The sequence below is a fragment of the Bacillus sp. Leaf49 genome, from assembly GCF_001426125.1.
GTDB classification, from domain to species: domain Bacteria; phylum Bacillota; class Bacilli; order Bacillales; family Bacillaceae; genus Bacillus; species Bacillus altitudinis.
This window is the reverse complement of record NZ_LMRK01000023.1, coordinates 171,061-228,367: the sequence shown is the minus strand read 5'-3', so window position 1 is coordinate 228,367 and position 57,307 is coordinate 171,061. Positions and strand designations below refer to the sequence as shown.

At 40.5% G+C, this 57,307-nt stretch carries 65 protein-coding genes and 1 pseudogene (2 of these 66 running past the window's edge); 52 read left to right on the top strand and 14 right to left on the bottom strand.

Annotated features, from left to right (window positions below; translation table 11 throughout):
* The 5 genes from ASG46_RS17270 to ASG46_RS17250 all read right to left on the bottom strand — a co-directional run.
* Nucleotides 1-613, bottom strand: partial view of an ABC transporter ATP-binding protein gene (locus ASG46_RS17270; protein ID WP_041506855.1) — the 5' portion only. It extends 56 nt beyond the left edge of the window; 613 of the gene's 669 nt are visible here — the first part of the coding sequence; it begins with the start codon at nt 611-613; the stop codon falls past the left edge of the window.
* Nucleotides 606-1,151 (bottom strand): hypothetical protein, encoded by a 546-nt coding sequence (locus ASG46_RS17265; RefSeq protein WP_056705307.1) that lies wholly within the window; start codon nt 1,149-1,151, stop codon nt 606-608. The genes ASG46_RS17270 and ASG46_RS17265 overlap by 8 nt, the downstream gene beginning before the upstream one ends.
* A gap of 21 nt (nt 1,152-1,172) precedes the next feature.
* Nucleotides 1,173-1,673, bottom strand: coding sequence for a stage II sporulation protein M (locus tag ASG46_RS17260; protein ID WP_056705306.1), 501 nt, complete (start codon nt 1,671-1,673; stop codon nt 1,173-1,175).
* Between the two features lies 1 nt (nt 1,674).
* On the bottom strand, nt 1,675-3,213 hold the full coding sequence (locus tag ASG46_RS17255; protein WP_234896232.1) for a hypothetical protein: 1,539 nt from the start codon (nt 3,211-3,213) through the stop codon (nt 1,675-1,677).
* Nucleotides 3,214-3,512: 299 nt separating this feature from the next.
* Entirely contained in the window at nt 3,513-3,839 is a 327-nt protein-coding gene (locus ASG46_RS17250; RefSeq protein WP_017358050.1) for an uberolysin/carnocyclin family circular bacteriocin, read from the bottom strand.
* Between the two features lie 288 nt (nt 3,840-4,127).
* On the opposite strand from ASG46_RS17250, the gene ASG46_RS17245 reads away from it, so the two are divergent.
* The 11 genes from ASG46_RS17245 (at nt 4,128) to ASG46_RS21010 (ending at nt 13,108) form a co-directional block, all read left to right on the top strand.
* On the top strand, nt 4,128-4,730 hold the full coding sequence (locus tag ASG46_RS17245) for a GNAT family N-acetyltransferase (RefSeq protein WP_205407411.1): 603 nt from the start codon (nt 4,128-4,130) through the stop codon (nt 4,728-4,730).
* Nucleotides 4,684-5,238: a hypothetical protein gene (locus ASG46_RS17240; RefSeq protein ID WP_045034085.1), complete on the top strand. Its 555-nt coding sequence runs from the start codon at nt 4,684-4,686 to the stop codon at nt 5,236-5,238. Before ASG46_RS17245 ends, ASG46_RS17240 begins: the two co-directional genes overlap by 47 nt.
* Before the next feature lie 154 nt (nt 5,239-5,392).
* Nucleotides 5,393-6,805 carry a polysaccharide deacetylase family protein gene (locus ASG46_RS17235; protein ID WP_056705303.1) on the top strand — a complete coding sequence of 471 codons (1,413 nt, stop codon included), beginning with the start codon at nt 5,393-5,395 and terminating at the stop codon, nt 6,803-6,805.
* 554 nt (nt 6,806-7,359) lie between these two features.
* The gene (locus ASG46_RS17225; protein WP_234805320.1) at nt 7,360-7,761 is read left to right on the top strand and encodes an NUDIX hydrolase; all 402 of its coding nucleotides are present in this window, start codon (nt 7,360-7,362) and stop codon (nt 7,759-7,761) included.
* Between the two features lie 20 nt (nt 7,762-7,781).
* A complete protein-coding gene (locus ASG46_RS17220; RefSeq protein WP_056705301.1) occupies nt 7,782-8,192 on the top strand; it encodes an Imm1 family immunity protein in 411 nt (136 codons plus the stop codon).
* 30 nt (nt 8,193-8,222) lie between these two features.
* A complete protein-coding gene (locus ASG46_RS17215) occupies nt 8,223-8,495 on the top strand; it encodes a DUF3986 family protein (protein WP_056705295.1) in 273 nt (90 codons plus the stop codon).
* Nucleotides 8,496-8,753: 258 nt separating this feature from the next.
* Complete coding sequence (locus ASG46_RS17210; protein ID WP_017358041.1) at nt 8,754-9,590, top strand: transketolase; 837 nt, start codon at nt 8,754-8,756, stop codon at nt 9,588-9,590.
* A complete protein-coding gene (locus ASG46_RS17205) occupies nt 9,587-10,546 on the top strand; it encodes a transketolase family protein (protein WP_017358040.1) in 960 nt (319 codons plus the stop codon). The genes ASG46_RS17210 and ASG46_RS17205 overlap by 4 nt, the downstream gene beginning before the upstream one ends.
* Nucleotides 10,547-10,562: 16 nt before the next feature.
* On the top strand, nt 10,563-11,321 hold the full coding sequence (locus ASG46_RS17200; protein WP_045034074.1) for an SDR family NAD(P)-dependent oxidoreductase: 759 nt from the start codon (nt 10,563-10,565) through the stop codon (nt 11,319-11,321).
* A 177-nt stretch (nt 11,322-11,498) separates the two neighbouring features.
* Nucleotides 11,499-12,839, top strand: a complete 1,341-nt coding sequence (locus ASG46_RS17195) for an MFS transporter (protein ID WP_056705293.1) — start codon at nt 11,499-11,501, stop codon at nt 12,837-12,839.
* Between the two features lie 128 nt (nt 12,840-12,967).
* Nucleotides 12,968-13,108, top strand: coding sequence for a GapA-binding peptide SR1P (locus ASG46_RS21010; protein WP_017358037.1), 141 nt, complete (start codon nt 12,968-12,970; stop codon nt 13,106-13,108).
* Nucleotides 13,109-13,218: 110 nt separating this feature from the next.
* On the opposite strand, the gene ASG46_RS17190 is transcribed toward ASG46_RS21010, so the two are convergent.
* The 4 genes and pseudogenes from ASG46_RS17190 to sigK all read right to left on the bottom strand — a co-directional run bounded on the left by ASG46_RS17190 (nt 13,219) and on the right by sigK (nt 16,209).
* On the bottom strand, nt 13,219-13,920 hold the full coding sequence (locus ASG46_RS17190) for a FadR/GntR family transcriptional regulator (protein WP_008342522.1): 702 nt from the start codon (nt 13,918-13,920) through the stop codon (nt 13,219-13,221).
* 230 nt (nt 13,921-14,150) lie between these two features.
* Nucleotides 14,151-14,302, bottom strand: a pseudogene (locus tag ASG46_RS21005) (RNA polymerase subunit sigma-70); the annotation flags it as partial.
* A 28-nt stretch (nt 14,303-14,330) separates the two neighbouring features.
* The gene (locus ASG46_RS17185) at nt 14,331-14,990 is read right to left on the bottom strand and encodes a hypothetical protein (RefSeq protein ID WP_008342520.1); all 660 of its coding nucleotides are present in this window, start codon (nt 14,988-14,990) and stop codon (nt 14,331-14,333) included.
* A gap of 490 nt (nt 14,991-15,480) precedes the next feature.
* Nucleotides 15,481-16,209 carry an RNA polymerase sporulation sigma factor SigK gene (sigK, locus tag ASG46_RS17180; RefSeq protein WP_058014952.1) on the bottom strand — a complete coding sequence of 243 codons (729 nt, stop codon included), beginning with the start codon at nt 16,207-16,209 and terminating at the stop codon, nt 15,481-15,483.
* A 231-nt stretch (nt 16,210-16,440) separates the two neighbouring features.
* On the opposite strand from sigK, the gene ASG46_RS17175 reads away from it, so the two are divergent.
* The 4 genes from ASG46_RS17175 (at nt 16,441) to ASG46_RS21180 (ending at nt 19,497) form a co-directional block, all read left to right on the top strand.
* A complete protein-coding gene (locus ASG46_RS17175) occupies nt 16,441-17,562 on the top strand; it encodes a response regulator aspartate phosphatase (protein ID WP_007501361.1) in 1,122 nt (373 codons plus the stop codon).
* Nucleotides 17,563-17,728: 166 nt separating this feature from the next.
* Complete coding sequence (locus tag ASG46_RS17170) at nt 17,729-18,469, top strand: polysaccharide deacetylase family protein (RefSeq protein WP_056705291.1); 741 nt, start codon at nt 17,729-17,731, stop codon at nt 18,467-18,469.
* Nucleotides 18,470-18,540: 71 nt separating this feature from the next.
* Nucleotides 18,541-19,269, top strand: a complete 729-nt coding sequence (locus tag ASG46_RS17165; RefSeq protein ID WP_235562251.1) for an SGNH/GDSL hydrolase family protein — start codon at nt 18,541-18,543, stop codon at nt 19,267-19,269.
* Between the two features lie 78 nt (nt 19,270-19,347).
* Nucleotides 19,348-19,497 carry a hypothetical protein gene (locus ASG46_RS21180; protein ID WP_003217499.1) on the top strand — a complete coding sequence of 50 codons (150 nt, stop codon included), beginning with the start codon at nt 19,348-19,350 and terminating at the stop codon, nt 19,495-19,497.
* Between the two features lie 136 nt (nt 19,498-19,633).
* Here ASG46_RS21180 and ASG46_RS17160 read toward each other — a convergent pair whose 3' ends face one another.
* Nucleotides 19,634-19,774 (bottom strand): sporulation histidine kinase inhibitor Sda, encoded by a 141-nt coding sequence (locus ASG46_RS17160; protein ID WP_003217327.1) that lies wholly within the window; start codon nt 19,772-19,774, stop codon nt 19,634-19,636.
* A gap of 362 nt (nt 19,775-20,136) precedes the next feature.
* Between ASG46_RS17160 and ASG46_RS17155 the strand changes: the two genes are divergently transcribed.
* From ASG46_RS17155 to ASG46_RS17120, 8 genes are read left to right on the top strand one after another with little or no spacing between them, the layout of a single operon-like run.
* Nucleotides 20,137-20,658, top strand: coding sequence for a YqeG family HAD IIIA-type phosphatase (locus ASG46_RS17155; protein WP_008356191.1), 522 nt, complete (start codon nt 20,137-20,139; stop codon nt 20,656-20,658).
* Nucleotides 20,659-20,660: 2 nt separating this feature from the next.
* Entirely contained in the window at nt 20,661-21,761 is a 1,101-nt protein-coding gene (gene yqeH, locus ASG46_RS17150; protein ID WP_041506921.1) for a ribosome biogenesis GTPase YqeH, read from the top strand.
* 21 nt (nt 21,762-21,782) lie between these two features.
* The gene (gene aroE, locus ASG46_RS17145) at nt 21,783-22,625 is read left to right on the top strand and encodes a shikimate dehydrogenase (protein WP_019743209.1); all 843 of its coding nucleotides are present in this window, start codon (nt 21,783-21,785) and stop codon (nt 22,623-22,625) included.
* Nucleotides 22,619-22,909 (top strand): ribosome assembly RNA-binding protein YhbY, encoded by a 291-nt coding sequence (gene yhbY, locus ASG46_RS17140; RefSeq protein WP_008342507.1) that lies wholly within the window; start codon nt 22,619-22,621, stop codon nt 22,907-22,909. Before aroE ends, yhbY begins: the two co-directional genes overlap by 7 nt.
* Before the next feature lie 13 nt (nt 22,910-22,922).
* Entirely contained in the window at nt 22,923-23,492 is a 570-nt protein-coding gene (locus ASG46_RS17135) for a nicotinate-nucleotide adenylyltransferase (protein WP_008342505.1), read from the top strand.
* On the top strand, nt 23,482-24,045 hold the full coding sequence (gene yqeK / locus ASG46_RS17130) for a bis(5'-nucleosyl)-tetraphosphatase (symmetrical) YqeK (RefSeq protein WP_017358029.1): 564 nt from the start codon (nt 23,482-23,484) through the stop codon (nt 24,043-24,045). The genes ASG46_RS17135 and yqeK overlap by 11 nt, the downstream gene beginning before the upstream one ends.
* 12 nt (nt 24,046-24,057) lie before the next feature.
* Complete coding sequence (rsfS, locus tag ASG46_RS17125; protein ID WP_008342502.1) at nt 24,058-24,414, top strand: ribosome silencing factor; 357 nt, start codon at nt 24,058-24,060, stop codon at nt 24,412-24,414.
* Nucleotides 24,411-25,154, top strand: a complete 744-nt coding sequence (locus tag ASG46_RS17120) for a class I SAM-dependent DNA methyltransferase (RefSeq protein WP_019743210.1) — start codon at nt 24,411-24,413, stop codon at nt 25,152-25,154. The genes rsfS and ASG46_RS17120 overlap by 4 nt, the downstream gene beginning before the upstream one ends.
* 48 nt (nt 25,155-25,202) lie before the next feature.
* Here the strand turns inward: ASG46_RS17120 and comER are convergent, their stop codons facing one another.
* Nucleotides 25,203-26,051: a late competence protein ComER gene (gene comER / locus ASG46_RS17115; RefSeq protein ID WP_056705288.1), complete on the bottom strand. Its 849-nt coding sequence runs from the start codon at nt 26,049-26,051 to the stop codon at nt 25,203-25,205.
* Between the two features lie 90 nt (nt 26,052-26,141).
* Between comER and ASG46_RS17110 the strand changes: the two genes are divergently transcribed.
* From ASG46_RS17110 to ASG46_RS17100, 3 genes are all read left to right on the top strand, one after another.
* Nucleotides 26,142-26,771, top strand: a complete 630-nt coding sequence (locus ASG46_RS17110) for a helix-hairpin-helix domain-containing protein (RefSeq protein ID WP_017358027.1) — start codon at nt 26,142-26,144, stop codon at nt 26,769-26,771.
* Nucleotides 26,772-26,836: 65 nt separating this feature from the next.
* A complete protein-coding gene (locus tag ASG46_RS17105) occupies nt 26,837-27,406 on the top strand; it encodes a ComE operon protein 2 (protein WP_008342495.1) in 570 nt (189 codons plus the stop codon).
* Complete coding sequence (locus tag ASG46_RS17100) at nt 27,399-29,726, top strand: DNA internalization-related competence protein ComEC/Rec2 (protein WP_035702731.1); 2,328 nt, start codon at nt 27,399-27,401, stop codon at nt 29,724-29,726. Before ASG46_RS17105 ends, ASG46_RS17100 begins: the two co-directional genes overlap by 8 nt.
* 39 nt (nt 29,727-29,765) lie before the next feature.
* Here the strand turns inward: ASG46_RS17100 and ASG46_RS20775 are convergent, their stop codons facing one another.
* A complete protein-coding gene (locus ASG46_RS20775) occupies nt 29,766-29,900 on the bottom strand; it encodes a YqzM family protein (RefSeq protein WP_008342491.1) in 135 nt (44 codons plus the stop codon).
* A 238-nt stretch (nt 29,901-30,138) separates the two neighbouring features.
* Here ASG46_RS20775 and holA point away from each other — a divergent pair, with 238 nt between their 5' ends.
* Nucleotides 30,139-31,158 carry a DNA polymerase III subunit delta gene (holA, locus tag ASG46_RS17095; protein WP_048001522.1) on the top strand — a complete coding sequence of 340 codons (1,020 nt, stop codon included), beginning with the start codon at nt 30,139-30,141 and terminating at the stop codon, nt 31,156-31,158.
* 134 nt (nt 31,159-31,292) lie between these two features.
* Here the strand turns inward: holA and rpsT are convergent, their stop codons facing one another.
* Entirely contained in the window at nt 31,293-31,559 is a 267-nt protein-coding gene (gene rpsT / locus ASG46_RS17090) for a 30S ribosomal protein S20 (protein WP_008342485.1), read from the bottom strand.
* Nucleotides 31,560-31,757: 198 nt separating this feature from the next.
* Here rpsT and gpr point away from each other — a divergent pair, with 198 nt between their 5' ends.
* The 12 genes from gpr (at nt 31,758) to mtaB (ending at nt 45,760) form a co-directional block, all read left to right on the top strand.
* Complete coding sequence (gene gpr, locus ASG46_RS17085; RefSeq protein WP_008342483.1) at nt 31,758-32,873, top strand: GPR endopeptidase; 1,116 nt, start codon at nt 31,758-31,760, stop codon at nt 32,871-32,873.
* A gap of 66 nt (nt 32,874-32,939) precedes the next feature.
* A complete protein-coding gene (locus tag ASG46_RS17080; RefSeq protein ID WP_007501337.1) occupies nt 32,940-34,148 on the top strand; it encodes a stage II sporulation protein P in 1,209 nt (402 codons plus the stop codon).
* Nucleotides 34,149-34,161: 13 nt separating this feature from the next.
* Nucleotides 34,162-34,494 (top strand): YqxA family protein, encoded by a 333-nt coding sequence (locus ASG46_RS17075; RefSeq protein ID WP_017358024.1) that lies wholly within the window; start codon nt 34,162-34,164, stop codon nt 34,492-34,494.
* A gap of 166 nt (nt 34,495-34,660) precedes the next feature.
* Nucleotides 34,661-36,499, top strand: coding sequence for a translation elongation factor 4 (gene lepA / locus ASG46_RS17070; RefSeq protein ID WP_008342476.1), 1,839 nt, complete (start codon nt 34,661-34,663; stop codon nt 36,497-36,499).
* Between the two features lie 114 nt (nt 36,500-36,613).
* Complete coding sequence (hemW, locus tag ASG46_RS17065) at nt 36,614-37,753, top strand: radical SAM family heme chaperone HemW (RefSeq protein ID WP_035390855.1); 1,140 nt, start codon at nt 36,614-36,616, stop codon at nt 37,751-37,753.
* An 81-nt stretch (nt 37,754-37,834) separates the two neighbouring features.
* Nucleotides 37,835-38,866 carry a heat-inducible transcriptional repressor HrcA gene (gene hrcA, locus ASG46_RS17060; RefSeq protein WP_008342473.1) on the top strand — a complete coding sequence of 344 codons (1,032 nt, stop codon included), beginning with the start codon at nt 37,835-37,837 and terminating at the stop codon, nt 38,864-38,866.
* A gap of 64 nt (nt 38,867-38,930) precedes the next feature.
* Complete coding sequence (gene grpE, locus ASG46_RS17055) at nt 38,931-39,488, top strand: nucleotide exchange factor GrpE (RefSeq protein ID WP_008342471.1); 558 nt, start codon at nt 38,931-38,933, stop codon at nt 39,486-39,488.
* A 24-nt stretch (nt 39,489-39,512) separates the two neighbouring features.
* Nucleotides 39,513-41,351 (top strand): molecular chaperone DnaK, encoded by a 1,839-nt coding sequence (gene dnaK / locus ASG46_RS17050; protein ID WP_056705287.1) that lies wholly within the window; start codon nt 39,513-39,515, stop codon nt 41,349-41,351.
* Nucleotides 41,352-41,516: 165 nt separating this feature from the next.
* Nucleotides 41,517-42,650 (top strand): molecular chaperone DnaJ, encoded by a 1,134-nt coding sequence (gene dnaJ, locus ASG46_RS17045; RefSeq protein WP_008342467.1) that lies wholly within the window; start codon nt 41,517-41,519, stop codon nt 42,648-42,650.
* A 22-nt stretch (nt 42,651-42,672) separates the two neighbouring features.
* A complete protein-coding gene (gene prmA, locus ASG46_RS17040; RefSeq protein WP_017358022.1) occupies nt 42,673-43,608 on the top strand; it encodes a 50S ribosomal protein L11 methyltransferase in 936 nt (311 codons plus the stop codon).
* Between the two features lie 23 nt (nt 43,609-43,631).
* On the top strand, nt 43,632-44,402 hold the full coding sequence (locus ASG46_RS17035) for a 16S rRNA (uracil(1498)-N(3))-methyltransferase (protein WP_035390848.1): 771 nt from the start codon (nt 43,632-43,634) through the stop codon (nt 44,400-44,402).
* On the top strand, nt 44,402-45,760 hold the full coding sequence (gene mtaB / locus ASG46_RS17030) for a tRNA (N(6)-L-threonylcarbamoyladenosine(37)-C(2))-methylthiotransferase MtaB (protein WP_017358020.1): 1,359 nt from the start codon (nt 44,402-44,404) through the stop codon (nt 45,758-45,760). Before ASG46_RS17035 ends, mtaB begins: the two co-directional genes overlap by 1 nt.
* A gap of 42 nt (nt 45,761-45,802) precedes the next feature.
* Here mtaB and ASG46_RS17025 read toward each other — a convergent pair whose 3' ends face one another.
* A complete protein-coding gene (locus ASG46_RS17025) occupies nt 45,803-46,732 on the bottom strand; it encodes a Na/Pi symporter (RefSeq protein WP_056705280.1) in 930 nt (309 codons plus the stop codon).
* Between the two features lie 182 nt (nt 46,733-46,914).
* Between ASG46_RS17025 and rpsU the strand changes: the two genes are divergently transcribed.
* The 13 genes from rpsU to era form a co-directional block, all read left to right on the top strand.
* Entirely contained in the window at nt 46,915-47,088 is a 174-nt protein-coding gene (gene rpsU / locus ASG46_RS17020) for a 30S ribosomal protein S21 (protein WP_003152957.1), read from the top strand.
* 14 nt (nt 47,089-47,102) lie between these two features.
* Nucleotides 47,103-47,552 carry a GatB/YqeY domain-containing protein gene (locus ASG46_RS17015; protein WP_007501319.1) on the top strand — a complete coding sequence of 150 codons (450 nt, stop codon included), beginning with the start codon at nt 47,103-47,105 and terminating at the stop codon, nt 47,550-47,552.
* A 141-nt stretch (nt 47,553-47,693) separates the two neighbouring features.
* Nucleotides 47,694-49,007, top strand: a complete 1,314-nt coding sequence (locus ASG46_RS17010; RefSeq protein ID WP_056705277.1) for an NfeD family protein — start codon at nt 47,694-47,696, stop codon at nt 49,005-49,007.
* A gap of 27 nt (nt 49,008-49,034) precedes the next feature.
* Nucleotides 49,035-50,027 carry a flotillin-like protein FloA gene (gene floA, locus ASG46_RS17005; protein WP_007501317.1) on the top strand — a complete coding sequence of 331 codons (993 nt, stop codon included), beginning with the start codon at nt 49,035-49,037 and terminating at the stop codon, nt 50,025-50,027.
* A 31-nt stretch (nt 50,028-50,058) separates the two neighbouring features.
* A complete protein-coding gene (locus ASG46_RS17000) occupies nt 50,059-50,556 on the top strand; it encodes a hypothetical protein (protein WP_024718815.1) in 498 nt (165 codons plus the stop codon).
* A 206-nt stretch (nt 50,557-50,762) separates the two neighbouring features.
* Nucleotides 50,763-51,044 (top strand): sporulation protein YqfC, encoded by a 282-nt coding sequence (gene yqfC / locus ASG46_RS16995; RefSeq protein ID WP_012010618.1) that lies wholly within the window; start codon nt 50,763-50,765, stop codon nt 51,042-51,044.
* An 18-nt stretch (nt 51,045-51,062) separates the two neighbouring features.
* Nucleotides 51,063-52,253: a sporulation protein YqfD gene (gene yqfD / locus ASG46_RS16990; protein ID WP_041506935.1), complete on the top strand. Its 1,191-nt coding sequence runs from the start codon at nt 51,063-51,065 to the stop codon at nt 52,251-52,253.
* Nucleotides 52,254-52,256: 3 nt separating this feature from the next.
* Nucleotides 52,257-53,216: a PhoH family protein gene (locus ASG46_RS16985; RefSeq protein ID WP_008342419.1), complete on the top strand. Its 960-nt coding sequence runs from the start codon at nt 52,257-52,259 to the stop codon at nt 53,214-53,216.
* 114 nt (nt 53,217-53,330) lie between these two features.
* Nucleotides 53,331-55,445, top strand: coding sequence for an HD family phosphohydrolase (locus ASG46_RS16980; RefSeq protein ID WP_375805738.1), 2,115 nt, complete (start codon nt 53,331-53,333; stop codon nt 55,443-55,445).
* The gene (ybeY, locus tag ASG46_RS16975; protein WP_007501310.1) at nt 55,446-55,925 is read left to right on the top strand and encodes an rRNA maturation RNase YbeY; all 480 of its coding nucleotides are present in this window, start codon (nt 55,446-55,448) and stop codon (nt 55,923-55,925) included.
* Nucleotides 55,903-56,289, top strand: a complete 387-nt coding sequence (locus ASG46_RS16970) for a diacylglycerol kinase family protein (protein ID WP_024718818.1) — start codon at nt 55,903-55,905, stop codon at nt 56,287-56,289. Before ybeY ends, ASG46_RS16970 begins: the two co-directional genes overlap by 23 nt.
* Before the next feature lie 112 nt (nt 56,290-56,401).
* A complete protein-coding gene (locus ASG46_RS16965; protein WP_056705274.1) occupies nt 56,402-56,800 on the top strand; it encodes a cytidine deaminase in 399 nt (132 codons plus the stop codon).
* Nucleotides 56,793-57,307, top strand: the 5' portion of a protein-coding gene (gene era, locus ASG46_RS16960; RefSeq protein ID WP_007501305.1) for a GTPase Era. 391 nt of this gene lie beyond the right edge of the window; 515 of the gene's 906 nt are visible here — the first part of the coding sequence; it begins with the start codon at nt 56,793-56,795; the stop codon falls past the right edge of the window. The genes ASG46_RS16965 and era overlap by 8 nt, the downstream gene beginning before the upstream one ends.

Here is a 57,307-nt window from a genome sequence, read left to right as displayed (position 1 = left end):
ATTCTGAATAAAGGTAGCGCTGATGGCTTGTAAATAAAACACATTGATCAGAGAATTCTTCTTTTAATAAAGAAATAGACTGCATTTGAGATGCCTCATCAAGAGATGTAAAAGGTTCATCAAGAATGATTAGCTCTGGTGATCTGGCCGCCATACAATTAAAGAAAAGCTTATATCTCATACCTAGTGAATATTGTTTGACAGGCATCTTGAGTGCATGAGTTAAATCAAATGCATCACAAAGCGAGAGAAAGGTCTTTTTGTATATCTCTTTTTCTGACTGATTCATTTTCCATAGCGACTGTATAAGAGTCATATGCTCGATACCAGTCAGCGCATCATAAACCAAAGGCTTATCTGGGATGTACGCGACCAACCCTTTATAAAGAGCTGACCCAGGATGATGCTGTTCATTGAGTAAAACCGTTTCGGATACTGAAGGAAGCAGACCTGCGATGATCTTTAAAAGTGTCGATTTACCGCTGCCGTTTTTTCCGATAATACAAGCACGATCACCTTCTTTCAGATGAAAGGATACTTGATCAAGGAGGGGAGAGCTTTCTTCAGTTGTTTCATAACGAAAAGATAGCTGAGACACTTGCAAACTAGCCATTGATAAATCCTCCAATAACAAAAACAGTGGTCACCAGCATATACAAGATGACGGTCGCAAGGGCGGCTTTTTTTGATCCTTTAGCATAATAAATGATCCCATCATAAAGGATGCGTAAAAGGTACAAGTTGATCAAAAACGAAACCGCTTGGATGAAGATAAAATAATGATCTAAATCGAGTACCATCACACAATAGATTGCTGCGCTATTCACTAATAGAAGAAACGCATTATAAAGCAAGATGACAAAATACATTTTGCGCAAAATAAACGTTTTATGAAAAAAGTACATATAAATTGAAGTCACGACAGTACCGAGAAAATTCAATATGAAATAAAGTGGGATTGTCAGTAAAAAGATAAACACAATGCTGGCTAATTGTTTTCCCGCAGATAATGGTTCCTCTACTAACAAATCAATAATGAAAAATGTTAAAAAAACAGTTGAAACAAATAAAGATAGTAAGACTAAGCCTATAACAGTTTTGGTCGATTGATGTTGGTTGAAAAATTGCTTAGGGCGTAGAAGTAGATCCATAGAACCACATTCTCCTTTCTTCTAAGATAGATGTACATGGCTGACATATTCCTCTAAAAGAGAGGCAATCAACAAGAGCACTACAGCGGCAAAGATTAACTGAATCACAGTCCGAGTCAGCTTTCTTACATCAATGGCCTTACCTTTCATAAACCGGTAAAGATAAATAAATGGAAAAGCACTGACGATTGAAAAGAGGATCAAACCAAGAACCTCAACAAAAGCATGTGGCATGAGGCCAGTGAATAACTGCTGCACTTCATGCTGAGCTATCAAAAACTGAATGAGTTTTCCAATGATATAGCCATTATAAAAAAGAATGCCAGCAGACATAATGCCGCCAGTAAAAGCCCCGATACCTAGAATGGCAAGCCCAACCTGTAAATTGTTTGAAAAAATAGAGAGAAAAAACATGTCTTCATTCTTTTTTAAATAAGGAATCTGATCATAAGGAAGGAGACTTCCAATGAGCAAAGCTACAATAAATACACCGGCGTAAAGATAGCCGAGGCGTAGAATCAATCTATTCTCCGATAGAAAATATCTTATTTTTTTCAACATACTCAATTCCTTTATAAATGGTCTTGCGGCATAATATCCAGCAAATCACTGAAACCATCACAAAATATATAGCGAACAGCACGTTTACGAGCCCTGAGGATTGCTGCAATATAGGGAGAAAAGAGGTCAAAATCAAATAGTACATGAAAGGCAGAACAAGAAAGTTTCTTGCAAATGCCTGACCTTTATCGATGATCTCTAGTTCCTCATTTGTTGTCCCTATTTCATGCTCATGAATAAAATTGAATTTCGTTGTGAATGGAAACAAGTAAAGCTGAATCAAAGGAAAAATGAAAAAGCCAACCCCTAATACCACCAGTTGAATGAGCATCTGAACATGAAACAGTTGATACACAGTCATAATAGATAGATTAATGAATAGTAAAAAGAGCGCTGGTATGGAAAATAAACAATAAAATAACTGGATTTTTGATAAGAAAAATTGCAAAAGAGATATTTGAGAAAGCTCGTAAAGCCAAATGTTCTTTTTTTCAGCACTTAAAGCAAAAATAGAAGGTGTCAGCATTCTCATCTCATAAGATTGATTCGCTAGTATCATAATATTGAGTGTGAATAGCAGCTGAATTTGCAAGGCTTGATGATCGATGATCGAGATCAATCCGGTAAAAACACCAATATAAAAGAAGGCTTCATATGACATGAACATATAATTAAAAAATTCTTTAGATAAGAGCCACCTTTTTTCTTTCAGCAGCTTGATGTCTTTTTGAATCAACACATTTTGTCTAAACAGCGAACCCTGAATTTTATGCAGTACTTGAAAGTACCAATAAAATAAATCCCGAAAATGCTTTGAGCTTTGGTCTTGATCTTTTTCCGTTGGAATCCATCGAACAGGACTTCTCATGACAAGCGCACTACCTAATAGCACAACAATCAATGTAATAGGTGAATGGAACAGAGCTTGAAATTGTAGAAAAACAGAGCCATCTGAAAATAAAGTATGATGCATTTGCTGAAGATCATGTTGATATAAAGAGATCAGTTTGTTTGAAAGAGTGATCCAAAACGAATCCTCTGCAAGCGATGAGATCGATTGAAAAAGTTTTTGGAAGGTGTGATAAAAAGGGAAAATGATGTTTAATATGAGAACCCTTCCGAATAAGAAAAAAAGCAAAGCGATGCTTGCAAAAAAGAGGACACGAATAGCCCCGATTTTTTTCACGACGATGTTATAGATATAAGCACCGAATATCTTATTGCTGATGATAAATAGGAAGATACTTGTCAGCATCACATTGACATGTTTTAACCAGAATGCCAGATCGTGTGTTTGAACAATATCATATTGGAATAAAAAATAGATCAAATAAGTGCTCAAACTCGTAAACACAAGCCAAATCAATTCTGAAAACAGAAGCGTTTGAAAAAGTTGTCTAGAGGAAACAGGTGCTAGCTGTATCAATTCTTTAAAAGGAAGAAGATGAGTTCTTCTATAAGATTCAATTCCTTTGACGATAGAAAATAGAAATAAAAACATCACAAAAGCACTTTCCCATTCTATTTGATAGACGGGAGAGTAAAGAAATGAAGATATAACGAATACAATCATGCATCCGAATATGATATCAAGAATACAAGAAAAAAATATGTACTGTTTTGAAGAAAACGACTTGAGAAATGGAATTTTTCGTATAACGAACTGAGCGATATTAGAATACTGTTGCTCCAGTCTAATGGATAGAAGTAGTGATAATAATGGATATAACATCTTCTCACCTGCACAAAAATTTAAATAGAAGGAGAACAGAGTCTCCTTCTATTGAGTCGTTAAATAAATTACCAAGCGATAACGGCTTTACGGCCTTTTTTCTTAATTTCGTTTTTAAGGTATTGACGAATTGTCTCTTTACCAGCCGCAGCAATAAGAGAAAGGCCGCCTGAACCTACAGCAGTTAAAATGGAGACAATTGTAGTGACAGCTCCACCTGCTTCAACCACATTAAGAACTACAGCGGCAACACTGCCTGGAATACCAAATTCTTTTGCTAGATCAGCAACTGGTAGTACTTGTAGCGAGAAGGAAAAAAGAGCTAGCATAAGGAATCCTACTGCTAAAGCACCAAAAAGAACATGTAGTTTGATTTCATTTCTTGTTTCTGTCATATCAAATTCCTCCCTTTTTTGTCTTTTTATTACTATTCTATCTTATGATATGTTTTTGTTCATATCAATCCTTTTTTTTTCTTTTTTTTATGAATTAGTTATAGGTTAATATAAAAAAAGTGAAAAGATAAGTGAGAAAAGAATCGTTTTGGATAGGAAATATCGAGTGAACATGATCAAAATGACCTTGTTTTCACAAAAACGAAAGAGAGCCTAAAAGTCTATAAGAAATGTGCTATATGTAAATGAACCAATATTCTTTGATCAAAAGCGCCTTTCAAGATAAAATTGGAAGTATCAATTCATTCTGATGGAGGCGATTTTCTGAATATTCGGTTGTTAACACCAGAAGATGCTCAAGAATATGCGAACTTGAGATTAGAAGCACTCCGATTAAACCCAGAGAGTTTTGCTATGAGTTACGAGGAAGAGAAGCTAGATACGAAGAATAAATATAAGGCTCGTTTTGCCTCTACACAATCTATGTGGACATTCGGAGCCTTCCATCAAGGTCAGCTGGTCGGCTCGGTTACACTCATACAAGAAACCTTGCAGAAATTAAAGCACCGTGCCAATGTGGCAGCGATGTATGTAACGGCTAATGGACGCGGAAAAGGAATGGGGAAGGCACTCCTGACAAAAGTTCTTTCTTTTGCACGCGAAAAAAAAGACATCGAACAAATATATTTAACAGTGGTCACAACAAATGACCCAGCCAAACATCTTTACAAGTCTGTTGGATTTAAGTCGTATGCGGTAGAAGAAAAAGCACTAAAAATAAATGGTGCTTATGTAGATGAGGAAAAAATGGTGCTATGTTTATCATCGTTTGGAGGGGATATAAATGAGCCAGCCAGTCATGCGCATCACATTGGCAGCCGGACCAAATAGTGAACTGGAATCCTTTGCACTTCGTGCCGCACTTGAAAACTTTGGTGCAAAAGTCGATATGCATTGGATAGGCCGACCGAATGACCTGATTGATGTTTTATCAGGGAAAAATAGAGGCGAAACGGATTTCATTCTTTTATCCTTTCACGGAGAAGAAGGAGCGTTTCTCATGCCGGAGTTAGGAGAAGATGTATACGAAGAGGGTGAGCCGAGAGGTGCTGCTTTTGGTGCGGATGACATAAAGCGGTATGCTTCGTTAAATGGAGTCCACATTATATGTACAGGCTGTACACTAGGTGAAAAAAAGGTGGCAGAAGCTTTTTTAGAAACAGGGGCGATCTCCTATACAGCGCCCGATGACTACATTGATGGAAATGCGTCATTTATTTTTGTTCTCACCATGCTGTATGAGCTGGTGAACAACTCAAAAACAGTCAGAGCAGCTTTTGACCAGGCACGCTCTATTGATGAAGAAACAAAGTTATTCCAACTGTATATGCAAAAATAAGGGCTGAGCGATCAAGCCCTTTTTATATGTCTCTTGTAAAATATGTCGAAAATGTGACAAGTGTGTTTTTCGCAAACTAAAAAGGGGCTGCGAAAAGTCTATCCTACAAACACACGCCATTTAGACATGACGGCATCACGAGAGGAGAATCATTGTGTCAATGAAAGGGAAGGTCAGTCTCGTCCTATGTGTACTTGCGATCGTCATCGGTATCGCTGCGTTTTATCATAACCAGCAAGCAAGCGGGACAGAGAGGAAAAAAGTAGAACAAGATGCGAGCTACAAACAAGTTGAAATTGTCACACTTGTGAATGACGGGAAATTCATGAGATATGCTGTCAACTATCCGCTGTTTCATCAAGAAAAACTAGATCAGGAGATCAAAAGATTTGCAGAGACAGCGTTAGAAAAGTTTAAAACATCATTTAGTCAAGCGAGTGATGTCAATGAAGAAAAACGATACGAATTAAACATCGATTATGAGATCATTCATTATGCCAAGCAAACCGTCGCAATCAAATTCAATACATATGAAGTGAAGGGCGGAAAGCAAGGCGTCAATCAAACGAAGGTGATGAACTTTGATTTCAAGAAACAGACATTTTTATCAATCAACGATATCTTTCTATCAAAGAAGGACAATCTTCAAAAATTATCTCATATGACTTTTGAGGAATTAAAAAAAGATCGAACGCTAGCTGAAAATCAGCCGCTGCTCAAACAGGGAACGTCTCCTGTGGCGAAGAATTATCAGTATTTTGCCATCAAGGATCGCTATATCGAATTCTACTTTCCAAGAGGACAAATCGCTCCAAATCATCAAGGCCCTCAAGTGTTAGCGATTAAGAAAACACTACTGACAGGAATATTAAAACCTGAATATATTAAGAAAGAATTGAACAAAAACGAGAAAAAAGAACCGATTCCAACAAGAAAGATTGTGAAATTGCCAAAACCATCCACATTTCATCCAAATCAAAAAGCCATTGCACTCACATTTGATGATGGGCCCAATCCATCAACGACCTCAAAAATTTTAACAGCATTAAAAGAGAACAAAGGACATGCTACATTTTTTGTATTAGGCAGCAGGGTTCAGTATTATCCCGATATGTTAAGTGAAATCAGAAAGGGTGGAAATGAAATTGGAAACCACTCCTATAACCACCCTTTGCTCACAAGACTTCCTTTAAAACAAGCGGTCAAACAAGTAGAAGACACGCAACAAATCATTGAAAAAGCGAGCGGGTTCACACCGACTCATTTTAGACCGCCATATGGAGGGACAAACGGGCAAATCAACGAAGCTCTTCACATGAAAGTGACCCTTTGGGATGTGGATCCTGAAGACTGGAAATATCGAAACAGCCAATACGTCGCGGACTACATTCTAGCCCATGCATCTAGCGGTGAAACGGTCTTAATGCACGACATCTATGACACCTCAGCCAACGCAGCCGTCACGATTATCAAAGAACTCACCAAACAAGGATATCAATTATTGACGGTGTCTGAGCTTGAGCAGTGGAAGGAAGCGCGTGAGAAGAGAAGTGAGTCGAATAGGTAATACCCCTTTTGGTGTGAATCTTAGTGGATTCGCATCTTTTTTAGGCAGGTCATGAAAATAAAGGGAAAATCTGTTATGGTGAATATGAAGGGGGACTTCAAGTGGTATTGATAAGATTTATAAGTCTCGTTATGCTGACAGTGGTTGGTTTGGCTTTTGTCATAAACAATGTACCTGGTTTGATGTTGCCCATCTATATACTTTCAATGATCGGGCTTATGTTCTGTCTCGGTCACATTGCGCTCCATTATCTACAGCGTATCAGATATTTGTTATACGATGAGAAACAATTGAAAGAGAATCAAATAAACAAACCTCCCGCTAAATGAAGGAGGTTTTTTACTTGTCGTTTTTCAATGATTTTCTCGTTTGACTCCTTGAATTGTCTCAAAAGAGAGACGATGTTCCTCGTAAATCTGATTTGGACAATCAGCAAGAGCATAATGATCCACGAGCTAAGCCCTCCAATCTTTCGTAACAAGGATACAGTATAATGAGAAAAGATTGATATGAACAGCTCGTTTTATATTTTCGACAATGGGTGAGTAGACGTGGTGTCAGCTTTGATTTATGACATGGATGAACATATTCTCATGGTGAAAAATGTGAAAGGTTATTGGGAGTTTCCCGGTGGTGCAGTGGAAAAAGGAGAACATCTGCAGCAAGCTGTGATCCGTGAGGTGAGAGAAGAAACAGGATATGTGATCAAAGTAAATGAACTTCATTCTGTTAGAGAAATACTTTTTCAAGATAACATGCATCATGCACTTATTTTTACGGAAATCATCGGGGGAGAGATGAATATTCTAGATCCTGATCATGATATTGAAGAAGTAAAATGGGTAAGCACCCAAGATGCTGAAAAATTAAATCCACAGTTATTCAGCATGCTAAAATTAAATAAACAGACGCATGCATTTTACACATTTGAAGGAAAGAGAACAAGGGATCAATAAATGAACAAGGAGAGAATGGAATGTTTTTGTATTATGGACCAACCGGTGCTCCAGTGGAAAATCCAGGAGAAGAATGGATGAAAGAAATCTTCTTCCATAAGGGTGAAGACTATTGGAAACAAGGGAATGGAGAATCTTCTATTGAAGTGGATGAAGATTGGGAAACGGAAAGTCTTGTTTTCTTTTATCATGAACCTTATGGCTTTTTTCTCATGAGATATCCAGATTTTTTGGTTCCTTTTAAAAAAGTAGAGAAGATAGAAACGATCAAGCATGTCGTTGCAGGCGCACCATTGTATGTACCTTCATGCAGCTACGTCGATCGACATCAAGCTTATGAAATCGTTCAATATTTTCTAAAAACAAAATCGATACCTGATAGTGTTGAATGGGTGGAGTTGAGGACGATTGAATTTCAGCAAGGTCTATAAATTCTTACGAGGAACGAGAAGGAGAATAAAATGTGTCGTTTAGATGATACCATGCATGTACATGTTGGCTATTACGAACAGGGTCTTGATGTTGAAGGAGTGTTTTTTAAGAGTTTAGAAACAGGAAAGTGGCAATTATTCTTTGATCATACATGGTATGGGATAACGCTTTTAAAGCATTATGAAAAATATGAAGATTTAGGGCTGTTGATTGGCGAGTATTCTATTGAAGATGACAAAATTGAAGAGGAAGGAAATCAGCTGTTTGAGCGTTTTTTAAAAGAAAACGGGGTAGTGAGATAAATACAGAATGTGAAACATCACTCAATGAAAATGACGAGTGATGTTTTTTTATGTTGGATACTGTTTTTCTAAAATTTTGCTCTATGTAATCTAAAGAGCATCTAATACAAATCTGCATTGATTGTTTAAAAATTCAAAAAATAGATAGACAAATGCTTGCAAGAATTGTATAGTGTTCTCATAAATTACTTGTCATACAAGTGAACAAGTAACTAAGAATATAAGATTGGATTTCAAATAATAAAATGAGGTGATCCAGTGAAAGATGTAAGTTTGGCGAATTTAAAAGCAAAAGCGATTGAACTTAGACAAACGGCGATTACGATGATTTATGAAGCGCAATCGGGGCATCCTGGCGGCTCTTTATCAGCTGCTGATATCATCACGGCCCTTTATTTCAAAGAGATGAATATCGATCCTCAAAATCCTAACTGGGAAGATCGAGATCGTTTTGTTTTATCGAAAGGCCATGTTGCACCTATTCAATATGCTGCCTTAGCGCTAAAAGGTTATGTCCCTTTTGAAAACGTATACAAATTGAGACAGTACGGTTCACCGTTCCAAGGTCATCCTGATATGAAGAAATGCCCTGGAATTGATATTTCAACAGGTTCATTAGGCCAAGGACTTTCTTGTGGGGTTGGTATGGCGCTTGCGGGTAAACGGGATGAAAAAGATTATCGGGTATTTGCGATGGTAGGCGATGGCGAATGTCAAGAAGGACAAATTTGGGAAGCGGTTCAAACCGCAGTCAAATATCGTCTTGATAATTTAATTGTTTTTGTTGACAATAACCGTCTGCAAATTGATGGTTTCTGCGAGGAAATCATGCCGCTGCAAGACATAGAAATGAAGTTTGAAGTATTCGGGTTTGAAACAAAGCGAATTGACGGACATTCGATGGAAGAGATAGTCGAAACATTGAATCAAGTGAAAAACATGAAAAATGGAAAGCCGAAATGTATTGTAGCAGACACGATTAAAGGCAAAGGCGTTTCCTACATGGAAAATATCTGCTCATGGCATGGTGTTGCGCCAAATGAGAAAGAGTATGAACAGGCATTAGAAGAATTAGCAGGAGGTTTGAGATCATGAGCCAAACTGAAAAAGCGGTCATTAAGAAAAAAGCGACACGTGAAGCCTTCGGTGATGAAATTGTTAAGTTAGGAAAAGAGAATCAACATATTTACGTGATTGATATTGATATCGGAAAATCATGCAAAACAGGAGAATTCATAAAACAGCTTCCCAATCAGCATGTGAACGTTGGAATTGCCGAACAAAATGGTGCCGGGCTGGCAGCTGGTCTTGCGACAACTGGAAAAATTCCATTTGTAAGCACTTACGCAGTTTTTGGCTCGCTGCGCATGGCAGAGCAAATCCGTCAAGAAATATGCTATCCGAATTTGAATGTAAAGATTGCCTGCTCGCACGGAGGATTGACACCGGGAAATGACGGTGGAAGTCATCAAGCGATAGAAGATATGGGCGTTTTAAGAACATTTCCCAACATGACGGTCATCATGGGCTCTGATTACTATTCGACGAGAAAATTGATCAAAGAGGCAGCGAATACGTATGGCCCCATGTATTTGCGCTTTACCCGAGATGCTGTGCCGATGATTTATGATGAACATGAGGAGTTTGTGATTGGAAAAGCCAAAAAATTAAGGTCTGGCAAAGATATTGCGATCATTGCAAATGGTGATACAGTATATCTTGCTTTGGAAGCGGTTAAAAAACTAGAAGAACAAGGGATTGAAGCATCACTTTTAGATATGCATACGATCAAACCTCTAGATCGAGAGGCGGTTGTGGAGTGTCTTGATATTGGACGTATGATCACTGTAGAGGATCATAACATTTTGAACGGATTAGGCAGTGCTGTATGTGAAGTAGCAGCAGAAGAAGGTCGAGGAAAAGTCAAACGGATTGGAGTGCAAGACCGTTTTGGAGAATCTGCACCTTACGAAAAACTTTTGGAAATAAATGGAATAACAATCGAAAACATCATAAATACAGCAAAAGACATGCTGAACAATCACATTTGAAAGTAGGTTATTTACAATGTTTACATTAAACAATCAAGTAGCTATTGTAACAGGGAGCGGTTCTGAAAAAGGAATTGGCCGAACAATCGCTCTAACACTTGCTAAACAGGGTGCTGCTGTCGTGGTAGCAGATATCAATGAAGAAGGGATTCGCTTCACAGTAGAAGCCATTCAAAAAGCCGGAGGAAAAGCGTTAGGCGTAGTAGTAAATGTAACAAATAAGGAATCAATTGATCAAATGGTGGCTGTAACGCTTGAGGCGTTTGGCCGCATTGACATATTGGTGAATAATGCAGGTATTTCTCAAAAAATAACCGTTCAGAACATGACACTTGAAGATATGACAAGAGTATTTAATGTAAATATGTTTGGTTTGTTCTTGTGTACACAAGCCGTGCTAGAACCAATGATCAAGCAGCAATATGGGCGTATTATCAACCTGTCTTCTGTATCGGCTAAAAGGGGAGGAGGCGTATTTGGAGGAGCACATTACTCAGCTTCCAAAGCAGCAGTATTAGGTTTTTCTAAAAACCTTGCCCGTGAAGTAGGGAAAGATGGTATCACAGTGAATTGTGTGGCACCAGGCCTTGTGAATACGGATATTTGGAAGTCACTTCCTATCGATGAAGCCGAAAAAGTAATTGATAATATACCACTTGGCCGACCAGGTGAAACGAAAGAAATCGCAGCCGCTATTACATTTTTGGCTACTAAAGAAGCATCCTACATTACAGGAGAAGAAATCGATATCAATGGTGGTTCACATATGGACTAGTAGAAAGAAATGGAGCAGGCACATGAACATGCCTGACTCTATTTTAAATAAAAAGGAAGTAGAGTCACAGTCAAAATGATTGATGAAATGATATTTTGTAAGCGCTTAATAAAGATGTGCCATGCCATTTAGACATCTTCACGCAGTTGGATAAAGCAACTTGAAGGGGGAATCATGTTGAATCAACAAGCATTAGAAAAGTCGACGACTCGTAAAGTTACACTTCGCCTTATCCCATTTTTATCCTTATGTTTTGTTATCGCTATTTTAGATCGTGTGAATATTGGATTTGCTGCTCTTCAAATGAATGAAGATTTGGGATTTTCAAATGCTGTATTTGGACTTGGGGCTGGAATATTCTTTTTAGGGTATTTTTTATTAGAAGTTCCGGGAAGTGCCATTATGGCAAAGATCGGTGCGAGTAAATGGATCAGCCGAATTATGGTGACATGGGCAATTATTGCGATTTTCATGGCTTTTGTTCAAGAACCATGGCAGTTTTATACAGCACGTTTCTTATTGGGTGCGGCAGAAGCTAGCTTTTATCCATGTATGGTGTTTTATTTGAGCGGTTTTTATCAAACCAAACATCATGCCAAAGCCATTGCTGGATTTATGCTGGCGATTCCGGGAGCGAATGCCCTAGGTGCACCACTTTCTACATTTCTATTAGGTGTTGATTGGCTGGATATGTCTGGATGGCAGTGGCTGTTTATTTTAGAAGCGATTCCAGCACTCATTCTTGGAGTAATTGCATTCTTTTATTTGGATGACAAACTTGAAGATGTAAAATGGCTGAATCAAGATGAAAAAGAGTGGCTGATTCATGTCACAACAAAAGAAAAGCTTGAAAAGGAACAGGTCAAGCGATATACATTCACTCAAGCTTTAAAAGATCGAGATGTACTCATTTTATCGGCAGGCTATTTCTGCTGGATGGTTGGGTTTTACGGCATCAATATGTTTTTGCCGACAATCTCTAAAGGATTATCTGACACCATTTCCTTAAGTACGCAGGGAATGGGCTGGCTGTTAGGTTTCATGTATACCGTCGCTATCATTGTAATGGTGCTGGTCGGGAATCATTCTGACAAGAAAAACGAGAGGCGATGGCATGTATCTGCCTGCTTAACTGTCAGTGCGATGGCCATGATCATTAGCAGTTATATAGCAAATTCCAGTGTGATCTTATCCTTTGTGTTTTTAACCATTGCCTTGTGCGGAGCCTTTGGTGCTTATTCTCCATTTTGGGCCATTCCCCCTTCTTTTCTAACAGGAGCAGCCGCCGGTGGAGCGATCGCACTAATCAACAGTATTGGCAATCTTGGCGGTTTCTTTGGGCCATATATAGTCGGGTACATTAAGGATGTCACAGGTTCTTTTCACATCAGTATGATTTTTTTAGGTATTAGTATGATACTGGCTTCTTTTATTATTGTGTTTTTAGTTAAACAGTCAGGAAAAGCACTAGTTGTAAAAGCAAGTACAGAAAAATCCAGTATAGAAAAGTCTATTTAAACGAGGGTCATAAAAAAACTATGATGGAAGTAGTAAGGGGAAATATTGTGGTGATTTAGCTGTCAGGAGAAGTTCTGAAAAAAAACGAGACAATACATGAGAATAAAACGATTGGAGCTGAAAATTTCATGGAAAAAGAGACAAATGTACCACAAAATACGATCGTTTGCCGGGAATGTGGAGAAATCATTGACATCGCTTATGGCTCTGAAGGGGTTAAAGTCTTATACGGAATATGCGAAGGGTGCCGAGCATCGGAAAATAAATGAACTTAAAAAGACAAAGACGCATAACAGCAAGGCTTCTACTTGTTGTATGCGTCTTATTTTTCGATTAAACAAAAAGAAGCTTCTCATATCGTATTTGGAAGTGGAAGATCCTAGCTTTTCCAATATCGATCATATAGGTTTTGCATGTGGGCAGTCATACGTTTCACAGCTTCTGCTGCGTTCCGTTCTTCGAGTGCTTCTATAATCAGTTTATGCTCCTGAAAGTTGACCTCACGATAGTCAGAACGGGTAACGGTTCGATCACGTATAAACCTCCACATTTCCTGCTGCTTCATAGCGTTCGTAATGGAAGACATAAAGGTAATGAATAAATCATTATGTGATGCTTTTGCAATTCCCATATGTAGCTGCTCGTCAGTTGCCGGGACGTATACACCTGAATGTGTTTCTTCTTCCATCTTTTTGATGGTTTGTTTCAGTTCTAAAATATCTTCGTCAGTCGCTCTCAAAGCCGCAAAATGAATAATTAAAGGCTCGATATGCATTCTAGCTTCCACGATATCCTCAGGTGATGCCGATTTCATAGAGATGGACCCTTCATTGTGTATGGTCGTACTCTTAACGAAAACACCTTCTCCTTGACGTGAATAAATAATACCATTCATTTCTAGTGCACTGAGGGCTTGTCTAACAGGTGCGCGGCTGACACCAAATTGTTCGCATAATTCCCTTTCTGAAGGAAGTTTATCTCCTATTTGAAAAGAGCCTAACTGTATTTCAGAAAGGATCTGATTATAAATTTGTATGTATAATTTTTTATTGGAAACAGGATTGAATGTAATAGAAATCACCCCTCTTTATTTGTCATACAAGTATATTAATTATATACTTTTCAGATTTGAAGGGCAAAAAAATATACAAAAACCATATTTAAAATTAAAAGATAATCCATAAATGGTAAGAGCCTAAACAAATAAAAACAGACCTTATAAGGCCTGTTCTGTTGCAAAATGTTTTCTATTAAAATTCCCTGCTCATTTCGCCTTCTCTTTCTTTAACTTCAAACCGGACCGGTCATTTAGAGCTGAATGGTATCAGTCACATCTTCATTTTCAGATGTTAAGAAGGCAATTAATGAAATTTCGTTGCCTTCTTTATCCTGACCGATGGGGTCATGCAGAGAGACGTCTTTTTTGTTTTTTTAAGTGCGCGTAAATGCATGAGGATTTCATTATTAAAGTCAAAAGGGGGGGTGCAGAATTTAAAAATCGAATTTCACTTTTGCCCCATCATGCAATAATTCAGGTTCGTCATTTAGAAATACATCTCCTAAGTGAAGTGTGATTGAGCTCAAATCTGAAACATCATCTACAAGTAAAGGAACTACAACCATACCTTCATTTTCGACTTTACCATAAAAAGAACCAACACCTTTATCCGTATACAAATTAGACTCATTGACTTCAATTTGTTTTTTTGTATTAGTGGTAATAACTTTAACACCAGAAAACAAAACATCTTTATCGGAAGTGTTTTCAGTCGTGTAAGTGATTTGTATTCTATGATATTTATCTTTTTCATATTGATTATCAGAAAGAAGCTCTTTATCGTCTTCACCTAAATTACTGTATTCAAAAACTTTAATATCTTGTATTTTCATCTTAATAGGACTTAAATCTATTTCTTTTTGTTTGTTGTTTATCTTTTTTAAAGTCAGTGTTGACCCATTTTTATCTTTCTTCCACTCCCCAATCTTTGATAAGCGTCCTGACGTTGGTTTATTCTCTTTTTGTGCTGATTCTTTTGAAGCCTCTTTGCTCGTTTCTTCTTTTTTTGCTGGATCAGTTGAACTGTTAGTGTTACCGCAAGCAGTTAGAACTGCCATAAAGCATAAGAATAAAATTAGTTTAGCTTTTTTCATTAGTCTGCACCCTTCTATATACACATTTTAGTAATACAGGAAACATTATAATATAAAAAATATTAAATTGATGATTTTCGACAAAATAATACAAAATAATTCATGACTTATAGCATGGGTTTAAAGTCACAAAACATTCGGTGGTGAATTCGTATGTAACATTAAAAAGTGCTGATATTTCATTTGTGAAATTATTATAAGTCTGAATAGCTATTATTTTTCTAAACATAAAAGTTGAAATACAAAACTTATATGCAAACCGTTTGTCCTTCATTTTCCACAATTCTCTAAACAGTGGGGTGTAATCAGTTGATTTCCTTCATGTCTAAGTGCATGACCCAAAATTCATCACCAAAATCTTGCCATTGTTCTTGAGGGCTAAGGCGGCAGATATTATCAAAAGAAATGCAGCGAGACAGTAGCTTAGTGCCGAAATAAAAAACAGACCTAATAAGGTCTGTTTTTGTTAGAAGTTAGGGGAAGTTCATTTTCACTTCCCCTTCTCCCGCTTCCGTTTCTCCTTCTCTGCCCGGTAAAACTCATGAAACATCTTCATCAGTGCGCGTTTCTCTATCCGAGACACATAGCTCCGCGATATCCCGAGCTCTTTGGCTATTTCCCGCTGTGTTTTTTCTTTCTTTAAGTCCAAACCGAACCGGCCGACGATCACTTCTTTTTCCCGGCCGTCGAGAATGTCGATATACTCCTTTACTTTTTCAAGCTCCATGTTGAGCTGAATGGTATCAATCACATCTTCATTTTCAGATTTTAAGACATCAATTAATGAAATTTCGTTGCCTTCTTTATCCTGACCAATGGGGTCATGCAAGGAGACGTCTTTTTTCGTTTTTTTGAGCGCGCGTAAGTGCATGAGAATTTCATTTTCAATACACCGCGCAGCATATGTTGCCAGCTTTGTTCCTTTTCCAGAGGAATAGCTTTCGATGGCTTTAATGAGTCCGATCGTCCCGATGGAGATGAGGTCTTCAGCGTCTTCCCCGGTATTTTCAAATTTCTTGACAATATGGGCGACGAGCCGAAGGTTATGTTCAATCAGCATGTTTCTTGCGTGTTCATCGCCCTCTGCCATAAGGGCTAAGTATTTTTTCTCATCATCTCCCGAAAGGGGTTGTGGAAAGGCATTGTTTTTGACATAGGACACTAAAAACACCAATTCTTTGACCATCAATCCCATCGCTGTAAATACTCCTGCCACGATTTTCACCTCCACCATGTTTAGGCCGTTGCCTATATCCTCAAATGTATGTGAAGGAAGGATTGTCTGTGTCTGTACGATGAAAAAATCATCTTATTTGAAAGAAACGTGCTTCTATGCGTATGTTTTTGCTGCCCCTCTCATATGTTTGCGGTTTCTTTGCGGTGCTTGGCGGTCTAGAAGCGTGCTAAAATATGTAATATTAGACCGAAAAGGAAGGGGTTTTTTCGGAACATGGGGAAGGTTCTTTCTTCACATGTCGGTATGAAAATTAATGAATGGTATCGAATGATACGGCAGTTCAGTGTTCCAGATGCGGAAATCTTGAAAGCGGAAGTAGAAGCGGAAATTGAACGTATGGAAGAGGACCAGCATTTACTGATTTATTATCAGCTCATGTGTTTTCGGCACCAAATTATGCTCGACTATATACACCCTTCAAAATATCAACCTTTCTCAGTATCTAACCTTGTCGATAAAATCGAAAATTCCAATCATGAGTTATCTGATATGCTGCATTATTACCATGCATTTTTTCGTGGCATGCATGAGTTTAGTCAAAAAGAATATTTGGAGGCCGTCAAATATTATCGTATGGCAGAAAAACAGCTGTCTATGGTATTTGATGATATTGAGCAGGCTGAGTTTCATTTTAAAGTAGCAGAAGCCTACTATATAATGAAACAAACGCATGTCTCCATGCACCATATTTTAAAAGCGCTTGAAATATACGATCAGCATGATGCATATTCCATTCGCATTATTCAGTGCCTCTTTGTCATCTCGGGAAATTATCAAGATTTAAAACGTAAAGATCGAGCACTGCCTCACTTGAAAAAGGCGAAACAACTCGCATCCGAAATTGATCACCCGCGCATCTATAGCTCAGCACTCTATAATTTAGGGAAATGTTACGGGGAGTTAGGATATCGAGAAGAAGCAGAACGATATTTAACCGAATCGGCTGACCTCGCCAAAAAAGAGCTGCTTCCCACGCTGCCTCATACACTTTATACACTGGCCAAGCTACTTTTTAGACAAAATGAGCAGACTGAAGCAAGGCGCATATTAGAGGATGGGAAATTGGCCGCAAAGAAGCATGAAGACCAGCTGTTCTGTCATATGTTTGAGTATCTGGATGCTTTATATGTTCAGGAAATCAATGAAGAACAACTGCAAAAAACCATTGATTATTTGGAAAAACTTAGCCTATACTCTTATATAGAGGATATCTCACTAGAAATTGCGACAGCCTTAGAAACCTCTCAACAATACCAGAAGTCCAACCAGTATTATCAAAAATTGCTATGGGCTCAAAATCAAATCCAAGAAGGAGAGTGTCTGTATGAATTCTAAGCAACGTTCGACAGTTGAAGAGAGAAACCAAACGTGAGACAAAAAGCGGGCCTGATGGGCCGGCTTTTTTTATGTGAAAAAGAAGCGTAGACGATCACGAAACTTGAATGAATTCATCAGAAAGCGGGCAATTTAATGTGTAATGATGTTCTGTGGAGGCGGTCTGATGAAAGGGTTGCATATCTTGTTATGTATATTGGTATTATGCGCTTTTGTTCCTGGTAACATAGAGGCGCGTACATTAAAAAGAATCGACCTAGAAAAAACGGGACGAGCCTTTTGGGACATGAGAGAGGAACGGAAAAAGATTGCGTTAACCTTTGATGATGGGCCTCATCCGGTATACACAAATCAAATACTAGATGTACTGAGAGAGCATGAAGTGAATGCTAGCTTTTTTGTCATCGGAAGCCGTATTCATGCATATCCCCTGCTCGCAGAGCGGATTGTGAGCGAAGGAAATGAGCTTGGCAATCACACGATGAACCATACGTATTTTGACCTTTTGTCATCGAAAGAAATCAAGCAAGAATTAAAAGAATCAGCGGCTCATATCGCTTCACTCCAGCCTGGCGGACCCTTATTATTTCGTCCCCCGGGCGGGCGCTTGACGATGAAGTCATTCCGCATTCTTTCTAAGCAAGGATACGATGTCGTGATGTGGTCCTTTACGCAAGATCCGAAGGACTGGTCTAGGCCAGGTGCACACAAAATTGCCAGCCGTATTATTGAGAATATTCAGGGCGGTGATATCATCCTTTTACATGATGGCGGAGGAAATCGTAAGCAGACAGTAGAAGCGCTGAAACAAGTTGTACCTGAACTAAAGAAAAGGGGCTATGAGTTTGTGAAAGTAAGCGAACTACTGCACCATAACAGAGATTATCTGCCGGTTCAATTACAATAAGAAACAGTCATTCATTGAAACCAAAAGTCTTGTCGTTTACTATATGAAGAGGGCTTTTGGAGGTGAATGTTGTGAAGAAATATGTTTTCCTTTTCATCCTGTTATGTGTTGCTGCTGGGTGCTCAAAACCAGTGCAGGAAAGTGTGATTGCATTTGGTGACAGTAACACAAGAGGATCGAACTGGGATTTTCGAGATTATCCCACATCTGAAAAATGGGTGAATCTCATGAAAAACGTCGAGCGCGGCCAAATCAAGGTACAGAATGCCGGGATTGGCGGGCAGACAACAGAAGATGCGAAGCTTCGCTTTGAGCAGGATATTTTAAAACAAAAACCAACTTACGTCCTCATCATGTTCGGAACAAATGATGCGGCGATTCTAGACGGGAAACATCCCCGTGTGACCAAAAAACGATTTAAAGAAAACTTATCCTACTTCATTTCTGAAAGTAGGAAAGAGGGAATTACCCCGATCCTCATGACGTGCGTGCCTGTGGTGGAAGGAGGCAAAAAGGGCTTGTATTATTATTCTAGATATAAGTCATCTTATTTTGCTGAGAGAGGCGGGGCGAGAGCTTGGCAAAACTCATACAATGACATCACAAGACAAGTAGCTGAAAAACAGCAAGTGCCGCTTGTCGACAATTGGAAAGCGTTCATCCGAGAAGCGGGTGAAGATAGTGACAGCGCCTTGATTCAGTCTGGCCTCATTGACCCTTCTGGCAATCATATGACACCAAAAGGGGCAAGAATCATTTATAACGAAATTAAAGAGCGTGATGTCATTAAACATTTTTAAATGCAGGCCATCAGCCTAAACAAGACGATCCATCCAGCATAGTCTAACAGTATATCTTCTTAGAAGGAGGTAACTGATATGTGGGGATGTCCTTATCCTTACCCTGCGTGTTCACCTTATCCAGCTCAAGGAGCAGGAATCGGTTACGCTTTTCTTGTTGTGTTCCTTGTCGTCATTTTGGTCGTAGGTGGAGGGTTATGGTTTTGGAATGAACAGCCTTGCAAATAAGACACCTCTTCTTTGATCAGAAGGGGTGTTTTTTACGGAAAATAGTAGTAAGCCTATAGCGCAAGTGATATAATATCAGTCACCTGAGTTTAAAAAAGGAGAGTGCTCGGGAGGCATGGTTCCTGGATATATGGAATTAAGAGGAAACAGAGAGCATATGCCCGAGCGAACGTCTTTTCATTTCTGTCTCAATTAATTCAATGAAGTCGCGATTTAAGTTCATTTCATTTGCTTTATAATACGATTCTATAAGTAAATCATCTGACAGCTTTTTCATACTAGAAACCCATATGATGGGAAAAACACCTCCCCTGAAAAAGTTGGCATAAAACTTGAGGAAAAGACATATCATCATAGGTTGATCGAATGTCTTTGAAGTACCTTTAATCTACCATGAATGGGAAACAAGAACAATCGTTCTGTTATCCACATGGTTAAGTGGATAACTTGTGGGTAGAGTGTTTATAATTGAATGAAAGCGTGATGAAATATAGGTGGATAATGTGTGTAAAATTATCCACACCTGTTGAAGGTCCTCATCATATGTCGAAAACTTTTTCATTGTATTCGATAGACAGACAAATTGTGATTTGATTCGACACAATCGCTGAAAAACCAATGGAAGAAAGGGTGCAAATTGTGCTAAAGAAGTATTTCTTACCGGATGAATTTGTGAAAAGTATTTTCCACATTTCGCCGCAAAAACTAAAAGAACGAAATGTAAAAGGAATTATTACGGATTTAGATAACACACTAGTAGAATGGGATCGTCCAAGTGCGACCCCGCGTTTAATTGAATGGTTTCAAGAGATGAAAGATCACGGGATACAGGTGACGATTGTATCGAACAATAATGAAAAAAGGGTCAAGCTTTTTTCTGAGCCGGTTCATATCCCGTTTATTTATAAAGCGAGAAAACCGATGGGAAGAGCCTTTAATAAGGCCGTCGCTGATATGCAATTGAAGAAAGAAGATGTGGTTGTCATTGGCGATCAGCTTATGACAGATGTGCTTGGCGGAAACAGGCATGGCTTCCATACCATTTTGGTTGTACCTGTTGCGGCATCGGACGGATTTTTCACGAAGTTTAACAGGCAGATTGAACGCAGAATTTTAGGAGCCTTAAAGCGTAAGGGCCACATTCAGTGGGAGGAAGAGTAATAATGGAAAAGGTTGTTTGTATTGGCTGCGGTGTAGCCATTCAGACGGAAGATAAAGATCAATTAGGATATGCGCCGGCAGCATCTCTATTGAAAGAAGATGTGATCTGTCAGCGCTGTTTTAGGTTAAAGAACTACAATGAAATTCAGGATGTATCTTTAACAGAAGACGACTTTTTAAATATTTTACACAGCATTGGCGAGACTGATTCTCTGATCGTCAAGGTCGTTGATATTTTTGACTTTAACGGAAGCTGGATTAATGGACTGAGCCGTATTGTTGGTGGTAATCCCATTTTACTTGTCGGCAACAAGGTAGATATTTTACCGAAATCCGTGAAAAAAGACCGTCTTGTTCAATGGATGAAGCGGGAAGCAAAAGAAAATGGGCTCAATCCGATTGATGTGTTTTTAATCAGTGCGAGCAGAGGACAAGGTGTGCCTGAGGTTATGGAGGCCATTGATCATTACCGTGAGGGCAGAAATGTCTATGTTGTCGGCTGTACAAATGTTGGGAAATCAACATTTATTAACCGCATTATCAAAGAGGTGTCTGGAGAAGAGAATGTGATTACCACATCCCAATACCCAGGGACAACACTTGATGCGATTGAAATCCCGCTTGATGACGGGTCTGCTTTATTCGATACACCGGGGATCATCAACCGACATCAAATGGCGCACTATGTCGGCAAAAATGACTTAAAGATCTTAACGCCGAAAAAAGAATTGAAACCGAGAACGTTCCAGTTAAATGAAGCTCAAACGCTTTACTTTGGCGGACTGGCTCGATTTGATTATGTAAAAGGCGGCAGAACATCCTTTGTCTGCTATATGCCAAATGAACTCAACATTCATAGGACGAAGATGGAGAATGCAGATGACTTATATGAAAAGCATGCAGGTGAGCTGCTTTCACCGCCATCAAAAGAGGGAATGGAAAATTTCCCGCCGCTCGTTCCGCACACTTTCACCATCGATCAGCCAAAAATGGACATTGTCTTTTCAGGATTAGGCTGGGTGACGGCAAATGATGCTGAGAAACAAATCAAAGTGTATGCGCCAAAAGGCGTGCACGTGTTTATGAGACGTTCGTTAATTTAAATGTTCAGAGGGGGAGAGACCTTGAAACCTTTATACGGAGTAATCGGTAACCCTGTTGGCCATTCAATGTCTCCAGATATTCATAATGCAGCATTAAAGGATGCTGGAATTGATGGACATTATCATGGCTTTCAAGTAGAAAATGATGACCTGAAAGATGCGATTAGCGGCATGAAAGCGTTAGGAATCAGCGGCATTAACGTCACTGTTCCGCACAAGGTAGACATCATGAAGTACCTCGACAAAATTGATGTGACAGCTGAACGCCTTGGTGCCGTCAATACGGTGCGTCTCGAAGGAGATCAGCTCGTTGGGTACAATACAGATGGAGAAGGCTTTCTTCATTCATTGCTTGAAGCGTTGGATCAGCCGTTATCAGAGCTGTCATTTCTCCTGCTTGGTGCTGGTGGAGCAGCAAGAGCGATTTACACGACAATTGCTGAGTATGCACCGAAACAATTTGATATCGCCAACCGCACCATTGAAAAAGCTGAGGCTTTAATTGAAAGTGCCGATGGGAAAATCACATCTCGTGCCATTGCATTAAATACAGCAGAAGAGCGGCTTGGGGAATATGATGTCATCATCCATACGACCTCAATTGGTATGTATCCGAATGTTGAAGAAACCCCAATTTCTTTAGCGAACGCAAAAAAAACAGCGGTCGTTTGTGATATTGTGTATAATCCAATAGAAACAAAGCTGCTAAGCGAAGCAGCCGGGTTAGGTTTGAAAACAGTCGATGGCGTCGGCATGTTTGTTGGTCAGGCGGTAAGAGCCTTTGAACTGTGGACGGGCATTACACCTGACGCCCGAAAAATGAAGTCAATTGTCATAGAGAAATTAGGAGGAACACCATGTTAAAAGGTAAGCAAAAACGTTTTTTACGTGCGCAAGCACATCATTTATCACCTATTTTTCAAGTTGGAAAAGGCGGGGTAAATGACAATATGGTCAAGCAAATTTCCGAGGCGCTTGAAGCAAGAGAACTTTTGAAAGTCAGCGTATTGCAAAACTGCGACGAGGACAAAACAGAGGTTGCAAAAGCACTTGTAAAAGGTGCAAAAGCTGAACTCGTTCAAACGATCGGAAATGTGATTGTCCTTTATAAGGAATCAAAGGAAAATAAACAAATTAAGCTGCCGTAAAGGTGGATATGATATGAAAAAAATAGGGTTGTTCGGCGGTACGTTTGATCCCCCGCATAATGGGCATTTGCTGATGGCAAGTGAGGTGCGTTTCCAAGTAGGGCTTGATGAAATTTGGTTTATCCCAAATCACAAGCCCCCTCATAAAACGGGCCGAAAACGAGCAGAGAGTCATCACCGCGTAAAAATGGTGGAAAAAGCGATTCAGACAAATCCTCATTTTCGAGTTGAGCTTATTGAAATGGAGCGGGAGGGCCCATCTTATACAGTAGATACGGTTGAGCTGTTAAAGAAGCGCCATCCTGAAGATGAGTTCTTTTTTATGATTGGAGCGGACATGGTCGAGTATTTGCCGAAATGGCATAGAATCGATGATTTGCTTCAGATGATCACCTTTATTGGGATGAAAAGACCAGGTTATGAAGGAAGTACGGCGTATCCTCTTTTGTTTGCAGATGTTCCGGCTTTTGATGTATCATCGACATTGATTAGGCAGCGAATGAAGCAGGGGAAACCTGTTGATTATTTGATTCCGAAAGCGGTTGAGTGTTATATAAAGGAGCATCATTTATATGAATCGTGAAGAAGCTTTAAACTGTGTCAAACAGCAGTTAACAGAGCATAGATATACACATACAATTGGGGTCATGGAGACGGCCATTTCATTAGCTGAACGTTTTGGTGCAGATGTGAAAAAAGCAGAGGTCGCAGCTATTTTCCACGATTATGCTAAATTTAGACCGAAAGAAGAAATGAAGGGCATCATCCAGCAAGAACAGATGAACCCTCTATTGCTTAAATATTCACCTGAGCTTTGGCATGCCCCAGTTGGTGCCTATTTGGTCAAAAAAGAAGTTGGAATTGACGACCAAGATATTTTAACAGCCATTGAATTCCATACGTCCGGCAGACCGAACATGACATTGCTTGAAAAAGTTATTTATGTCGCCGACTATATAGAGCCAGGACGCCATTTTCCTGGTGTAGAGGAAGTAAGAGAGTTAGCAGAGCAGGATTTGGACCTTGCCTTGATTCAATCTTTAAAAAACACCGTCAGCTTTTTAATGAAAAAGAATCAGCCAGTTTTCCCAGATACACTTGCTACTTATAACTCACTTGTGCAAAAGAACAACTAAGGAGGAATTTTGATGGATGCATCATCAATTTTAAACATCGCAGCAGGAGCGTGCGATGATAAACGGGCAGAGGACATTATTGCCCTGAATATGCAAGGGATCTCACTTGTTGCAGATTATTTTCTCATTTGTCACGGGAATTCTGACAAACAAGTACAGGCCATTGCAAGAGAAGTGAAACACCTTGCAGAAGAAGGCGGCATCGAAGTTAAAAAGATGGAAGGCTTTGACGAAGCAAGATGGGTCTTGATTGATTTAGGAGATGTCATTGCTCATGTGTTCCACAAAGAGGAAAGAGGATACTATAACTTAGAGAAGCTTTGGGGAGATGCGCCGAGAGAAACGCTTTCGCTTGGCATTAACTCATGATTTATCAAGGGTTTGCAGGTGTGTATGATGAGCTCATGACACATGCCCCTTATGATGAATGGGTTCAGTGGATACAGCGGTATATCAAGCCGAATAGTGCGATTATCGATGTAGGTTGTGGAACTGGAGAGATATCTGTTCGGTTAGCTGCAAAAGGCCACATGGTCACAGGAATTGACCTAAGTGAAGAGATGCTGGCATTTGCGCAGCAAAAAGCACAGGCTCATAAGCAGTCTATTCAATTTTTACATCAAGATATGAGAGAGCTTGAGGGGTTTGAACAAATTTTTCAAGCAGCGGTTATTTGCTGTGATTCTTTGAATTATCTAAAAAACGAAAATGACGTCAAAAAAACCTTTAAAAACATGTTTCAGCTTTTAGAGACAGGTGGGGTTTTATTGTTTGATGTTCATACCCCTTATAAAATGGAAGAGGTATTTCCTGGCTCTACTTATGCCGATCAAGATGAAGAAATCAGCTACATTTGGCAGAGTGATAAAGGAGATCATCCATTTTCAGTCATTCATGATTTAAGCTTTTTTGTAAAAGACGGAGACGTGTATGAGCGTTATGATGAAACGCACGAACAGCGTACATTTCCTTTTGAGACATATGCAGCGTTCCTTGAGTCCGCTGGCTTTGAACAGATTGAAGTGACCGCTGATTTTACAAATGAAGCACCTCAAGAATGTGCAGAAAGATATTTTATTTCAGCGAAGAAACCAAAAACCATCGTTTAATGGACGATGGTTTTTTTAAAACCCTTTTTTCGCTTGTTGCGAACATGTTTAATTTCTGAGATCATCAGTAAACACACTCGGTGGGTATTGATGCGCAACCGCTTCTAGATCCTCATCGAACTTGTCATGAGTGTTCTGGAAAAGCTGATGGAACATATCTTGAACACCTGCTTCAAGTGCTTTAATGCCCTCGCCGGTGACGCCGCCTTTTACACACACCTTCTGTTGCAGTGTAGGCAGGGTATACACCCTTTTTTCAATCAAACGACCAAGTCCTACAAGCATATCTTCTGATAAGGTGGTGGCTTCTTCTTTTGAAATATCCGTTTCTTCAACAGCGGCTTCAATCATTTTCTGAACAAGAAAGCTAATAAAGGCAGGACCGCAGCTGACAATATCTGAGGCTGCCCGTGTGATTGAATGATGAATTTCGATTGGTGTTGAAATGCGGGAAGCGAGTTGTCTGAGCGCTGCTTTTGTCGTGACATTGCATGATGAACCAAATGTTACAAGTGATGCGCCTGATAACGCGCGGTTGGTGATGCTTGGGATCAGTCTGGCTGTTTGACAAGGAACAATATCTTGAAGCTGTTCAGGATGAACCGGACTTGTAATGATGACAATGGTTTGCTGTTCTTTTAAAAGTGGGCTCAACTCTTTTAAAAGCGGATAAATATCAAGTGGTTTGACACAAACAAAGATGAAATCTTTATCTGTTACAGCTCCTGAAAGCTGTTTCGTCACTTCGACCTCTGGGTGATTCTTTTTTATATTGAACGCTTTTTCGATGGTCCGATTTGTAATGGTGATGGATGAGGGATTGACTGCTTTTGATTCAATAAATGCCTCAGTAAGTATGGTACCCATGTTTCCTGTACCGATTAACCCTATATTCAAACGTTCTCCCTCCTTAGACGCATAGGATCTGTTATCTTCTAAACAGTATGTGAAGCAGCGTGAAAATATGATTGAAAGAAGCGTGAACAAGTGAAGCAGCTCATTTCGTTGAAAAAATACAGTCTTTATCTGATAGCGGGAATCATTATCCTCGTCATCATCTGTTTCTGCTTTTTAGTAGGAAAAGAGAAAGATAGCGCCGAGCCAAGTGTATTGAAAGAACAACATGAAACGCAAGTCACATTAGAAGAAAAACAAGAGAGTGCAGAAAAAGAGCCAACATCCATCGTAGTAGAGGTCAAAGGAGCTGTACGGAAGCCGGGCGTTTATGCATTTATGGCTGAGGACAGAGTTGAAGAAGCCATTAAAAGAGCAGGTGGTTTTACGAGCAAGGCAGATACAGTTGACATCAATCAAGCAGCAAAATTAGAGGATAGTATGATGATTTATGTACGAAAGAAGGGGGAGGCTGACAAGCAGGGACAAACAGCAGCGGCTGATACGCCGCCGGGAAATGAACAGAGTCAAGGGGTGAATGTCAATCAAGCTGATGCAGCGGAATTGCAGACCATTAACGGAATAGGCCCAGCCAAAGCGGAAGCCATCATTGCGTATAGAGAAGAACATGGAGAATTTCAGCAAATTGAAGATTTACGGAATATTTCGGGTTTTGGAGAGAAGACCATTGAACGGCTTAAAAATCAACTGACGGTCAAGTAGAATTGACGGTATAGAAGAAAGGCATGTACACTTAATACCAACCATCATTCTGGAGGGATCAGCTCGTGGAGAGAATTTCATGGAATCAATATTTTATGGCTCAAAGCCATTTGCTTGCCTTGCGAAGCACCTGTGAGCGGCTAGCTGTTGGGGCAACGATCGTAAGAGACAAGCGCATCATCGCAGGTGGATATAATGGATCCATTGCCGGTGACGTGCATTGTGCAGATGTAGGATGCTATGTGATAGATCATCACTGCGTTCGTACAATCCATGCGGAGATGAACGCTATTTTACAATGTGCCAAATTTGGTGCACCAACGGCTGATGCTGAAATATATGTGACGCATTTTCCTTGCTTGCAGTGCTGTAAAGCGATTATTCAAGCAGGTATTCGAACAGTGTATTATGCGAAGGATTATAAAAATCATCCATATGCTGTTGATTTATTCGAACAAGCCGGAGTTCAAACAGAACAGGTTGAACTAGATGAGATGATTATTGACTTAAAAAACCAAGAAAAATTAGCCTTTGTTGCGGATTTAATAGGCAAACTAAGTGAATCAGGACGTAGCGAAACAGAAATTCGTCAAATGCATGAAAAGGCGAATCAATTATTTACTTCCTATGTTTAAGTATTTGCCGTTCGGGGCGATTTCAGCAGCTGCTGGAATTGCTCTGGCCGCATATCATCTTCATTTGTATTTTCTCCTTTTTCTTCTTGTATGTCTTCTTTTCAGTCTGCTGAAAAAAACACCCCAGCTCTTTTTAATGGTCAGTTTGTGTGGAACGATCTATATGCTCATTTTTATGGTGCATCAGTTTTTTGAAACGGATCATCCCATACAAGAAAAAGTATTTTCTCATTCGGTTGTGATTGAAACGATTCCGAAAATAGATGGCAATCGCTTTTCAGCGACTGTTTCATCAGAGAATGGTCGACTAGCGGCATTTTATACGATTCAAACGGAGCGTGAAAAAGAAGCGTTAAAAGATGTTGAGCCAGGTATGAGCTGTCATATGACAGGTGAGGTTCGGTTGCCTAAACATGCAACCATACCGAATGGCTTTCAATATGATCAATTTCTAAAAACAAAAGGCATTGATGCTATTTTCTTAACGCAGTCTATGAAAAGCTGCACGAAACATGACAGCCCTTCACATGACCTTTCATCTATTAGGCAGAAGGGGTTGAAATTTCTAGAAGATCACGTTCCGAAGAATTCTGTTGGGATTGTGCAGGCACTTATTTTTGGCGATCGTGATTTAATAGACCCTGATACATTAAGAGATTATCAAATGCTTGGCATCATTCATTTATTAGCCATTTCAGGACTTCATGTTCAAACATTGCTCGCTTGTCTATTTTGGTGTCTACTCCGTGCTGGCGTGACAAGAGAGACAGCGCGTATTCTTTTATTATCCTTTTTGCCGGTTTATGCTTGTTTAACAGGTGCTGCACCGTCTGTGTTAAGAGCCTGTCTCATGGCTGGAATTTATTTAGTCATCACAAGTCTGCCAAAAGAAATGAAACAGCCTTCTGCGGTCGTGTTAAGTGCAGCGTTCTTGCTTTTATTAGCCATTCAACCACTTTATATATTTGATGTCGGTTTTCAACTGTCATTTGTGGTGACCTTATTTATTTTGCTATCCACTAGTATTTTATCAAAAGCAAAAAGTTCGGTGATGCAGTTATTCCTCATTTCCTTGATTGCACAGCTTGCTTCGCTTCCTGTTCTTTTATATTATTTTCAACAATTTTCCTTGCTGAGTGTTCCTTTAAATATGATGTTTGTTCCTTTTTATACAATGGTTGTCATGCCTCTGTCCTTATTCTTTTTTCTTTTATCTATCATTTATCTTCCGCTTGGACAAACACTGTTTCAGCTGCTTGATTGGGTGATCCAGTTTAGTCATCAATTGTCTGCACACATGGCTGCTTACGATAGTCTTACTCTCATTTTTATGAAATCGACATGGTGGCATGTGCTCCTAGAGGTTTCCTCCATTGTTTTTCTATTCATTGTGATGGAATGTAAAACTTCTATCAAATCTTATCTTGTGCCGATTTTGATTCTCGTTTGTGTGCTGTCTGTACACTATTTCACGCCGAATTTTCTTCAAAAAGGAGAGGTCACGATGTTAGATGTAGGACAAGGGGATAGTTTGTTTATTCAGCTACCTTATCGAACCGGGCATATATTAGTCGATACAGGAGGCAGACTTTCTTTTGAAGAAGAGCCATGGAAAAAAAGACGTAAAGTATCTACAATTGGGGATCAAACGCTTATTCCATTTCTGCATTCTAAAGGCATAGCAAAACTTGATGTCCTCATCCTTACCCATGCAGATCAAGATCATATGGGAGAAGCGATGCGGTTAATAAAGCGAAATAAAGTCAAACGCCTTGCAATCCCAAAAGGCTTTGCTCGAAATCCAGAGGATGCGCAGCTTTTAAAGGAAGCGGCTGATCAAAGGATTCCTATAGATGAGTTAGAAAGAGGGGATCAGCTGAGAATTGGAGGACAAAAATTTGACGTTCTGCATCCCGCAAGTGACCAGGTGACGAGTAAAAATAATGATTCACTGGTCCTCACCTTTACGCTTGGCGGAAAGCGTTTTATGCTGACTGGGGATCTTGAACAAGAAGGGGAACGAGACATCATTCAAGCTTACCCTGAGCTACGAGCGGATGTCTTGAAGGTTGGGCATCACGGGAGTAAAGGATCAACAAGTGAAGAATGGCTTCAGCATTTGAACCCGTCATATGCACTGATTTCAGTAGGTGAACGAAATCGGTATCACCATCCTCATCAAGAAGTTTTGAAAAAATTAAATGATCATCAAACAAAGGTGTATCGTACAGATATTGATGGAAGTGTGACCTATGAATTTCTTGAAGAGGATGGAACATTTTACGCTCATCCTCCATATGATATCTTACAAAATCAATAAAAAAACTGCCAAAACGGCAGTCATCTTGCATTCATGTAGTTAAGATCCAACGAGGTGTATCACTGTTGCCAAAATAAACATTGAGGCGAAAAATCCGAATGTGACGATAAAACCAACAGCTGAGTCGGTCACATCATTCCGCTTGCTTTGAACATTCTTTTCAAATTCATTCATTTTCATCCCTCCTGGCTATTTTTAGTATACTTGAACTCATTTGGAATTGCTAGAAGGTAAAGTAACCGTTTTCCATTTTCATGATCATTTTGTGAATATCGTCTGACTGTAAGCTGACCCGGGAGCTTACGTGAGACGTTTACTATAAATGAGGAGGCGGCACTTTCAGCTTCCTCTTTACTAATGTCTCTACACACTTTAGGATAGAGGAGGAAGTGAAAGAGAGGGATTTAAGCGAATGGTCTTTGAAGTATGGAACAATTTAAAAAAAGGGGATATCAATCCCGTTTATTGCTTATATGGAAAAGAAACGTATTTACTTCAAGAGACAGCTGCAAAATTGAGACAAGCTGTCGTCGACGAAGAAACAAAGGATTTTAATTACTCTGTCTTCGATATGGAAGAGGTGCCGCTTGAGCAGGCTGTGACGGACGCAGAAACATTTCCGTTTATGGGAGAGCGGCGTCTCGTTGTGATCAAGAACCCTTATTTCCTCACTGCAGAAAAGAAAAAAGAAAAGATCGAGCATCAGCTTTCTGTGTTAGAAGCTTATTTAGAAAAGCCAGCACCCTATACGATTCTCGTGTTATTAGCGCCATATGAGAAACTGGACGAACGTAAGAAAATCACCAAATTGTTAAAAAAGAAAGCGGCTGTGGTTGAGGCGAAAGAGTTAAATCCGAAAGAAACAACGGATTTCACCATCACATTAGTGAAAACAGAAGGAAAAACAATCTCTGCTGAAGCGGCAGAACAGCTTGTCATGTTATGTGGCGGGAGCCTGTCCTCACTTTTTCAAGAGGTTCGAAAGCTAAGTACATATATTGGGCAGCGAGAGGAAATTGAGCTGGCGGATGTGAATCAGCTCGTTGCACGAAGTTTGGAGCAGAATATTTTCGAACTGATTAACCAAATCGTGAACAGGCGCCGGTCTGAAGCGATGCAAATGTTTTATGATCTCCTAAAGCAAAATGAGGAACCCATTAAAATATTGGCACTCATTTCAAATCAATTTCGGTTGATATTGCAGACAAAGTACTTTGCTCAACAGGGATACGGGCAAAAACAAATTGCGTCAAACCTGAAAGTCCACCCATTTCGGGTCAAACTCGCGATGGATCAGGCAAGACTGTTTTCAGAAGAAGAGCTAAAGTACATCGTCAAAGAGCTCTCCACGATTGATTATGAAATGAAAACGGGTAAAAAGGACAAGCAGCTATTATTAGAATTGTTCCTGCTTCGGTTATTAGGGGCTTGAACATAAAAAAACGACCTTCTCAAAAGAGGGTCGTTTTTGTTTAGATGTATAATTGCCAGTCTGTCCTTATGGCTGAGCCGTTCAGGACGGACGTACAGTTAAACAGGTGCCTCATCACTGAGGCGTTGCAAACATTATGCAGAAAGTCCGTTTACTTGTTTCGCAAGTCTTGATTTGTAACGCGCAGCTGCGTTTTTGTGTACAAGACCAGTTTTAACGGCTTTGTCAATGCGTTTTGCAGCAGAAGAAAGAGCAGCTTTTGCTTGCTCAGCATCGTTGTTAGCTACAGAAACTTCAACTTGTTTAATCGCAGTACGCATCGCAGACTTGATTGTTGCGTTGTGTGCACGGCGTTCGTTATTCGTTTTTGTACGTTTGATCGCTGATTTAATATTTGGCATGTGTTTCACCTCCTAAGATACAACCTAAACACAATTGTCTTAAGGTTAAATCTTCACAATAGAACAAATTGTATTCTATCAAACACACCTTTAGAATGCAATATAAATGTAAAGTATTTTTCATTGATGAAGCGCTCGAATGTTTCTTGAAAGAGATGGAAAGACTACTGTTAATTACTTGATGGAAGGAGCCTTTTCATGAAGAAACAGAAACTCGATTTAAGCGCTTATCAAATCCGGACCGATTTGGCCGTTGAAACAAAAGAGATACTAGAACAAGAGAACGATCCGAATGTGGTCAAAAAGGACGGTATTCAAGGAATTGTTGAGAAGGAGAAGGAAGAGCACGGCATCCGCATCCGCACTGTGGAGATTACGACAGAAGGAGAAGAGTTGACCGGAAAAAAGGCAGGGACATACTTGACGCTTGAGGCGCAAGGAATTCGGGAGAAAGACTCTGAGATGCAAGAAAAAGTGGTTGAAGTTTTTGCCCATCATTTTGCTCAGTTTTTAAAAGATCACGGCATTCAGGCAGATGCGAGCTGTCTTGTCGTAGGACTCGGAAACTGGAATGTCACGCCGGATGCATTAGGGCCGCTCACAGTTGAGAATTTGCTGGTGACACGCCATTTATTTGAATTACAGCCTGAGAATGTGCAGGAAGGCTATCGCCCAGTGTCTTCATTATCGCCTGGAGTCATGGGACTGACTGGTATAGAAACAAGTGACATTATACAAGGTGTCATTGAACGATCTAAACCAGATTTTGTGATCGCCATCGATGCACTAGCTGCACGTGCAGTAGAACGGGTGAATACAACGATTCAAATTTCTGATACAGGTATACATCCAGGATCGGGTGTCGGAAATAAACGAAAAGAATTAAGCAAAGAGACCTTGGGGATTCCAGTCATTGCCATTGGTGTGCCGACAGTGGTCGATGCAGTCACGATCGCAAGTGACACGATTGATTACGTGTTAAAGCATTTTGGTAGAGAACTGAAAGATGATAGACCTTCCCGATCTTTAGTACCAGCGGGTCTGACATTTGGGAAGAAAAAAGTGCTGAATGAAGAAGATTTGCCAGATGATGAAACGCGTCAATCCTTTTTAGGAATCGTCGGAACGCTTCCTGAAGAAGAAAAAAGACAGTTGATCCATGAAGTGCTTGCGCCGCTTGGACAAAATCTAATGGTCACACCGAAGGAAGTGGATACATTCATTGATGACATGGCGAACGTACTCGCCAATGGGTTAAATACAGCACTTCATCAAAAAATCTCTCAAGACAACATGGGTTCCTATAATCATTAATCAGTTCTACTTTCTCTAGCTCGCTCATAGTGTAATTACTAGAAAGCGTGCTGGAGGGAGTAAATCATGAAAAAAAGACCTCGCCGTCCTCGACAATTGGTCGTTGCGATTAATGGAACAAAAGTAGTGAAGAGTATTTTTTTGTTTATTGTCTCTCTGGTGGTTGTGTTTGTCATGTCAGGGGCTTTGACGTCTTTAAAACCTGAGCTTAGGCCTCAAGCATCATTATATGGTGTGGCAGATGAGCTGTCAGGTGCATTCTTTGCAACTCTAATGGGGATGGAAAATCAATATTTTGCCTCAGCAGTCCCTGAAGATCAAAAAGGATTTCATTTCTCCGGGCTGTCACTCAAACTTGCCACAAGTATCAATTTAGAAGACCCCCGCAGTTTTCTAGGAAGAGAGCTGCCAGGCTTTGAACATTTTGATACAAAAATCATCCTAGCAGGTGAAGGTACAGACTATACGAATATGCCAATGGAATCGCCGCCTCCAAGTGAAGTCATCAAAGATGAAAAAGAAGCAAATCTAGCTGAGCTGGACAAGCTTGATGAAGATGAACCGAAAACGCCTGCAAAAGAGCCGGACCAGTCGACAGGAAAACGAAAAGCTGTGTACATTTATCACACACATAATACGGAATCATATTTACCATTTTTAAAAGGAGAAACAAACCCAAACAATGCGCGCCACTCAAAAGTGAACGTCACCCTTGTCGGGGAGATGTTTGGTAAAGCGCTCGATCAGCAAGGAATCGGCAACACAGTGGATAAAACAGAAATCGAAAAAAGACTGCTAAAAAAAGGATTGAAGTACCCACAATCGTATAATGAATCCAGATTGGTTGTAAAAGAAGCTCTCGCTAAAAATGATGACTTAGATTACTTAATCGATATTCACCGGGATTCAAGAAGAAAGAAAGATACGACAGTAGAAATCAAAGGCAAGAAATATGCGAGAATCGCGTTTGTTGTAGGGAAGAAGAATCAAAGCTATGAGAAAAACTTAAAGCTGGCGACAGAGTTCCACCATTTGATGGAGAAAAAATATAAAGGACTTAGTGTCGGTGTGTTTGCCAAAGGAGAAATTGGTGATAATGGAATCTATAATCAAGATTTATCTGACAAAGCCCTTCTATTAGAATTTGGCGGTGTGGATAATAATATGGAAGAACTGAAAAACGCATCCAATGCAGCAGCTGATGTGTTCAGTGAAATTTTCTGGGACGCAGAAAAGGTAGACGGCAAAGCAAAGGATGAGAAAAAACGGTCTTAAGGTGGTGGAGGATATGGGCTCATTTATCGGAAAAACCATTATTTTATCGCTCGTATTGCTATTCGGTGTCTTTTTAGGAATGCAGCAAGCCAATAATGGCATGTTGCAAATGAAAGGGTATCATGATCCGCAATTAAAAGGGGCCTTCACTGTCCAAACGAATGATGATCAAGAAAAAGAAGCTTCTATCCTCGGAACAGCTGTCACACAAAAAGACTTAGCAGAAAAACAAAAGCAGCTAGAAGAAATGGAGAGCTTTAATGCCTTCTCTAAGGCCGGAAAAGCATTATCAGATGGTATGACGCATGCAGCCCGTACACTTTATGATTGGGTGAATGGTAAATAAACTGTTGTAAGCATCATGTTGGATGTTATTTTCATAAGATATCACACCTTTTCGCAAAAGCCGCTAACCGATGAGCGGCTTTTCTTGATTTCGATTGAATCTTTACAGCCCTATTGATATAATCTAACCTAGCGCAACCCGCGTTTTATAGTAGGAGTGATAGATTGTGACAGATAAAGAAAAACGATTAGAACGGCAATCAAGAATTCGAAATTTCTCCATTATCGCCCATATTGACCATGGGAAATCCACATTGGCTGACCGTATTTTGGAAAAAACAGCGGCGATTACGCAACGAGAAATGAAAGAACAATTACTTGATTCCATGGACTTAGAGCGTGAACGCGGCATTACGATCAAATTAAACTCTGTCCAGCTGAAATATCAGGCGAAGGATGGAGAAGAATATATTATGCACCTGATTGATACACCAGGGCATGTCGACTTCACCTATGAGGTATCTCGAAGCCTAGCTGCCTGTGAAGGTGCAATTCTTGTGGTGGATGCAGCACAAGGCATTGAAGCACAGACACTAGCGAACGTTTATTTAGCTCTTGATAACAACTTAGAAATCCTGCCGATCATTAACAAAATTGATCTGCCGAGTGCAGAACCTGAACGTGTAAGACAAGAAATTGAAGATGTCATCGGGTTGGATGCATCTGAAGCTGTTCTTACCTCTGCTAAGGCGGGCATCGGGATCGAGGATATTTTAGAACAAATTGTCGAAAAGGTGCCGGCACCAGCTGGAGATCCAGAAGCACCACTCCAAGCCCTCATTTTTGATTCTCTCTACGATGCGTATCGTGGCGTCATTGCTTACATACGAATTGTCGAAGGAACCGTCAAACCAGGTCAAAAAATCAAGATGATGGCGACAGGCAAAGAATTTGAAGTGCTTGAAGTCGGCGTATTTACACCGAAAGCAATGCCAACAGACGAACTCACTGTTGGAGATGTTGGCTATTTAACAGCTGCTATTAAAAATGTTGGCGATACACGTGTAGGGGATACGATCACAAGTGCGGTAAACCCTGCGAAAGAAGCTCTACCTGGATATAGAAAGCTGAACCCAATGGTGTACTGCGGCCTTTATCCAATTGACACAGCGAAATATAACGACTTGCGTGAAGCGTTAGAAAAGCTTGAATTAAACGATTCTTCACTTCAATATGAGGCAGAGACATCCCAAGCACTGGGCTTCGGTTTCCGCTGCGGCTTCCTTGGCATGCTTCATATGGAAATCATCCAAGAACGGATTGAACGTGAATTTAAAATCGACCTTATTACGACAGCGCCAAGTGTTATTTACGATGTGTATATGACAGACGGAGAAAAAATCGTCGTAGATAACCCGTCCAATTTGCCTGATCCGCAAAAGATTGAGCGAATTGAAGAGCCATACGTGAAGGCAACAATGATGGTGCCAAATGATTATGTTGGTTCTGTGATGGAGCTTTGCCAAGGAAAGCGCGGCAATTTCATTGATATGCAATATCTTGATGCAAACCGCGTGAGCATTGTGTACGAAATTCCTCTGGCAGAGATCGTATACGAATTCTTTGATCAATTAAAGTCCAATACAAAAGGGTATGCATCCTTTGATTACGAGCTGATCGGCTATCGCCCATCCACTCTAGTGAAAATGGATATCATGCTTAATGGCGAAAAAATCGATGCGCTTTCCTTTATTGTTCACCGCGATTATGCATATGAACGCGGAAAGATCATTGTAGAAAAGCTGAAAGAATTGATTCCGCGCCAGCACTTTGAAGTACCAGTTCAGGCAGCGATCGGTCAAAAGATTGTTGCTCGGTCTACCATTAAAGCAATGCGCAAGAACGTACTAGCGAAGTGTTATGGTGGAGATATTTCCCGGAAAAGAAAGCTTCTTGAGAAGCAAAAAGAAGGGAAAAAGCGCATGAAGCAAGTGGGTTCTGTAGAAGTCCCACAAGAAGCATTTATGGCCGTGCTGAAAATGGACGACAGCACACCGAAAAAATAACATCCTCAAGGCAACCTGCTTTACAATGCTCGCCTTGACGTTTATAGTCGAAAACAAACGAAGAGGCCGCAGCGATAAACTGCGGCTCTTTACCTGTAAAGAAGGTGTCAACAAATGAAAGCAGCATACATTCACATTCCATTTTGTGAGCACATTTGTCACTATTGTGATTTTAATAAATTTTTCATTAAAACCCAGCCGGTCGATGAATACTTAGCCGCTCTTGAAAAAGAAATGCAGCACACGATCGATCAAAAAGGGGAGCAAGAACTAAAGACGATCTTTATTGGCGGGGGAACCCCGACATCACTGACAACCAGCCAGTTAGATCAGCTTATGGACAGCATTCACCGCGTATTAAAACCAACCAAAAACTTAATCGAGTTTGCAGTAGAAGCAAACCCAGACGAACTATCGCTTGAGAAATTGAATGTCTTAAAATCAGCAGGCGTTAATCGGCTGAGCTTTGGTGTTCAAACATTTGAAGATGACCTGCTCAAAAAAATCGGACGGGTTCATCAAAAGAAAGATGTTCTCACATCTTTCGAGCGAGCAAGAGCAGTTGGGTTTGACAACATTAGTCTTGATCTTATGTTTGGTTTGCCTCATCAAGAGAAGCATCATGTCATGCATTCACTAGAGACCGCTTTTTCATTAGGTGCAGAACATTATTCGGTTTATTCGCTGATTGTCGAGCCAAAGACGGTCTTTTACAATTTGATGCAAAAAGGGAAACTGCATTTACCACCGCAAGAACGTGAGGCTGAAATGTATGAGCTCGTCATGGATGAAATGGAGCGGCACGGACTCAAACAATATGAGATTAGCAATTACGCCAAACCAGGTTTTGAAAGCCAGCATAACCTCACCTATTGGAGCAACGAAGATTACTTTGGTTTTGGCGCAGGAGCGCACGGGTATGTAGATGGCGTCCGCAATGTGAACGCTGGACCAGTGAAGCATTACTTAGAGCTCATTGAACAAACAGGGTTTCCATATAAGGAAACGCATCAGGTGACAAAAGCAGAACAGATCGAAGAAGAAATGTTCTTAGGTTTGCGGAAAATTGAAGGCGTGAAAAGTGCTCACTTTCAAGCGAAATTTGGAGCATCACCAGAAGCACTCTTTCCCGCCATTCTTGAAGAATTAGCAGAAAAAGGTCTCATTGAACAGGATGAGATTGGCATTCGTTTAACAAGAAAAGGAAAATTGTTAGGGAATGAAGTATTTCAAGCGTTTCTCGGTGAGTTATAATTGACATTTTAATTTGAGTTTGGTAATTTTGTTTATACAATTAGCACTCGTTGAAAGAGAGTGCTAACAGGGGTGATGATGATGTTAACAAATCGTCAGCTTTTGATTCTACAAGTCATTATTAATGACTTTATTCGTTCGGCGCAGCCAGTTGGATCAAGGACTCTTTCCAAAAAAGAAGACATTACATTCAGCTCTGCGACGATTAGAAACGAAATGGCTGATTTGGAGGAACTCGGTTTTATTGAAAAGACCCATTCTTCATCAGGAAGAATTCCTTCCGAAAAAGGATATCGTTATTATGTAGATCATTTGCTCTCTCCGCGAAAACTGTCATCTAAAGAGCTTGTGCTCATCCAGTCAGTATTTCAGGAGAAAATTTTTGAGCTGGAAAAAACAGTTCAAAAATCGGCGGAAATTTTATCAGATCTCACAAACTACACATCGATTGTCCTTGGTCCAAAGCTAAGTGAAAATCGATTGAAGCAAATTCAGCTTGTCCCTGTCCAGCCTAATAAAGCAGTAGCGATTATGATTACAGACAGCGGGCATGTTGAAAACAAAACCATTACCTTCTCTGAGCATCTTGATGTCTCCGATATTGAGAAGCTGATGAATATTTTAAACAGCCGCTTAGCCGGAGTCCCGATGGATCAGCTGAAGGACAGGATGTATAAAGAAGTAGTGATGCTCCTTCGCACGCATTTAAAAGACTATGATCATATTTTAGATGCACTTGGTAACACATTCACTTCAACACAAAATGAATCAAAACTTTTCTTTGGCGGGAAGATTAATATGTTGAACCAGCCAGAGTTTCATGACATTGACCGCATTCGTTCACTCATGATGCTGATTGAACAAAAGAATGATGTCATGCAGCTGTTTCATCCAAATCAGCAAGGAATCACCATTAAAATCGGTTCAGAAAACAATTTGGAAGCAATGGAGAACTGCAGTTTAATCACAGCAACTTATGCGATTGATCAAAAATCACTCGGCTCCATCGCTGTCATTGGTCCAACCCGTATGGATTACGGGCGAGTCGTTAGTCTTTTGCATCATGTATCAAAAGACTTGTCAAACGCACTTTCCAATTTGTATGATGAGTAGGGTGATAAAAGGTGGGGGGCACAGCCCCTTCATATAATTGAATCTTTTGAGGGAGGTGAACACAATGTCAGAAGAAAAACAGACACCTGAGCAAGCAGCAGAGGTTGAAGCACAAGAAGAAGCAGTTCAAGCAGAAACTGAGGAAGTAAAGCACGATGAACAGTCTGCCTTCCAAGAGAAGATTGATGAATTGCAGCAGCTTCTAGATGAAAAAGAAAACAAAATTCTGCGTGTTCAAGCAGATTTTGAAAACTATAAACGCCGTGCTCGAACTGAAGTGGAGACCGTGCAAAAATATCGTTCTCAACATGTTGTCAGCGACCTTCTCCCAGCTCTCGACAACTTTGAAAGAGCGCTTGGAATCGATCCAGACAATGAGCAGACGAAAAGTTTGTTAGAAGGGATGCAAATGGTTTACCGCCAGCTGGTAGAAGCGTTGAAAAATGAAGGCGTTGAACCAATTGAAGCTGTCGGCAAAGAGTTCGATCCAAACCTTCATCAAGCCGTCATGCAAGTTGAAGATGAAAACTACGATTCAAACATCGTTGTAGAAGAATTGCAAAAGGGCTATAAACTCAAAGACCGAGTTATTCGTCCATCAATGGTAAAAGTAAATCAATAACTACATAATGGGAGGTCATCGAATATGAGTAAAATCATTGGTATTGACTTAGGAACAACAAACTCATGCGTTGCAGTACTCGAAGGCGGCGAGCCAAAAGTTATTGCAAACGCTGAAGGAGCACGTACAACACCATCTGTTGTCGCTTTTAAAAATGGAGAGCGCCAAGTAGGTGAAGTAGCAAAACGTCAATCAATTACAAACCCAAACACCATCATGTCTGTTAAAAGACATATGGGTACAGATTATAAAGTAGAAGTTGAGGGCAAGAACTACACGCCGCAGGAAATCTCTGCAATCATCCTTCAACACCTTAAATCTTACGCTGAAGCTTATCTTGGCGAAGAAGTAACAAAAGCGGTTATTACAGTTCCTGCTTACTTCAACGATGCAGAGCGCCAAGCAACAAAAGATGCTGGTAAAATTGCTGGTCTTGAAGTAGAACGTATCATCAACGAACCAACAGCAGCTGCACTTGCTTATGGTTTAGATAAAACAGATGAAGATCAAACGATCCTTGTATACGACCTTGGCGGCGGTACATTTGACGTGTCAATCCTTGAGCTTGGAGACGGCGTCTTTGAAGTACGCTCAACTGCTGGGGACAACCGTCTAGGTGGAGACGATTTTGACCAAGTCATCATCGATCATCTAGTGGCTGAGTTCAAAAAAGAAAACGGCATTGATCTTTCTAAAGATAAAATGGCGCTTCAGCGTTTAAAAGATGCTGCTGAAAAAGCGAAAAAAGATCTTTCTGGTGTATCTTCTACACAAATCTCACTGCCATTTATCACAGCTGGAGATGCAGGTCCTCTTCACCTAGAATTAACGCTAACGCGTGCTAAATTCGAAGAGCTTTCTGCAGACCTTGTAGAGCGTACAATGACACCTGTACGTCAATCACTGAAAGATGCTGGTCTATCTGCTAGTGAGATTGATAAAGTTATCCTTGTTGGTGGATCAACTCGTATTCCTGCAGTACAAGAAGCAATCAAAAAAGAAACAGGTAAAGAGCCTCATAAAGGCGTAAACCCTGATGAAGTGGTTGCACTTGGTGCAGCAATTCAAGGTGGAGTTATCACAGGAGATGTCAAAGACGTTGTTCTTCTTGACGTCACACCACTTTCTTTAGGAATTGAAACAATGGGCGGCGTATTCACAAAGCTGATTGAACGTAATACAACAATTCCAACAAGTAAATCTCAAGTATTCTCAACGGCTGCTGACAACCAAACTGCTGTAGACATTCACGTCTTACAAGGTGAGCGTCCAATGGCAGCAGACAACAAAACATTAGGTCGTTTCCAATTGACTGACATTCCACCAGCACCACGCGGCGTACCACAAATCGAAGTATCTTTTGATATCGATAAAAACGGTATCGTCAACGTACGTGCGAAAGATATGGGTACTGGAAAAGAACAAAACATCACAATCAAATCTTCTTCAGGTCTTTCTGATGATGAGATCGAAAAAATGGTCAAAGAAGCAGAAGAAAATGCTGAAGCAGATGCGAAGAAAAAAGAAGAAATCGAAGTGCGCAATGAAGCAGATCAATTAGTGTTTACAACAGAAAAAACATTAAAAGATCTTGAAGGCAAAATCGATGAAGAGCAAGTGAAAAAAGCAAACGACGCGAAAGATGCACTAAAAGCTGCGATCGAAAAAGGCGAGCTTGAAGACATCAAAGCGAAAAAAGATGAGCTGCAAACAATCGTTCAAGAATTAACGACAAAGCTCTATGAAGAAGCTGCAAAACAAGCACAAGCTCAGCAAGAAGGCGCTGAAGGTGCTCAAAAAGCAGATGACAATGTAGTGGATGCAGAATACGAAGAAGTAAACGACGATCAAGAGAAAAAATAATCACCTTTACTTTTGAAAAAGACTGCTGAAACGTACTCGTCAGAAAGTCAAAGTCAGGATCTCTTGACTTTGACTTTTTTCTTTTCAACGATGAAAAGGAATTGAAAAAGATCAATTTAAAATGATACAATCGTATTTATGTGAGAAAATCGGGAGTGTGAAGAGATGAGTAAGCGTGATTACTATGAAGTGCTTGGCGTGAGTAAGAGCGCCTCAAAGGACGAAATCAAAAAGGCATACCGCAAGCTTTCAAAAAAGTATCACCCTGATATTAATAAAGAAGCTGGCTCAGATGATAAATTCAAAGAAGTAAAAGAAGCCTATGAAACCCTTTCTGACGATCAAAAACGTTCACATTATGACCAGTTCGGTCACACCGATCCAAACCAAGGATTTGGTGGAGGCGGATTTGGCGGTGGAGGAGACTTTGGCGGCTTCGGCGGCTTTGATGACATCTTCTCTAGTATTTTTGGCGGCGGAGCCAGAAGAAGAGATCCAAATGCACCGCGTCAAGGAGCGGACCTTCAATATACAATGACCCTTTCATTTGAAGAAGCGGCATTTGGGAAAGAAGCAACGATCGAGATTCCCCGCGAGGAATCATGTGAAACGTGTCATGGATCAGGTGCAAAACCTGGAACACAGGCGAAGACATGCTCACATTGCGGCGGATCAGGTCAACTAAATGTCGAGCAATCCACCCCATTTGGTAAAGTAGTCAACCGCAGAGTATGTAACTACTGTAGCGGAACTGGTAAACAAATTGAACATAAGTGTTCAACATGTGGTGGATCTGGTAAAGTGCGTAAGCGTAAGAAAATCAATGTGACGATCCCAGCAGGTGTGGACGATGGTCAGCAGCTTAGAGTATCTGGTCAAGGTGAACCAGGTGTAAATGGAGGACCTCCAGGCGATCTATTTGTTGTTTTCCATGTGAGGGCGCATGAATTCTTCGAACGAGATGGAGATGACATCTACTGCGAAATGCCGCTTACCTTTGCGCAGGCTGCACTAGGTGATGAAATTGAAGTGCCGACATTACATGGGAAAGTCAAATTAAAAGTTCCTGCGGGCACACAAACGGGTACGAAGTTTAGACTCAAAGGAAAAGGTGTAAAAAATGTACGCGGTTATGGTCAAGGCGATCAGCATATCGTTGTACGCGTCGTAACACCGACGAATTTAACTGAAAATCAAAAAGATATCATTAGAAAATTTGCTGAAGTGAGCGGAAATAAACCGGACGAACAAGAAATGAGCTTTTTCGATAAGGTGAAACGCGCATTTAAAGGCGAGTAAGACGGATAAGGAGTTGGTAGTATTGAAGTGGTCAGAAATAAGCGTCCATACAACAAATGAAGCGGTGGAACCGATCACCAATATTTTGCATGAAGCAGGTGCAAGTGGTGTCGTGATTGAGGACCCGCTTGATTTAGTCAAGGAACGTGAAAATGTATACGGTGAGATCTACCAGCTCGATCCGAATGATTATCCTGAGGAAGGGGTCATCGTCAAAGCCTACCTTCCGATGAATAGCTTTTTGATGGAAACGGTAGATGAGATCAAAGAAGCCATCAATAATCTTCTTCTATACGATATTGACCTTGGACGAAATACACTGTCAATTTGTGAAGTAAACGAAGAAGAATGGGCGACTGCATGGAAGAAATACTATCATCCTGTGAAAATCTCTGAGAAATTTACCATCGTCCCAACATGGGAAGAGTACACACCCGTTCATTCTGATGAATTGATCATCGAAATGGACCCTGGAATGGCATTTGGAACCGGTACACATCCAACAACGGTTCTTTGCATTCAGGCGCTTGAGCGCTATGTGAAGGAAAACGACACGGTCATTGACGTTGGAACAGGATCTGGCATTTTAAGTGTTGCTGCTGCAATGCTCGGTGCAAAAGACATTCATGCATTTGATCTCGACACCGTTGCAGTGGAAAGTGCAAAGCAGAACATCGAATTAAATGGTGTGAGCGAGCAAGTAACGGTAAAACAAAATAATTTACTTGATGGGATTTCAGGTGAACGCGATGTGATTGTGGCCAACATCCTTGCAGAGGTCATCATGCGCTTTACAGATCAAGCGTATGATCTATTGAAGAAAGACGGTTACTTTATTACATCAGGCATTATCGGACAAAAGAAATTACAAGTCAAAACTGCTTTAGAAGAAGCCGGTTTTGAGATTGTTGAAGTGCTGTCAATGGAAGATTGGGTCAGCATAATAGCGAAAAAATAAAGCGAGTAGGTGTCAGGACACGTATGCAACGATATTTTATCGACCTCACAAAAGAAGAAGTGACGGAAAAGGGAAACATCGTCATAAAGGGTGAAGATGTTCATCACCTTGCAAACGTCATGCGGATGAAAGCAGGAGAAGACATCCTTTGCTTAACGACAGACGGCTTTGAAGCGCTCAGTAAAATTGATACAATAACAAAGGAAGAAGTGATTTGTCACTTGGAAGGCTGGACGAATCAGAATCGAGAACTTCCGATCAAGGTGACGATTGCAAGCGGTCTGCCAAAAGGGGATAAGCTTGAATGGATTATCCAAAAAGGCACCGAGCTTGGCGCAAGTGCTTTTATTCCGTTTCAAGCGACTCGTTCGATTACAAAACTTGACCAAAAAAAGTCATTGAAAAAACGAGATCGCTGGGAAAAAATTGCGAAAGAAGCTGCCGAGCAGTCTTACCGGAATATCATTCCGCGCGTTCATCCAGTATCAACATTTAAAGAGCTTATTCAACTGGCCGGTGAATTCGATAAATGTGTCGTTGCATACGAAGAATCATCGAAAGAAGGCGAGCAAAGCCGGTTTCAAACGGTGCTCCAACAGATGAAGGGCGGACAAACCTTATTAGTGGTTTTTGGTCCAGAAGGCGGTTTAGCAGAAAAGGAGATTGAAGAACTTGAAGCGCATGGTGCAGTCATTTGCGGGCTTGGACCACGCATTTTAAGAACAGAAACAGCTCCTCTTTACGCGCTTTCTGCTATATCTTATCAAACAGAGTTATTAAGAGGTGAATCATGATGGGAACAGTAGCGTTCCATACACTTGGCTGTAAGGTCAATCACTACGAAACAGAAGCCATCTGGCAGCTGTTTAAAGAAGCTGGCTATGAAAGAAAAGATTATGAATCAAAAGCAGACGTATATGTCATTAATACATGTACCGTCACCAATACAGGCGATAAAAAAAGCCGCCAAGTCATTAGAAGAGCCATTCGTCATAATCCGGATGGTGTCATTTGTGTAACAGGCTGTTACGCACAAACGTCTCCGGCAGAAATCATGGCGATTCCTGGTGTTGATATTGTGGTTGGCACACAAGACAGACATAAACTGCTTGGTTATATTGAAGAATACAGAAGAGAAAGACAGCCGATCAACGGAGTTGGCAATATCATGAAAGCACGGGTCTTTGAAGAACTAGATGTTCCTGCGTTTACTGACAGAACACGTGCTTCATTAAAAATCCAAGAAGGCTGTAACAATTTCTGTACATTCTGCATTATCCCTTGGGCTCGCGGATTACTGCGTTCTCGCGATCCAGAAGAAGTCATCAATCAAGCGCAGCAGCTTGTCGATGCTGGCTACAAAGAAATTGTATTAACAGGTATTCATACAGGTGGATACGGTGAAGATTTAAAGGATTATAACTTTGCTAAGCTTCTGAAAGAATTAGATGAACGTGTGGCGGGATTAAAACGAATCCGCATTTCATCCATTGAAGCAAGTCAAATTACAGACGAAGTGATTGAAGTGCTCGATCAGTCAGATAAAATTGTGAGACACTTGCATATTCCGCTTCAATCTGGCTCTAATACTGTACTGAAAAGAATGCGCCGTAAATACACAATGGAATTCTTTGCAGAGCGTTTAACGAAGCTCAAAAAAGCATTGCCAGGTCTTGCTGTCACTTCAGATGTGATCGTTGGATTCCCAGGAGAAACAGAAGAAGAATTTATGGAAACATACAATTTTGTCAAAGACCATCAATTCTCTGAGCTCCATGTGTTCCCTTACAGCAAACGGACAGGTACGCCTGCTGCAAGAATGGAAGATCAAGTAGATGAGAATGTGAAAAACGAACGCGTTCACCGCCTCATTGCTCTTTCTGATCAGCTTGCGAAAGAATATGCATCGGCATATGAAGGCGAAGTCTTAGAGATTATTCCAGAAGAATCGTTCAAAGAACAAGACGGAACGCACAATCTTTATGTAGGATATACTGATAACTACATGAAGGTCGTATTTGAAGGAACAGAGGACATGATCGGCCGTTTGGTGAAAGTGAAGATTACAAAAGCAGGCTATCCTTATAACGAAGGACAATTTGTCCGTATAAGTGATGACGTGCAGACGGATCAAGTGAGAATGACCTCATAATAGAGATGAAAAACCGGCAGCCATTAGGCAAGCCGGTTTCTTTTATGTTGACCGATTCGGAAGAAGGAACAAAATCAAGGCGTGAAAAGGGCGGATGAACGGGAAAAAGAGGAGAGAACTTGCAACATTAAACAGCAGACTAAAGTGCGCAATCTGCTGGGCAGGAGAGCTTGCGAGAAGCGCAACAAACTCTGTGATAAAGGCGAGAAAAGGAAGACATAAAAGAACACCTAGAACATTAAACACAACGTGTGCATACGCGGTTTGGCGTGCTGCATAACCGCCAGAGATAGCAGCCATCACGGCAGTAATACATGTCCCGATATTGGACCCTAAAACAAAGCTGATGCCTTCTTTTAGAGCGACAGTCCCTTCATTCATAAATCCCATCAAAATACCGATACATACGGAGCTTGAATGAACAATCGCCGTGAGCACTGTACCAGAGAGAAGAGCTGTCCAATCGGAGTGCTGCATCATTTCAAGGAAATGCAGTGTCTCTGGCTGACTGGTCATCATACCTGCAATTTTTGAAAAACCTTGAATGCAAAAAAAGATCATGCCAAGCCCACATAAACTTTTTCCTGCATATCGAAAAGACTTCCTGCCCAAAATGATACATAAAAGACCAGCTGCAATCAGAACCCACATAAACACGTCCATCTTAATGGCAATAAATTCTGTCGTAAATGTTGAGCCGATATTCGTTCCAAGAATCATGGGTATGGATTTTTTAAACGTGAGAATGCCTGTACTCACAAAGCCGATAACGATGACCATAAACGCCGAACTGCTTTGAAGAATCCCTGTAAACACAATACTGACCAAGAATGCTTTGACTGGATGATCTGTAAAGAGAAGAAGAGATTTCTCAATACGAGACGACGTGAGCGCCATTAATCCTTTCCTAAGCAAACCCATTGCCCATAAAAAAATGAAAATAAGTGCACAAAAATAAATGATCGCCATCATAGAAAAGTCCTCCTCTTACCAATGAATATATGGACTTGTCTACCTGCTCATGACGAAAATATATTTCCAAATCACTTAGTTGACCTCAACCTAGGCTTATATTATAATGTCTAGGTACATGTTTTGCATGTATATCTTTTTTTAATGCAGTCGATTGGTGTATTCGGAGGGAGGGAAAGAGAATGTCAAAAACGGTCGTTAGAAAAAACGAATCGCTTGAAGATGCTCTTCGTCGCTTTAAACGCAGTGTATCCAAAACTGGAACATTGCAAGAAGCAAGAAAGCGTGAATTTTATGAAAAGCCTAGCGTAAAGCGTAAGAAAAAGTCTGAAGCTGCTAGAAAACGTAAATTCTAAAGAGGGTGGATTTTATGAGTCTTCTTGAGCAATTAAATTCTGATATGAAGCTTTTTATGAAAAACCGAGAGAAAGACAAGCTTATTGTCATTCGTATGGTAAAGGCTTCACTGCAAAATGAAGCAATAAAGCTTAAGAAAGACAGTTTGACCGGAGATGAGGAACTAACCGTCCTTTCCCGCGAGATTAAGCAACGTAAAGACTCCCTCCATGAATTTTCGAAAGCTAATCGCTTAGATTTAGTAGATAAAGTTCAAAAAGAGATTGACATTTTAGACGTTTATTTACCTGAACAGCTTTCTGAAGAAGAACTGCAGGCGGTTGTGAAAGAAACAATCGCTGAAACCGGTGCTTCATCGAAAGCTGATATGGGTAAAGTCATGAGCGCTATAATGCCAAAGGTAAAAGGTAAAGCTGATGGTGCTGTGATTAACAGACTTGTCAGCGAGCAACTGTCTCAATAAAAAAGTATCCTTCTCATGTTAGAAGGGTACTTTTTTTATGCCTCCATCATTCTGTCATATAAAAATGAAACCTATGATACATTTGTAACGTATGTAAAGGAACGGTAAAATGAAAGAAAGAGAGGGGGGATCACCAAATAGATGAAAAAAATGAAAATTTCTATTGCTCTCTTCAGTTGTTTTATAATATGCTTGTTATTAGGGGTTCAATTGACCGCGAAATCAGCAGATCAGAAAGTTCATGTTATCCCAATTGAAGATACAGTAGAAAAAGGACTTTCTAAATTCATTGAACGATCATTTGAGCAGGCAAAGTCGGAACGGGTGAAGCACATCATTCTCGACATCAATACACCAGGTGGTGCAGTCGATGCGGCGCTTGAAATAGCCGATACCATTCGTGCATCCGACATCCCAGTGACAGCGTTTGTGAATCATAGAGCGCTTTCAGCCGGGGCATTCATCGCCCTAAATGCCGATCAAATTTATATGACCCCAAACGGAAAGATGGGGGCTGCTGCGATCATTGACGGTGAAGGCAACGCTGCCGATCAAAAATCTGAATCTCTATGGCTTGCTGAAATGAGTGACGCTGCTGAAAAGCAGGGGCGTGATCCAAAATATGCTCTTGCGATGGCAGATGTAGATATAGACGCAAAAGAAGCTGGTGCACCAAAAGGAGAATTGCTGACCTTTAACACAGATCGGGCGCTTCAGTTCGGTTATGCAGAAGGAGAAGCGAAAAATATGGATGACTTGCTTCAGAAGCTGAACTTAGCAGATGCTTCTGTTCAATACGATGAAGTGAGCTTTGCTGAAAAGGTTGCGCGTTTTCTCACGCATCCGATCGTCATTCCTATCCTTTTATCCATCGCGAGCTTAGGGTTAATTGTTGAATTATATTCTCCCGGCTTTGGGGTCCCAGGTACCATGGGAGTCACAGCGCTTCTTCTATTCTTTTATGGTCATCTCGTGGCAGGTTTTGCAGGATATGAGACATTGTTCCTGTTTTTGGCAGGGATTGTGTTGATCATTCTGGAATTATTTTTGCCAGGGGGAATCGTGGGTGTCATTGGACTAATCTGTGTCGTTGTCAGCTTATTTTTAGCAGCTGGAAGCTTTACAGAAATGGCGATTTCCATCTTGATTGCCACTGCTGTTTCAATCATAGCAGTTATTTTATTGACAAAGGTGTTGGGGAAACGTATGAAATTTTTTAAAAAGTTCATTTTAACCGATTCAACCAATAAAGAAAGTGGTTATGTCTCAAATGAAACAAGAGATGATCTTGTAGGACAAATCGCAGTGACAGCAACAGCACTTCGTCCATCTGGTACGATTGTATTCGGAGACGAACGCATTGATGTTGTGTCAGAAGGTGCTTTTATCGATAAGGATGAACAAGTAAAAATTGTGAAAGCGGAAGGCTCACGCATTGTCGTGAGGAAAGTATAGATATACTGATTTTATAGGAGGAATAAAATGGATCCATCTACTTTACTATTATTTGTGATTATCGCAGCAGGTTTGATCGTTCTATCGATCTTCTTCACCTTTGTACCGGTGATGCTGTGGATTTCTGCCCTAGCGGCTGGCGTAAGAGTGAGCATTTTTACACTTGTAGGAATGAGGCTTCGCCGAGTGATTCCAAACCGAGTGGTCAACCCGCTCATCAAAGCGCATAAAGCAGGTCTTGATGCGACGATTAACCAATTAGAAAGCCACTATCTTGCAGGTGGTAACGTAGACCGAGTTGTCAACGCACTGATCGCAGCTCAGCGTGCGAATATCGAATTGAACTTTGCTCGCTGTGCGGCAATCGACCTAGCAGGCCGTGACGTACTTGAAGCTGTCCAAATGAGTGTAAACCCTAAAGTCATTGAAACACCATTTATCTCAGGTGTTGCGATGGACGGGATTGAAGTAAAAGCAAAAGCACGTATTACAGTTCGTGCAAACATTGACAGACTTGTCGGTGGTGCAGGGGAAGAAACGATCATTGCTCGTGTAGGTGAAGGGATTGTTTCGACAATCGGTTCATCAGATAATCATAAAAAGGTTCTTGAAAATCCTGATATGATTTCTCAAACGGTTCTTGGTAAAGGGTTAGATTCAGGTACAGCATTTGAAATTCTCTCGATTGATATCGCAGATGTTGATATCGGTAAGAACATCGGGGCAATCCTGCAGACAGACCAAGCAGAAGCCGACAAAAACATTGCACAGGCGAAAGCAGAAGAACGCCGGGCAATGGCTGTTGCACAAGAACAAGAAATGCGTGCGAGAGTTGAAGAAATGCGCGCGAAAGTAGTAGAAGCAGAGGCGGAAGTACCACTTGCAATGGCCGAAGCACTACGTGAAGGTAATATCGGTGTCATGGACTACATGAACATTAAGAATATCGATGCTGATACGGATATGAGAGATTCATTTGGCAAAATGACAAAAGGTCCATCTGATAATGAAAACAAATAAGCATCCTCTCACGCTTTAAGGAGGGAGCCCATTGGACATTCTATTTGAAAATCCGTTACTAATAGCGATTATCATCGGTATTATCTCTGCGGTCTTTGGGAAAATCGGTAAACAAGAGGAGAACGAACAAAAGAACCAGCAAAACAAACCGGCTCCTCAGCGTAAACCAGTGCCGCAAAAGCAAACAAAACAAACAAGTCCAGATCCGGTCGTAACGGACCAGCTTGACGATTTTGGCGATGTACATGATCATGGCGGGATGAAGAAACAAGGTTCACAATCCTTACAGGATCGTTATACCGCTACACTTGCCGAAATGGAAGAAAGAAAAAGCGAGCTGAATAAAGAGTTTCAATCGCTTGAAAGAGAACTTACAAGGCCAAAAGCAGCATCTGCTGGAATGAAGCCGAAAATGATTGAGAAACTCAACCAAGATACGGTCGTTCAAGGGATGATCCTTGGTGAAGTATTTGGAGAGCCTCGTGCCAAAAAGCCGCATCGAACGATGAAACGACCATATAAAAGATAAAGAAGTAAGCCCCCTCATCCTTAAGGGGGCTTTTTTGTTGTGTAATGGAGACTTTTCTTAGTTAAAATGATGAAACGGCTGTTTTACGGGATTCATTAGCATGATATGAACCGCTGAGGAATAGGATGATATAGAGGCTTTCTCATCAGTCTCACCATCTTTCAGTTTGATCTCATACACATGAGGTGGGAAGGGGTTCTTATTGAATGGGAAAAAGAAAAAATCGACTTAAAGCATGGCTGACAAGAACACTTGAAATCCCTCCGGACGTGATGATGGATCTTCCCCGTATTACGATGGTTGGCAGACTCCATATTTACATAGAGAACCATAAAGGGCTTTTACTTTTCAGTGATCAAGAGGTAAGGCTGATGCTCAAGCAAGGACAGTGCATTATTTCAGGAAAAGACTTTGTGATTAAAACGATTTTGCCAGAAGAGATCTTATTAGAGGGGAAAATCGATGAGGTCCGTTATATTGATTCTTAACTGACGGAGGGGAGAAACGTGAAGAACAAATGGTTTGCCTATTTTATTGGCAGAGTGGAAGTGGAGATAAGAGGAAGCGGTATTGAGCGGCTAATCAATGAGTGCACGAGACAGGGGATCACAATTTTTCAAGTGAGCCGCCGTCAAGACAGCGTGCGCTTATTTATTCGCCTCTCAGATGTACATGCCTTTAGAAAAGTGCGCAGACATCATGAGGTGAAATGTTCATTTCATCAAAAGAAAGGGTTCCCGTTTCTTCTTCTATGGTCGAGAAGAAATATTGGATTCACCCTCGGGATGGCTTTTTTCCTAGTGACGATATTGGCTCTTTCAAATATGGTGTGGAAAATTGAGATTAAAGGTGCGAATCCAGAAACAGAACACCAAATGAGAAAGCATTTAGATGAAATTGGGGTACAAAAAGGGCGTTTTCAGTTTCTCATGGGGACCCCTGAAAAAATACAAAAGTCATTGACGACCAATATTCAGAGCATTACATGGGTCGGAGTTGAACTAAACGGAACGACGTTTCAAATGAAAGTGGTCGAAAAAAATGAACCTGAAAAGGAGAAATATACGAGTCCTCAGCACATCGTTGCCAAGAAAAAGGCGGTCATCACGAGAATGTATGTAGAAAAGGGGGAACCGCTTGCCCAGGTCGATGAACATGTGAAAAAAGGGCAGATGCTCGTCTCAGGTTTAATTGGGAGTGAAGATCAGAAAAAAACGGTCGGAGCCAAAGCGAAAATATATGGTGAAACATGGTACCGATCTGAAGTTTCTGTCCCTCTCCGAACATCTTTTGATGTCTTTACGGGTAAAATGAAGACAAAGCACAAGCTCTCCTTGTTTGGAGGCTCCATTCCATTTTGGGGATTTTCCTTTAAAAAAGATGATTTTCAGCAGCCGAAAACAGAAAAAGAAGTTCACCCGCTTCATTTTTTGAATATGCAACTACCGTTCTCCTATGAAAAGGAAATCACACGAGAAAGTGAAAAAATAAATCGAGAATACACAAATAAAGAAGCGGTTCAAGCAGGGATTAAAATGGGTAAAAAAGAATTAGAAGAAAAGCTAGGTCAAACAGGTGAGGTGAAAAGTGAAAAAGTTTTGCACGAGACAACAGGGAATGGTAAAGTTAAGTTAATCATCCTTTACCAAGTAATAGAAGATATTGTTCAACCAACACCTATTGTTCAGGGAGACTAGAGAATGACAGAACATTTACTTGAGATTCAACAAAAATTGGATAGCCCAAACGAAGCCATTGCTTTATTTGGCAATCAAGATGCTTATCTGAAACTGATGGAAAACGAGCTGAATGTCTCCATTATCACACGTGGAGAGAAAGTGTATGTTTCTGGTCAGGAAGCATCAAGAGATACTGTGAGCCGTTTGATTACATCTCTCTTACATCTCATTCGTAAAGGAATTGAGATTTCTGAACGGGATGTCGTCTATGCCATTAAAATGGCGCAAAAAGACAAGCTCAATTATTTTGAAAATATGTATGAAGATGAAATTACGAAAAATGCCAAAGGAAAGTCGATCAGAGTCAAAACGATCGGCCAGCGTGAATATGCTGCGGCAATGAAAAAAGATGATCTGGTCTTTGGGATTGGACCTGCTGGTACAGGTAAAACGTATTTGGCAGTGGTCAACGCCGTACATGCCCTGAAAAATGGACATGTCAAACGAATTATCCTGACAAGGCCAGCTGTTGAAGCAGGAGAAAGTCTTGGCTTTTTGCCAGGAGATTTAAAAGAAAAAGTCGATCCTTATTTAAGACCGCTATATGATGCTCTGCACGATGTGCTTGGCAGTGATCATACGGAACGTTTAATTGAGCGTGGAGTGATTGAAATTGCCCCTCTTGCCTATATGAGAGGGCGGACGCTTGATGATGCATTTGTGATTTTAGATGAAGCGCAGAATACAACGCCAGCTCAAATGAAAATGTTTTTGACGAGACTGGGCTTTGGTTCTAAAATGGTCATTACAGGAGATATTACACAAATTGATCTGCCTAAAGGTATGCAGTCAGGCCTTGCAGCTGCAAAGGACATGCTTGCTGAGATCAAGGGTATCTCATTCATTGAATTAGATCAGACAGATGTGGTCAGACACCCGCTTGTGGCGAAGATCATTGGAGCATACGAAAAGCAAAAATGAACTGAGTGACCCGATCGCCTAAATCGGGTCATTTTGTTTCGATCGTGGTTTAAAGTAAAAAAGGAGGTACTTTCCTTGAGAAAGAATCAGAAAGGCAGTAAGCGCAAAAGGCTGCTGTCTAAAAAAGAACCTCAGAAAATGGAGCGCTCACGCTATTTAAACGTACTGCTATACGCTGGTTTAGCGGCCATCATGTTTGTGGTGCTCTTCTTCCATGTAAAGCCTGAATCGCTCGACCTAGATTTGTTTTCAGTGAGCGAACAGACCATCTATTCTCCGTCTACCGTTGATGACCAAGAAGCAACAGAAGAAAAGAAACAAGAAGCAACGGATCAAGTGGAAGACCAATATACACTCAAAAAAGCGTATTCTGATAATCGTGTTGACCTCATTTCATCCCTCTTTGAAGCCATTAAAGAAGAGAAGAAAGCAGCAGCTGATGACAAAGAGAACCCGCCAACAGATCAAGAGATGGTGAAGCGTGTAAAAGAAAAACTCACAACCGATATGCAGGAAGCTGTTTCGGATCAATCGATTAAAGCACTGCTCCAAGCAAGTGACGAAAATCTTTCTTTTACAAAGGACTCCATCATCACAGTGGTCAATTCTCTCATGAGTAAAGAAATCACAGCTTCTAAGCTGCAAGATGAAAAGAAACAAGTGAAAGCAGAGCTTGAAAACAATTCGATTCCATCAAAATATTTAAATGCAGCGAAAGAAATAGGTGAATTTGCGATTATTCCAAACTATGTATTTGACCCGGTGGCAACAGAGAAGAAAAGACAAGAAGCAGCTGATAATATCCAGCCGGTTCAAATCAAGCAAGGGCAAATTTTAGTGGAAGAAGGAGAGCTCATTGACCGCGAAGTGTATCGCAAATTAGAACTGACCGGCCTTTTAAACAGCTCCAATTTGTTTAAGCCTGTAAGCGGTCTTATCATCTTAATCGGTCTCTTCTTAGCGGCGATTGTCCACTCACTGGAATCGAGGAAAAAGTCGCTCGTCCATAAGAATAAATCGTTACTGCTGTACTCGCTCATTTTCACCATCATTTTAATCATCATGGAAGTATTCAGTCTCTTCCAGGAAACGAAGTATACGACCATCGGCTATGTCGTGCCTGTGGCACTTGGCACGATGCTGATTAAGCTGCTGATCAATGAGCGGCTGGCGATCTTCTCCGGCCTTGTATTTGCCCTTTGCGGCAGTATGATGTTTAATCAAGGAGTAACAGGTGTCTTTAACTATGTCATCTGTGCTTATTATCTAATAAGCGGGATGGCGGGAATTTTATTTTTGAGAAAACACAATGCAAGATCGAAAATTTTGCAGGCGGGGCTTTGGGTAGCTTTGGTGAATGTACTTGTCGTGCTTTCCATTACGCTGATTCAAAATTCTTCTCCATCAGGGCTTGAAATAGGTGTAAACCTCATCATGGCGATTGTGTCAGGGTTTGCATCGGCTATTTTGGTTATTGGGTTAATGCCAGTCTTTGAGAGCATGTTTGGCATTCTTTCGACCATGAAGCTTATTGAATTATCGAACCCGAATCATCCGCTGCTGAAAAAGATCTTAACAGAGACGCCAGGTACATATCATCATAGTGTCATGGTGGCGAATTTAGCGGATGCTGCATGTGAAGCAGTCGGTGCAAATGGATTGTTAGCAAGGGTTGGGGCTTATTATCATGACATTGGGAAAACGAAAAGGCCACAATACTTTATTGAAAACCAAATGAACATTGATAATCCGCACGACAAGCTTTCTCCTCAGCTGAGCAAAAATATTATTATTGCCCATACGACAGATGGTGCTGAAATGCTGAGAGAAAAGAAGTTTCCAGAGGAACTTGTGGACATTGCAGAACAGCATCACGGAAAGTCCTTGCTGAAGTTCTTTTACTATAAGGCAAAAGAACGGGATGATCAGGTGACAGAAGAAGAATTTCGTTATCCTGGTCCAAAACCGCAATCGAAAGAAGCGGCCATTATTTCTGTAGCTGACAGCGTGGAGGCGGCGGTTCGTTCGATGCATAATCCAAACCCTGAGCGGATTGAAAAGCTTGTGAAAGGCATTATTTCAGATAAGATGCAGGATGGACAATTTAGTGAATGTGATCTGACATTTAAAGAATTAAATATTATTAGCCAAACAATTTGTACAACATTAAAGGGGATTTTCCATTCTCGGATTGAATATCCAGATGCCCCGAAGCAGAAGGTGAAGTAAATGACATTGTTAATCGATTTAATAGATGAAACAGGACAAGTATCGAAAGAGCAGCTTGAAGAAGTGGAAAAGCTTCTTCAATTTGCTGCGGATGCTCTTGAAGTAAAAGATCAAGCAGAAGTATCAGTATCGATCGTTTCAAATGAAGAAATTCATCAAATTAATAAAGAATACCGAGGAAAAGATGCACCAACAGATGTGATTTCATTTGCCCTTGAGGAAGAAGGCGAAGGGGAAATTGAAATCATTGGAGCTGATGACATTCCGCCTGTACTTGGTGACATTATCATTAGTGTTGATCGTACGAAAGAGCAAGCAGAGGAATATGGACATTCCTTCATGAGAGAGCTAGGATTTTTAACGATTCATGGTTTTCTTCATTTGCTTGGTTATGATCATATGACAGAAGAAGATGAAAAAGAAATGTTCGCCAAACAGACAAAAATCTTGGATGATTATGGCCTTTCGAGATCATCGTAAGAAGCGAACGCCGCTTGTCCGTTTTTTTCGGAGTTTTTATTATGCATTTAGAGGAATATGGCGAACTTTCTTGAATGAACGGAATTTTCGGTTTCACACAGTCGCAGCCATCATCGTGGTGATTTGCGGCTTTTGGTTTCACATTCATCCGGTTGAATGGATGATCATTCTGCTTTTATGCGGCGGGATGTTTGCATTAGAACTTGTGAATACAGCGATTGAACATACAGTAGATCTTTTCACAGAAGAGAAGCATCCTCTTGCTGAGAGAGCGAAGGACGCGGCAGCAGGCGCTGTTTGCGTTTACGCCGCCATTTCGGTTATGATTGGGTTGATGATCTTCTTACCGAAGATCATGCAATAGAACAATACTACTATTTATTAACATTTTTAGAAATGGGCGTGAAAATGTCACGTGAATTATGTAAAATATAAATGTGACAGTGGGTCCATTTCTTCTGAAAGTGGGAACTAGAATGAACAAACAAGAGTTGATTTCAGAAGCAGTCAAAGCAAGAGATTTTGCATATGTACCCTATTCTAAATTCAAAGTCGGTGCAGCATTATTATCGCATGACGGAAAAGTGTATGGCGGCTGCAATATTGAAAATGCAGCATATGGTATGTGTAATTGTGCGGAAAGAACAGCACTTTTTAAAGCTTACTCAGAGGGCGTCACATCTTTTCAAAAGCTTGCAGTAGTGGCTGATACAGATCGGCCTGTTTCACCATGCGGCGCATGCAGACAGGTCATTTCAGAGCTATGTGCACCTGATATGCCAGTGATTCTAACGAACTTAAAAGGACATATATACGAAACGACAGTAAACGAACTATTGCCAGGCGCATTTTCACCGGAGGATTTAAATGACTAACGAAAGCTTCAAATCAGGATTTGTATCAATTATTGGAAGACCAAATGTAGGGAAATCGACCTTTCTTAATCGTGTAATTGGACAAAAGATTGCGATTATGAGTGATAAGCCCCAAACGACTCGAAACAAAGTGCAAGGTGTTCTGACAACGAACACGTCACAAACGATTTTTATCGATACACCAGGAATTCATAAACCGAAGCACAAACTTGGTGATTTTATGATGAGGGTGGCTCAAAATACACTCAAGGAAGTCGACCTGATCTTGTTTATGATCAACGCACAGGAAGGCTATGGCAAAGGTGATGAATTCATCATTGAACGACTAAAGCAAACATCGACACCGGTGTTCCTTGTTGTCAATAAAATTGACCAAATTCATCCGGATGAACTGTTCCTTTTAATTGATGAATACCGCACACGTTACCCATTTAAGGAAATTGTGCCAATTTCAGCGCTTGAAGGCAACAACATTGATACGCTTCTTCAGCAAATTGAAGGTTATCT

Coding starts and splice junctions, on each gene's coding strand:
- ASG46_RS17265 (WP_056705307.1), bottom strand. CDS start 1,151: ATGGATCTACTTCTACGCCCTAAGCAATTTTTCAACCAACATCAATCG.
- ASG46_RS17255 (WP_234896232.1), bottom strand. CDS start 3,213: ATGTTTTTATTTCTATTTTCTATCGTCAAAGGAATTGAATCTTATAGA.
- ASG46_RS17250 (WP_017358050.1), bottom strand. CDS start 3,839: ATGACAGAAACAAGAAATGAAATCAAACTACATGTTCTTTTTGGTGCT.
- ASG46_RS17240 (WP_045034085.1), top strand. CDS start 4,684: ATGAGCCAGCCAGTCATGCGCATCACATTGGCAGCCGGACCAAATAGT.
- ASG46_RS17220 (WP_056705301.1), top strand. CDS start 7,782: ATGTTTTTGTATTATGGACCAACCGGTGCTCCAGTGGAAAATCCAGGA.
- ASG46_RS17215 (WP_056705295.1), top strand. CDS start 8,223: ATGTGTCGTTTAGATGATACCATGCATGTACATGTTGGCTATTACGAA.
- ASG46_RS17205 (WP_017358040.1), top strand. CDS start 9,587: ATGAGCCAAACTGAAAAAGCGGTCATTAAGAAAAAAGCGACACGTGAA.
- ASG46_RS17200 (WP_045034074.1), top strand. CDS start 10,563: ATGTTTACATTAAACAATCAAGTAGCTATTGTAACAGGGAGCGGTTCT.
- ASG46_RS21010 (WP_017358037.1), top strand. CDS start 12,968: ATGGAAAAAGAGACAAATGTACCACAAAATACGATCGTTTGCCGGGAA.
- ASG46_RS17185 (WP_008342520.1), bottom strand. CDS start 14,990: ATGAAAAAAGCTAAACTAATTTTATTCTTATGCTTTATGGCAGTTCTA.
- ASG46_RS17175 (WP_007501361.1), top strand. CDS start 16,441: ATGGGGAAGGTTCTTTCTTCACATGTCGGTATGAAAATTAATGAATGG.
- ASG46_RS17170 (WP_056705291.1), top strand. CDS start 17,729: ATGAAAGGGTTGCATATCTTGTTATGTATATTGGTATTATGCGCTTTT.
- ASG46_RS21180 (WP_003217499.1), top strand. CDS start 19,348: ATGTGGGGATGTCCTTATCCTTACCCTGCGTGTTCACCTTATCCAGCT.
- ASG46_RS17160 (WP_003217327.1), bottom strand. CDS start 19,774: ATGAAAAAGCTGTCAGATGATTTACTTATAGAATCGTATTATAAAGCA.
- yqeH (WP_041506921.1), top strand. CDS start 20,661: ATGGAAAAGGTTGTTTGTATTGGCTGCGGTGTAGCCATTCAGACGGAA.
- yhbY (WP_008342507.1), top strand. CDS start 22,619: ATGTTAAAAGGTAAGCAAAAACGTTTTTTACGTGCGCAAGCACATCAT.
- ASG46_RS17135 (WP_008342505.1), top strand. CDS start 22,923: ATGAAAAAAATAGGGTTGTTCGGCGGTACGTTTGATCCCCCGCATAAT.
- yqeK (WP_017358029.1), top strand. CDS start 23,482: ATGAATCGTGAAGAAGCTTTAAACTGTGTCAAACAGCAGTTAACAGAG.
- rsfS (WP_008342502.1), top strand. CDS start 24,058: ATGGATGCATCATCAATTTTAAACATCGCAGCAGGAGCGTGCGATGAT.
- ASG46_RS17120 (WP_019743210.1), top strand. CDS start 24,411: ATGATTTATCAAGGGTTTGCAGGTGTGTATGATGAGCTCATGACACAT.
- ASG46_RS17100 (WP_035702731.1), top strand. CDS start 27,399: ATGTTTAAGTATTTGCCGTTCGGGGCGATTTCAGCAGCTGCTGGAATT.
- ASG46_RS20775 (WP_008342491.1), bottom strand. CDS start 29,900: ATGAATGAATTTGAAAAGAATGTTCAAAGCAAGCGGAATGATGTGACC.
- holA (WP_048001522.1), top strand. CDS start 30,139: ATGGTCTTTGAAGTATGGAACAATTTAAAAAAAGGGGATATCAATCCC.
- rpsT (WP_008342485.1), bottom strand. CDS start 31,559: ATGCCAAATATTAAATCAGCGATCAAACGTACAAAAACGAATAACGAA.
- gpr (WP_008342483.1), top strand. CDS start 31,758: ATGAAGAAACAGAAACTCGATTTAAGCGCTTATCAAATCCGGACCGAT.
- ASG46_RS17080 (WP_007501337.1), top strand. CDS start 32,940: ATGAAAAAAAGACCTCGCCGTCCTCGACAATTGGTCGTTGCGATTAAT.
- ASG46_RS17075 (WP_017358024.1), top strand. CDS start 34,162: ATGGGCTCATTTATCGGAAAAACCATTATTTTATCGCTCGTATTGCTA.
- hemW (WP_035390855.1), top strand. CDS start 36,614: ATGAAAGCAGCATACATTCACATTCCATTTTGTGAGCACATTTGTCAC.
- hrcA (WP_008342473.1), top strand. CDS start 37,835: ATGTTAACAAATCGTCAGCTTTTGATTCTACAAGTCATTATTAATGAC.
- grpE (WP_008342471.1), top strand. CDS start 38,931: ATGTCAGAAGAAAAACAGACACCTGAGCAAGCAGCAGAGGTTGAAGCA.
- dnaK (WP_056705287.1), top strand. CDS start 39,513: ATGAGTAAAATCATTGGTATTGACTTAGGAACAACAAACTCATGCGTT.
- dnaJ (WP_008342467.1), top strand. CDS start 41,517: ATGAGTAAGCGTGATTACTATGAAGTGCTTGGCGTGAGTAAGAGCGCC.
- ASG46_RS17035 (WP_035390848.1), top strand. CDS start 43,632: ATGCAACGATATTTTATCGACCTCACAAAAGAAGAAGTGACGGAAAAG.
- mtaB (WP_017358020.1), top strand. CDS start 44,402: ATGGGAACAGTAGCGTTCCATACACTTGGCTGTAAGGTCAATCACTAC.
- ASG46_RS17025 (WP_056705280.1), bottom strand. CDS start 46,732: ATGATGGCGATCATTTATTTTTGTGCACTTATTTTCATTTTTTTATGG.
- rpsU (WP_003152957.1), top strand. CDS start 46,915: ATGTCAAAAACGGTCGTTAGAAAAAACGAATCGCTTGAAGATGCTCTT.
- ASG46_RS17015 (WP_007501319.1), top strand. CDS start 47,103: ATGAGTCTTCTTGAGCAATTAAATTCTGATATGAAGCTTTTTATGAAA.
- ASG46_RS17010 (WP_056705277.1), top strand. CDS start 47,694: ATGAAAAAAATGAAAATTTCTATTGCTCTCTTCAGTTGTTTTATAATA.
- floA (WP_007501317.1), top strand. CDS start 49,035: ATGGATCCATCTACTTTACTATTATTTGTGATTATCGCAGCAGGTTTG.
- yqfC (WP_012010618.1), top strand. CDS start 50,763: ATGGGAAAAAGAAAAAATCGACTTAAAGCATGGCTGACAAGAACACTT.
- ASG46_RS16985 (WP_008342419.1), top strand. CDS start 52,257: ATGACAGAACATTTACTTGAGATTCAACAAAAATTGGATAGCCCAAAC.
- ybeY (WP_007501310.1), top strand. CDS start 55,446: ATGACATTGTTAATCGATTTAATAGATGAAACAGGACAAGTATCGAAA.
- ASG46_RS16970 (WP_024718818.1), top strand. CDS start 55,903: ATGGCCTTTCGAGATCATCGTAAGAAGCGAACGCCGCTTGTCCGTTTT.
- ASG46_RS16965 (WP_056705274.1), top strand. CDS start 56,402: ATGAACAAACAAGAGTTGATTTCAGAAGCAGTCAAAGCAAGAGATTTT.